This window comes from Gordonia polyisoprenivorans, assembly GCF_017654315.1.
Lineage (GTDB): Bacteria > Actinomycetota > Actinomycetes > Mycobacteriales > Mycobacteriaceae > Gordonia > Gordonia polyisoprenivorans_A.
Genome location: NZ_CP072203.1, coordinates 2,645,017 through 2,701,941, shown reverse-complemented (window position 1 = coordinate 2,701,941; position 56,925 = coordinate 2,645,017). Strand labels below are relative to the sequence as shown.

The 56,925-nt window shown below is 67.5% G+C and carries 52 protein-coding genes and 1 riboswitch (2 of these 53 cut by a window edge); of the genes, 28 read left to right on the top strand and 24 right to left on the bottom strand.

The genetic code is table 11. From position 1 onward, the window contains the following. The 3 genes from J6U32_RS12175 to J6U32_RS12165 form a co-directional block, all read left to right on the top strand. Positions 1 to 4,669 carry the 3' portion of an ATP-dependent helicase gene (locus J6U32_RS12175; RefSeq protein ID WP_208795669.1) on the top strand. 8 nt of this gene lie to the left of the window's left edge, so 4,669 of the gene's 4,677 nt are visible here — the last part of the coding sequence; its start codon lies beyond the left edge, outside the window; the stop codon is at positions 4,667 to 4,669. Further along, positions 4,656 to 5,441 carry a DNA-formamidopyrimidine glycosylase family protein gene (locus tag J6U32_RS12170; RefSeq protein ID WP_208795668.1) on the top strand — a complete coding sequence of 262 codons (786 nt, stop codon included), beginning with the start codon at positions 4,656 to 4,658 and terminating at the stop codon, positions 5,439 to 5,441. Before J6U32_RS12175 ends, J6U32_RS12170 begins: the two co-directional genes overlap by 14 nt. 511 nt (positions 5,442 to 5,952) lie before the next feature. After that, on the top strand, positions 5,953 to 7,242 hold the full coding sequence (locus tag J6U32_RS12165; RefSeq protein WP_208795667.1) for an HNH endonuclease: 1,290 nt from the start codon (positions 5,953 to 5,955) through the stop codon (positions 7,240 to 7,242). A gap of 640 nt (positions 7,243 to 7,882) precedes the next feature. On the opposite strand, the gene J6U32_RS12160 is transcribed toward J6U32_RS12165, so the two are convergent. Continuing rightward, positions 7,883 to 8,308 carry a pyridoxamine 5'-phosphate oxidase family protein gene (locus tag J6U32_RS12160; protein ID WP_006367485.1) on the bottom strand — a complete coding sequence of 142 codons (426 nt, stop codon included), beginning with the start codon at positions 8,306 to 8,308 and terminating at the stop codon, positions 7,883 to 7,885. A gap of 84 nt (positions 8,309 to 8,392) precedes the next feature. Further along, positions 8,393 to 10,138 (bottom strand): glycerol-3-phosphate dehydrogenase, encoded by a 1,746-nt coding sequence (gene glpD, locus J6U32_RS12155; RefSeq protein WP_208795666.1) that lies wholly within the window; start codon positions 10,136 to 10,138, stop codon positions 8,393 to 8,395. 114 nt (positions 10,139 to 10,252) lie between these two features. On the opposite strand from glpD, the gene glpK reads away from it, so the two are divergent. After that, complete coding sequence (gene glpK, locus J6U32_RS12150) at positions 10,253 to 11,701, top strand: glycerol kinase GlpK (RefSeq protein ID WP_244332938.1); 1,449 nt, start codon at positions 10,253 to 10,255, stop codon at positions 11,699 to 11,701. A 19-nt stretch (positions 11,702 to 11,720) separates the two neighbouring features. On the opposite strand, the gene J6U32_RS12145 is transcribed toward glpK, so the two are convergent. From J6U32_RS12145 to J6U32_RS12135, 3 genes are all read right to left on the bottom strand, one after another. Then, positions 11,721 to 12,173, bottom strand: a complete 453-nt coding sequence (locus tag J6U32_RS12145) for a hypothetical protein (RefSeq protein WP_208795664.1) — start codon at positions 12,171 to 12,173, stop codon at positions 11,721 to 11,723. A 4-nt stretch (positions 12,174 to 12,177) separates the two neighbouring features. Beyond that, positions 12,178 to 13,545, bottom strand: coding sequence for a hypothetical protein (locus J6U32_RS12140; RefSeq protein ID WP_208795663.1), 1,368 nt, complete (start codon positions 13,543 to 13,545; stop codon positions 12,178 to 12,180). Between the two features lie 158 nt (positions 13,546 to 13,703). Beyond that, on the bottom strand, positions 13,704 to 15,107 hold the full coding sequence (locus tag J6U32_RS12135; RefSeq protein ID WP_208796081.1) for an NAD(P)H-quinone dehydrogenase: 1,404 nt from the start codon (positions 15,105 to 15,107) through the stop codon (positions 13,704 to 13,706). A 243-nt stretch (positions 15,108 to 15,350) separates the two neighbouring features. Here J6U32_RS12135 and J6U32_RS12130 point away from each other — a divergent pair, with 243 nt between their 5' ends. After that, on the top strand, positions 15,351 to 15,833 hold the full coding sequence (locus tag J6U32_RS12130) for a gamma-glutamylcyclotransferase (RefSeq protein WP_208795662.1): 483 nt from the start codon (positions 15,351 to 15,353) through the stop codon (positions 15,831 to 15,833). A gap of 47 nt (positions 15,834 to 15,880) precedes the next feature. Here the strand turns inward: J6U32_RS12130 and J6U32_RS12125 are convergent, their stop codons facing one another. Both J6U32_RS12125 and J6U32_RS12120 read right to left on the bottom strand, forming a co-directional pair. Then, the gene (locus J6U32_RS12125; RefSeq protein ID WP_208795661.1) at positions 15,881 to 17,080 is read right to left on the bottom strand and encodes an amidohydrolase; all 1,200 of its coding nucleotides are present in this window, start codon (positions 17,078 to 17,080) and stop codon (positions 15,881 to 15,883) included. Positions 17,081 to 17,147: 67 nt separating this feature from the next. Then, the gene (locus J6U32_RS12120; RefSeq protein WP_208795660.1) at positions 17,148 to 17,855 is read right to left on the bottom strand and encodes an enoyl-CoA hydratase/isomerase family protein; all 708 of its coding nucleotides are present in this window, start codon (positions 17,853 to 17,855) and stop codon (positions 17,148 to 17,150) included. A gap of 78 nt (positions 17,856 to 17,933) precedes the next feature. Between J6U32_RS12120 and J6U32_RS12115 the strand changes: the two genes are divergently transcribed. From J6U32_RS12115 to J6U32_RS12105, 3 genes are all read left to right on the top strand, one after another. After that, on the top strand, positions 17,934 to 18,737 hold the full coding sequence (locus J6U32_RS12115) for a purine-nucleoside phosphorylase (RefSeq protein WP_208795659.1): 804 nt from the start codon (positions 17,934 to 17,936) through the stop codon (positions 18,735 to 18,737). A 99-nt stretch (positions 18,738 to 18,836) separates the two neighbouring features. Further along, positions 18,837 to 19,502, top strand: coding sequence for a hypothetical protein (locus tag J6U32_RS12110; RefSeq protein ID WP_208795658.1), 666 nt, complete (start codon positions 18,837 to 18,839; stop codon positions 19,500 to 19,502). A 47-nt stretch (positions 19,503 to 19,549) separates the two neighbouring features. Further along, positions 19,550 to 20,329: an ABC transporter ATP-binding protein gene (locus J6U32_RS12105; RefSeq protein WP_208795657.1), complete on the top strand. Its 780-nt coding sequence runs from the start codon at positions 19,550 to 19,552 to the stop codon at positions 20,327 to 20,329. An 18-nt stretch (positions 20,330 to 20,347) separates the two neighbouring features. Here J6U32_RS12105 and upp read toward each other — a convergent pair whose 3' ends face one another. Continuing rightward, positions 20,348 to 20,971: a uracil phosphoribosyltransferase gene (gene upp / locus J6U32_RS12100; RefSeq protein ID WP_208796080.1), complete on the bottom strand. Its 624-nt coding sequence runs from the start codon at positions 20,969 to 20,971 to the stop codon at positions 20,348 to 20,350. A 175-nt stretch (positions 20,972 to 21,146) separates the two neighbouring features. Between upp and J6U32_RS12095 the strand changes: the two genes are divergently transcribed. The 3 genes from J6U32_RS12095 (at position 21,147) to J6U32_RS12085 (ending at position 23,793) form a co-directional block, all read left to right on the top strand. Beyond that, positions 21,147 to 21,473 (top strand): type VII secretion target, encoded by a 327-nt coding sequence (locus tag J6U32_RS12095; protein ID WP_208795656.1) that lies wholly within the window; start codon positions 21,147 to 21,149, stop codon positions 21,471 to 21,473. Further along, on the top strand, positions 21,473 to 22,423 hold the full coding sequence (locus J6U32_RS12090; RefSeq protein WP_208795655.1) for a C40 family peptidase: 951 nt from the start codon (positions 21,473 to 21,475) through the stop codon (positions 22,421 to 22,423). Before J6U32_RS12095 ends, J6U32_RS12090 begins: the two co-directional genes overlap by 1 nt. Before the next feature lie 77 nt (positions 22,424 to 22,500). Next, on the top strand, positions 22,501 to 23,793 hold the full coding sequence (locus tag J6U32_RS12085) for a primosomal protein (RefSeq protein WP_208795654.1): 1,293 nt from the start codon (positions 22,501 to 22,503) through the stop codon (positions 23,791 to 23,793). Between the two features lie 94 nt (positions 23,794 to 23,887). Here the strand turns inward: J6U32_RS12085 and J6U32_RS12080 are convergent, their stop codons facing one another. Genes J6U32_RS12080 through J6U32_RS12070 form a run of 3 tightly spaced genes read right to left on the bottom strand, consistent with a single transcriptional unit; the run spans position 23,888 to position 26,759 of the window. Further along, positions 23,888 to 25,018, bottom strand: a complete 1,131-nt coding sequence (locus tag J6U32_RS12080; RefSeq protein WP_208795653.1) for an adenosine deaminase — start codon at positions 25,016 to 25,018, stop codon at positions 23,888 to 23,890. Then, the gene (locus J6U32_RS12075; protein WP_208795652.1) at positions 25,015 to 26,361 is read right to left on the bottom strand and encodes a thymidine phosphorylase; all 1,347 of its coding nucleotides are present in this window, start codon (positions 26,359 to 26,361) and stop codon (positions 25,015 to 25,017) included. Before J6U32_RS12075 ends, J6U32_RS12080 begins: the two co-directional genes overlap by 4 nt. Further along, the gene (locus J6U32_RS12070) at positions 26,358 to 26,759 is read right to left on the bottom strand and encodes a cytidine deaminase (RefSeq protein WP_208795651.1); all 402 of its coding nucleotides are present in this window, start codon (positions 26,757 to 26,759) and stop codon (positions 26,358 to 26,360) included. The genes J6U32_RS12075 and J6U32_RS12070 overlap by 4 nt, the downstream gene beginning before the upstream one ends. 251 nt (positions 26,760 to 27,010) lie before the next feature. Here J6U32_RS12070 and sdhC point away from each other — a divergent pair, with 251 nt between their 5' ends. The 4 genes from sdhC to J6U32_RS12050 are packed head-to-tail and all read left to right on the top strand — an operon-like array spanning position 27,011 to position 30,485. Then, on the top strand, positions 27,011 to 27,418 hold the full coding sequence (gene sdhC / locus J6U32_RS12065) for a succinate dehydrogenase, cytochrome b556 subunit (protein WP_208795650.1): 408 nt from the start codon (positions 27,011 to 27,013) through the stop codon (positions 27,416 to 27,418). 12 nt (positions 27,419 to 27,430) lie between these two features. After that, entirely contained in the window at positions 27,431 to 27,883 is a 453-nt protein-coding gene (locus J6U32_RS12060) for a succinate dehydrogenase hydrophobic membrane anchor subunit (RefSeq protein WP_208795649.1), read from the top strand. A gap of 59 nt (positions 27,884 to 27,942) precedes the next feature. Beyond that, positions 27,943 to 29,697 (top strand): succinate dehydrogenase flavoprotein subunit, encoded by a 1,755-nt coding sequence (gene sdhA, locus J6U32_RS12055; protein ID WP_208795648.1) that lies wholly within the window; start codon positions 27,943 to 27,945, stop codon positions 29,695 to 29,697. After that, positions 29,697 to 30,485, top strand: a complete 789-nt coding sequence (locus tag J6U32_RS12050; protein ID WP_006367508.1) for a succinate dehydrogenase iron-sulfur subunit — start codon at positions 29,697 to 29,699, stop codon at positions 30,483 to 30,485. Before sdhA ends, J6U32_RS12050 begins: the two co-directional genes overlap by 1 nt. Positions 30,486 to 30,600: 115 nt before the next feature. Here J6U32_RS12050 and J6U32_RS12045 read toward each other — a convergent pair whose 3' ends face one another. After that, a complete protein-coding gene (locus J6U32_RS12045; protein ID WP_208795647.1) occupies positions 30,601 to 31,164 on the bottom strand; it encodes a Uma2 family endonuclease in 564 nt (187 codons plus the stop codon). A gap of 130 nt (positions 31,165 to 31,294) precedes the next feature. Here J6U32_RS12045 and J6U32_RS12040 point away from each other — a divergent pair, with 130 nt between their 5' ends. The 4 genes from J6U32_RS12040 (at position 31,295) to J6U32_RS12025 (ending at position 35,008) form a co-directional block, all read left to right on the top strand. Then, positions 31,295 to 31,753: a hypothetical protein gene (locus tag J6U32_RS12040; RefSeq protein WP_208795646.1), complete on the top strand. Its 459-nt coding sequence runs from the start codon at positions 31,295 to 31,297 to the stop codon at positions 31,751 to 31,753. 120 nt (positions 31,754 to 31,873) lie between these two features. Then, positions 31,874 to 33,394: an APC family permease gene (locus J6U32_RS12035; RefSeq protein ID WP_208796079.1), complete on the top strand. Its 1,521-nt coding sequence runs from the start codon at positions 31,874 to 31,876 to the stop codon at positions 33,392 to 33,394. Continuing rightward, a complete protein-coding gene (locus J6U32_RS12030) occupies positions 33,384 to 34,265 on the top strand; it encodes a universal stress protein (RefSeq protein WP_208795645.1) in 882 nt (293 codons plus the stop codon). Before J6U32_RS12035 ends, J6U32_RS12030 begins: the two co-directional genes overlap by 11 nt. Further along, positions 34,262 to 35,008, top strand: a complete 747-nt coding sequence (locus J6U32_RS12025) for a type 1 glutamine amidotransferase (RefSeq protein ID WP_208795644.1) — start codon at positions 34,262 to 34,264, stop codon at positions 35,006 to 35,008. The genes J6U32_RS12030 and J6U32_RS12025 overlap by 4 nt, the downstream gene beginning before the upstream one ends. Here the strand turns inward: J6U32_RS12025 and J6U32_RS12020 are convergent. Together J6U32_RS12020 and J6U32_RS12015 are read right to left on the bottom strand one after the other, a co-directional pair. Then, positions 34,929 to 35,750, bottom strand: a complete 822-nt coding sequence (locus tag J6U32_RS12020) for an HD domain-containing protein (RefSeq protein ID WP_208795643.1) — start codon at positions 35,748 to 35,750, stop codon at positions 34,929 to 34,931. The genes J6U32_RS12025 and J6U32_RS12020 overlap by 80 nt on opposite strands. Beyond that, a complete protein-coding gene (locus J6U32_RS12015; RefSeq protein ID WP_208795642.1) occupies positions 35,668 to 36,306 on the bottom strand; it encodes a TetR family transcriptional regulator in 639 nt (212 codons plus the stop codon). The genes J6U32_RS12020 and J6U32_RS12015 overlap by 83 nt, the downstream gene beginning before the upstream one ends. 74 nt (positions 36,307 to 36,380) lie before the next feature. Between J6U32_RS12015 and J6U32_RS12010 the strand changes: the two genes are divergently transcribed. Next, positions 36,381 to 36,803, top strand: a complete 423-nt coding sequence (locus J6U32_RS12010; protein WP_208795641.1) for a PaaI family thioesterase — start codon at positions 36,381 to 36,383, stop codon at positions 36,801 to 36,803. A gap of 4 nt (positions 36,804 to 36,807) precedes the next feature. On the opposite strand, the gene J6U32_RS12005 is transcribed toward J6U32_RS12010, so the two are convergent. Together J6U32_RS12005 and J6U32_RS12000 are read right to left on the bottom strand one after the other, a co-directional pair. Then, positions 36,808 to 38,223: an NAD(P)/FAD-dependent oxidoreductase gene (locus tag J6U32_RS12005; protein ID WP_208795640.1), complete on the bottom strand. Its 1,416-nt coding sequence runs from the start codon at positions 38,221 to 38,223 to the stop codon at positions 36,808 to 36,810. Further along, positions 38,220 to 39,719, bottom strand: coding sequence for an aminobutyraldehyde dehydrogenase (locus J6U32_RS12000; RefSeq protein WP_208795639.1), 1,500 nt, complete (start codon positions 39,717 to 39,719; stop codon positions 38,220 to 38,222). The genes J6U32_RS12005 and J6U32_RS12000 overlap by 4 nt, the downstream gene beginning before the upstream one ends. Before the next feature lie 110 nt (positions 39,720 to 39,829). Here J6U32_RS12000 and J6U32_RS11995 point away from each other — a divergent pair, with 110 nt between their 5' ends. From J6U32_RS11995 to J6U32_RS11985, 3 genes are all read left to right on the top strand, one after another. Next, the gene (locus J6U32_RS11995; protein WP_006367518.1) at positions 39,830 to 40,294 is read left to right on the top strand and encodes an Lrp/AsnC family transcriptional regulator; all 465 of its coding nucleotides are present in this window, start codon (positions 39,830 to 39,832) and stop codon (positions 40,292 to 40,294) included. Further along, on the top strand, positions 40,291 to 41,679 hold the full coding sequence (locus J6U32_RS11990) for an aspartate aminotransferase family protein (protein ID WP_208795638.1): 1,389 nt from the start codon (positions 40,291 to 40,293) through the stop codon (positions 41,677 to 41,679). The genes J6U32_RS11995 and J6U32_RS11990 overlap by 4 nt, the downstream gene beginning before the upstream one ends. Before the next feature lie 75 nt (positions 41,680 to 41,754). Next, positions 41,755 to 43,062 (top strand): D-alanyl-D-alanine carboxypeptidase family protein, encoded by a 1,308-nt coding sequence (locus tag J6U32_RS11985; protein ID WP_208795637.1) that lies wholly within the window; start codon positions 41,755 to 41,757, stop codon positions 43,060 to 43,062. A 27-nt stretch (positions 43,063 to 43,089) separates the two neighbouring features. Here J6U32_RS11985 and J6U32_RS11980 read toward each other — a convergent pair whose 3' ends face one another. The 3 genes from J6U32_RS11980 to J6U32_RS11970 all read right to left on the bottom strand — a co-directional run bounded on the left by J6U32_RS11980 (position 43,090) and on the right by J6U32_RS11970 (position 46,214). After that, entirely contained in the window at positions 43,090 to 44,151 is a 1,062-nt protein-coding gene (locus J6U32_RS11980; protein WP_208795636.1) for a YhjD/YihY/BrkB family envelope integrity protein, read from the bottom strand. Positions 44,152 to 44,255: 104 nt separating this feature from the next. After that, positions 44,256 to 45,296, bottom strand: a complete 1,041-nt coding sequence (trpS, locus tag J6U32_RS11975) for a tryptophan--tRNA ligase (protein ID WP_208795635.1) — start codon at positions 45,294 to 45,296, stop codon at positions 44,256 to 44,258. Between the two features lie 69 nt (positions 45,297 to 45,365). Next, on the bottom strand, positions 45,366 to 46,214 hold the full coding sequence (locus J6U32_RS11970; RefSeq protein ID WP_208795634.1) for an exodeoxyribonuclease III: 849 nt from the start codon (positions 46,212 to 46,214) through the stop codon (positions 45,366 to 45,368). 123 nt (positions 46,215 to 46,337) lie between these two features. On the opposite strand from J6U32_RS11970, the gene J6U32_RS11965 reads away from it, so the two are divergent. Both J6U32_RS11965 and bfr read left to right on the top strand, forming a co-directional pair. Next, entirely contained in the window at positions 46,338 to 46,517 is a 180-nt protein-coding gene (locus tag J6U32_RS11965) for a (2Fe-2S)-binding protein (RefSeq protein ID WP_208795633.1), read from the top strand. Between the two features lie 97 nt (positions 46,518 to 46,614). Further along, entirely contained in the window at positions 46,615 to 47,100 is a 486-nt protein-coding gene (gene bfr, locus J6U32_RS11960; protein ID WP_208795632.1) for a bacterioferritin, read from the top strand. Here bfr and J6U32_RS11955 read toward each other — a convergent pair. Both J6U32_RS11955 and J6U32_RS11950 read right to left on the bottom strand, forming a co-directional pair. Then, the gene (locus J6U32_RS11955; RefSeq protein ID WP_425324126.1) at positions 47,058 to 48,386 is read right to left on the bottom strand and encodes an MFS transporter; all 1,329 of its coding nucleotides are present in this window, start codon (positions 48,384 to 48,386) and stop codon (positions 47,058 to 47,060) included. The genes bfr and J6U32_RS11955 overlap by 43 nt on opposite strands. A 93-nt stretch (positions 48,387 to 48,479) precedes the next feature. Further along, positions 48,480 to 50,210 (bottom strand): cutinase family protein, encoded by a 1,731-nt coding sequence (locus tag J6U32_RS11950; protein WP_208795631.1) that lies wholly within the window; start codon positions 50,208 to 50,210, stop codon positions 48,480 to 48,482. 218 nt (positions 50,211 to 50,428) lie between these two features. Beyond that, positions 50,429 to 50,549, top strand: a riboswitch (SAM riboswitch). 61 nt (positions 50,550 to 50,610) lie between these two features. Here J6U32_RS11950 and J6U32_RS11945 point away from each other — a divergent pair. Next, the gene (locus tag J6U32_RS11945; protein ID WP_208795630.1) at positions 50,611 to 51,945 is read left to right on the top strand and encodes a bifunctional o-acetylhomoserine/o-acetylserine sulfhydrylase; all 1,335 of its coding nucleotides are present in this window, start codon (positions 50,611 to 50,613) and stop codon (positions 51,943 to 51,945) included. Between the two features lie 24 nt (positions 51,946 to 51,969). Next, positions 51,970 to 53,118 (top strand): homoserine O-acetyltransferase MetX, encoded by a 1,149-nt coding sequence (gene metX / locus J6U32_RS11940; protein ID WP_208795629.1) that lies wholly within the window; start codon positions 51,970 to 51,972, stop codon positions 53,116 to 53,118. 62 nt (positions 53,119 to 53,180) lie between these two features. On the opposite strand, the gene J6U32_RS11935 is transcribed toward metX, so the two are convergent. The 3 genes from J6U32_RS11935 to J6U32_RS11925 form a co-directional block, all read right to left on the bottom strand. Next, positions 53,181 to 54,731 carry an Hsp70 family protein gene (locus J6U32_RS11935; RefSeq protein WP_208795628.1) on the bottom strand — a complete coding sequence of 517 codons (1,551 nt, stop codon included), beginning with the start codon at positions 54,729 to 54,731 and terminating at the stop codon, positions 53,181 to 53,183. Between the two features lie 85 nt (positions 54,732 to 54,816). Beyond that, positions 54,817 to 55,140, bottom strand: coding sequence for a DUF3017 domain-containing protein (locus J6U32_RS11930; RefSeq protein WP_208795627.1), 324 nt, complete (start codon positions 55,138 to 55,140; stop codon positions 54,817 to 54,819). Further along, positions 55,137 to 56,027 (bottom strand): bifunctional methylenetetrahydrofolate dehydrogenase/methenyltetrahydrofolate cyclohydrolase, encoded by an 891-nt coding sequence (locus J6U32_RS11925; protein WP_208795626.1) that lies wholly within the window; start codon positions 56,025 to 56,027, stop codon positions 55,137 to 55,139. The genes J6U32_RS11930 and J6U32_RS11925 overlap by 4 nt, the downstream gene beginning before the upstream one ends. A 62-nt stretch (positions 56,028 to 56,089) precedes the next feature. On the opposite strand from J6U32_RS11925, the gene J6U32_RS11920 reads away from it, so the two are divergent. Then, positions 56,090 to 56,925, top strand: partial view of a serine/threonine dehydratase gene (locus tag J6U32_RS11920; protein ID WP_208795625.1) — the 5' portion only. The gene runs 166 nt beyond the window's last position; the window shows 836 of its 1,002 coding nt (coding positions 1-836); the start codon lies at positions 56,090 to 56,092; its stop codon lies beyond the right edge, outside the window.

The window sequence follows — 56,925 nt, the reverse complement described above, 5'->3', positions numbered from 1 at the left end:
GCCGTCGGTCCTCGATCGCTTCACCGCGCCCACGCGGCGCTGGTTCAGCGGCACCTTCGCCGAGCCGACCGCCGCTCAGACCGGGGCGTGGTCCTCGATCGCCGACGGCAACCACACGCTGGTCATCGCCCCCACCGGTTCGGGCAAGACCCTCTCGGCATTCCTGTGGGCCCTCGACCGGCTCGCGGCGCGCCCGGATCGGGCACGCGGCACCCGGGTCGTCTACATCTCACCGCTCAAGGCCCTCGCCGTCGACGTCGAACGCAACCTGCGTGCACCGCTGACCGGCATCACCCGCGCGGCGCAGGAACTCGGCGATCCCGAGCCGGCGATCACCGTCGGCCTGCGATCCGGGGACACGCCCGCCGCGACCCGCCGCAGCCTGGTACGCACACCCCCGGACATCCTCATCACCACCCCGGAGTCGCTGTACCTGATGCTGACGTCCTCGGCGCGGGAGACACTGACCGGCGTCGAGGCCGTGATCATCGACGAGGTCCATGCGGTGGCCGGCACCAAGCGCGGCACTCATCTGGCGCTGTCCCTCGAGCGTCTCGACGAGTTGTTGGAGACGCCCGCACAGCGCATCGGATTGTCGGCGACGGTTCGCCCGCCCGAGGTGGTCGCGGGCTTCCTGACCGGTGCCGCGCCGTGCACGATCGTGCGTCCACCCGCGAGCAAGACCTTCGATCTTCGCGTCGACGTGCCCGTGGAAGACATGGCCAACATCCCGCCGCCCCCGGACGCACCTGGTTCCGAGGATCTCGACGACGCGTTCTCCCCGACCGCGGGATCGCTGTGGCCCTACGTCGAATCGGCGATCGTCGATCTCATCGAGGCCAATCGCACGACCATCGTGTTCGCCAACTCCCGTCGCCTCGCCGAGCGACTGACCGCACGGCTCAACGAGATCGCCGAATCCCGCAGCGCGCCGGCCGCGGTGCCCGCCGCAGCCAACCCGCGGGTCGCCGGGGGCGCTCCGGCCATGGTGATGGGTAGCGGCGCGTCCTCGGCGGCCACGACCCTACTGGCCCGGGCACATCACGGGTCGGTCAGCAAGGAGCAGCGCGCCGAGATCGAGGACGAACTCAAGACCGGCCGGTTGCGATGCGTGGTGGCCACCAGTTCGCTTGAGCTCGGAATCGACATGGGCGCAGTGGATCTCGTCGTCCAGGTCGAGGCGCCGCCGTCGGTGGCCAGCGGTCTGCAACGCATCGGCCGGGCGGGGCACCAGGTCGGCGAGATCAGTCAGGGCGTGCTGTTCCCCAAACACCGCACCGACCTCATCCACTGCACCGTGGCGGTGTCGCGCATGCGGCAGGGCGAGATCGAGGAACTGCGGGTACCCACCAACCCGCTCGACGTCCTGGCCCAGCAGACCATCGCCGCAGCTTCGATCGACGAACTCCACGTCGACGAATGGTTCGAGGTCGTGCGCCGCAGTGCACCGTATCGGGAGCTCGGCCGCGGCGTGTACGAGGCGACCCTCGATCTCATCTCCGGACGATTCCCGTCCGACGAATTCGCCGAACTGCGTCCACGCGTCACCTGGGACCGCGAACGCAACGTGCTCATCGGACGTCGCGGCGCCCAGCGGCTCGCCGTCACCTCCGGTGGCACCATTCCGGACCGTGGGTTGTTCGGTGTGTTCATGGTCGGCGAGAAACAAACGCGGGTGGGCGAACTCGACGAGGAGATGGTCTACGAGTCACGCGTCGGCGACGTCTTCGCGCTCGGAGCCACCAGCTGGCGGATCGAGGACATCACCCACGACCGTGTGTTGGTCACTCCGGCGTTCGGGCAACCGGGACGCCTGCCATTCTGGATCGGTGACGCCGTCGGTAGGCCGGCCGAACTCGGCGCCGCCATCGGCCGGTTCACCGGTGAGATCGCCGATCCCGCCGAACTCGATCGCCGCGCCGACGAGCTCGGTCTGACCACCTACGCCCGCGACAACCTCGGTGCGCTCATCGCCGAACAGCGCGAGGCCACCACCCATCTGCCCACCGACCGCACGCTGGTCGTCGAGCGGTTCCGCGATGAACTCGGCGACTGGCGGCTGATCCTGCACTCCCCGTACGGCTTACGTGTCCATGCGCCGTGGGCCTCGGCCATCTCCGCGCGCCTGAAGACGACGCTCGGCCTCGACGGCGCCGTCACCGCCTCCGACGACGGCATCATCGTGCGACTCCCCGACACCGACGACAACCCGCCGGGCGCTGCGGTGTTCACCATCGACCCCGATGACATCGAGCAACTCGTCACCGATGCGCTCGCCGAGTCGTCGATGTTCGCCTCGCGGTTCCGCGAGTGCGCCGCCCGCGCATTACTGTTACCGCGCCGCGATCCCGGTCGGCGTGCGCCCCTGTGGCAACAGCGTCAGCGCAGCGCCCAATTGTTGGCCGTGGCCTCGGAATTCCCGGATTTCCCGATCGTGCTCGAAGCCGTCCGGGAGTGCCTGCAAGATGTCTACGACCTGCCCGCGCTGATCGACCTGCTGCGCGGTGTGGCCACCCGCCGGGTGCGGGTCGTCGAGACCGAGACGGAGTCACCGTCGCCGTTCGCGGCATCGTTGCTCTTCGGCTACGTCGGTGCCTTCATGTACAACGACGACGCGCCGATCGCCGAAAGGCGGGCCGCGGCACTGTCTCTCGACACCGCCCTGCTCGCCCAGCTCCTCGGCCGTGTCGATCTGCGCGAACTCCTCGACCCGGGAGTGATCACGGAGGTGACCAACCGCCTGCAACGACTCGAACCGTCGAGGCAGGCCCGCGATGCCCAGGACGTGGTCGATCTGTTGCGCTGGCTCGGGCCGCTGACCACCGAGGACGTCGATGCCCGATACCGCGGCGACGACCCCGACGCGGTACCTGCAGGCGCCCAACCGGTCGACGCGGCAACGGTTCTCGCCGCGCTGCACCGCGACGGCGCCATCATCTCGGTGAGCCAACGGGGGCGTGCGCTCTGGGCCGCGATCGAGGACACCGCTCGGCTGCGTGACGCGTTGGGCGTACCCGCTCCGCTCGGGGTTCCCGCGGCGTTTCTCGAACAGGTCGCCGACCCGGTCGGCGACCTCGTACACCGTTACGCCCGCACACATGGTCCGTTCACCGTCGACGAGGCGGCCGACTCACTCGGACTCGGCGTCGCCGTCATCCGCGACGTGCTGGTACGCATGGCCGGCGAACGCAAGGTCATCGAGGGCGACTTCCTGCCCGAGGCGAGTGGTACCCAGTGGTGTCACAGCGATGTGCTCGGCCAGATCCGGCGCGGATCGCTCGCCGCGAGCCGCGCCGAGATCGAGCCGGTCGACGACGCCACCCTGTCGCGTTTCCTCGTGGGGTGGCAGCACGTGGCACCACGCAAGGCCGGCCGTGGCGACCACGATGATCGGCTGACGGGGGTCGACGGGGTGTCGGTGGCGATCGATCAGCTTGCCGGACTACCGCTTCCGGCGTCGGCATGGGAATCGTTGATCCTGCCGTCGCGCGTCGCCGACTACAGCCCCGCCATGCTCGACGAGCTCCTCAGTTCCGGTGAGGTGGTCTGGTCGGGCGCCGGACGCATCGGCGGTGCCGACGGTTGGATCCGGTTGTGCCCGGCCGATCTCGCCGAGGTGCTCCTTCCCGAGCCCGACGAGATCGACACGACCGACGTGCATCGACGCCTGGTGGAGACCTTCACCGGTTCCGGCGGCTTGCGATTCGCACAATTCGTGGGCGACTTCACCGACCTCGACGCGACCGCCGCCGCGTCGACGACCTCGATCACCGCGGAGGTCGAATCGGGACTGTGGGATCTCGTGTGGTCGGGTCGTCTGTCGAACGACTCGTTCGCACCGGTACGTGCGCTGCTCACGCCGCGATCGTCCGGCGGATCACGCACGGCCCCGGCGCACCGCTCCCGGGCCCGCGCTCCCCGACTGCGCTCGTCGCGACTCACGACCCGCCATTTGATCTCGACCACTCCGGCGGTGACGACCCCCGCCACCGTGGCCGGTCGCTGGTTCACCCTGCCCGATCGCGCCACGGACCCGACCGTGTCCACCCAGGTTCTCTGCGATCAACTGCTCACCCGGTACGGCGTGGTGACCCGCGGCTCGGTCGTCGCCGAAGGGGTGGTCGGCGGATTCGCACGGATCTACAAGGCCCTCAACATCTTCGAGGACAACGGATTCGTCCGCCGCGGATATTACGTTGACGGACTCGGCGGAGCGCAGTTCGCCGCCACCGCGACCGTCGACGAACTACGACGCCACACCCTCGACCATCGGGATGACTCGACGCAGACCGCGGTCGTCCTCGCCGCCACCGACCCGGCGAATCCCTTCGGTGCCGCCCTGTCGTGGCCCGAACGCCCCGAGAGCGGCCATCGACCGGGGCGCAAGCCTGGTGCGCTGGTGGTACTGGTGAACGGTGCGCTCACGATCTACGTCGAACGCGGCGGAAAGACCGTCCTGACCTTCGACGACAGCGAGAGCGTATTGCGTTCGGCAGCGCATGCTTTGGCCGGAGTCGTACACGACGGCCGGGTGTCGCGGCTGGCGATCGATCAGATCGACGGTGCCGAATCGCTGCGGTCCGACCTCGCTGCGATCCTCGTCGACGCCGGCTTCTCGACCACACCACGCGGTCTGCGCCTACGGTACGGACACCATGCCCGAAGGTGACACCGTCTTCCGGGCTGCCGCCCGTCTGCGCGGCGCACTGGCCGGAAAGGTACTCACCCACACCGACTTCCGGGTTCCTCGGCTGGCGACCCGGGATCTGACCGGCGGGTTGGTCACCGATGTCCGCTCGCGCGGCAAGCACTTGTTGATCGACGTGTCCCGCGACGACCTCGACGTTCCCGTCAGCATCCACTCGCACCTCAAGATGGAGGGGATCTGGGATGTGCATGCCCGCGGCGCGAAATGGCGTCGGCCCGGTCACGAGGCGCGAGTCGTACTGCGTACCGAGACCACCGAGGCAGTCGGCTTCGCGCTCGGCATCCTCGAACTCCTCACCGCGCCGGAGTCCGACCTGGCCTACCTCGGCCCCGACCTGCTCGGCGCGGAGTGGGATGCCGCCGAAGCCATACGCCGCATCGAAGCACACCCCGACACCCCTATCGGCCTGGCACTGCTGGACCAACACCTGATGGCCGGCGTCGGCAACGAGTATCGCTGCGAATTATGTTTCCTCCGAGGCGTTCTCCCCGAACGACCGGTCGCCGACGTCGACGTTCCCGCGATGGTCGATCTCGCCCACCGCGTCCTCTGGGCCAACCGGATGCGCACCGCGCGAACCACCACCGGCGCCACCGGCCCGCACGCCCGCGTCTATGTCTACGGCCGACGCGGTCGCCCCTGCCGCCGATGCGGAACCCTTATCCGCCGCGGCTTTTTCGGCCCTCCCGGCGAGGATCGGGTCATCTACTGGTGTCCCCACTGCCAGTCCTGACCATCGTTGCACCGAGAACTCTCGCCAATCAATGCCCCGGCTATCCCCCTGACGTCGGTGCGCCGCCCCGATGTCGGTGCGCCCTGTCCCATGTCGACGCACCCTCCCCGAACGTCGAGCAACCCCCTATTCGATGGCCGAGAACCCCTGCCCCCAATGCTGAACAATCCACCCTCACCGATGGCCTAGCAACCCGCCCTACCCGACCGTCGAGCACTCTACCCCCGATGGTCAAGCACTCCACCCGGCCCGACAGCCGAGAACCCTTCCCCCGATGGTCGAGGTGCACGGCGCCCCAGGCGCCGGGCCTCGAGACCCGGCGAGACAACAGGCCTCCCAACCACATCGAAGCAAGGCAAACGAAAACCACACCCCCTACCACACCCCACCGACAGAACATCAGCACCGAAACTCGTTGTCCACAAGCACAATTGATCAAAACACCCTTGCGTCAAACACCCTGGCGACGTATACTGGACCCATCACACCGATCAGCCACCGGGGAGGGGCCATGATCGACACCACCACAACTCTTGACATCAAAGATGTTGACGCCGAATCAGTCTTCGCCACCATCGTCACCCAACTCAGCGACCTGCAATGGAATCCGGACATGACCGGCCCCCAAGCTTTCGGCGCGATGAAGCAAGTCCTGCTGCTCCGCAATCTGGTCGATCACCACGCCACCACCCTCACCGGCGAAATGGATCGGTTAGGCGTGGCCGACCACAAAACCACCCGACTGCGAGAATTGTTGATCAGCATGGGTTTCGCGCCATCGGTCGCCTCGCGATATGTGCGTGTCGCCGCCACCGATGACGTCGGCCTGTTAATCGCGCACGCCGCTGACGGGTCCATCTCGTCCGAACACATCGACGCCATCATCCGCGGACTGGCGCACATCGACACCCGCTCCCCCGAACCCCTCGACACCGTCCAACGGTGTGAATACCTCCGGAAGCTGCTGTCGCACTACTTCGCCGGATTCACCCCCGCCGAGATCAACCTCTACGCACGGCAGCTGGGTAACGAGTTGGCGGCCGAAACACCCAACGGGCTACCGGCCGCCGAAGACAAGACGATCAACTCCTACACCGACCGCATCACCGACGACGGACGGCTGGAAATCTCGGCGAACCTCGACATCATCGCCGGCGAAAAGACCCGCACCCTGATGGAAACCCTGTCGGCGCCGAAACCTCAACCCGACGGCTCGCCCGATCCGCGGACACCCGAGCAGATCTGTGCTGCCGCGTTCGAGACGATCGTCGAACTCGCGGCACAAGGATTGGCCGACACCACCTTCTCCGCCAAACCGACCAACGGCCTGTTGTGGACATGGTCGGCCGACAACCCGGCACTCGGCGGGGACCTGCAGAACATGGGCGCGATCACCGAAGCGACCGCCAAGTTGTTGTCGTGCGACACCACCATCACCAAAATCGTGCTCGATCCCAACGGTGTACCGCTCAGTCTTGGTGAAGAGAAACGCTTCTTCACCCCCGGCCAACGGAAAGCCTTGGTGGTGCGGGACCGCGGATGCATCAAATGCGGTGCCCATGCCGGACGCTGCCAAGCACACCATGTGCGGCACTGGGCCGATGGTGGTCCCACCGACCTCGACAACGGATGCCTGCTCTGCACCAGCTGTCATGATGATGTGCACCACCATGGCTGGGACATCATCATGGGATTCGACCGACACCCCTGGCTCGTCCCACCCGCCAGCATCGATCCGAAACGACGACCTGTGCCGTCGTATCACCGACGGACCATGCGACTCGACGACACCGCAGCCTGATTCCCGCACCCGGCCTGGCCGGGACCGCATCTGTTGTTTGAGAATTCCATAGTGAAATCCCCACCCGATGGTCGAGGTGTTCGAGCGTCGGTGGCCCTGGAAGCCCTTCGGCACAAGGGGTCTCGAGGCTCGTCGCTAACGCTCCTCGGCACCTCGACCATCGGAGTGGGAAGGGCTGGGGCATTCCCGCACGGGGAGGCTTCGACCACCGGATGGACGACTCCCCTCCGCTGGTCGAGGTGCGAGCCGCGTGCGGCGAGCCTCGAGACCACCAGCGCCGACGCTGAATTCGGTCCACCGTGCACCGGAAATCTATCGGCACAACAGGTCTCGAGGCTCGTCTCTAGCGCTCCTCGGCACCTCGACCATCGGAGTGGCAAGGGCTGGGGTATTCCCGCATGGGAAGGCTTCGACCACCGGGATGGGAACGGTCCCCCCGCTGGTCGAGGTGTGAGCCGCGTGCGGCGAGCCTCGAGACCGCTTGCACCGAAGCTGGATTCGGGACACGATGGCCCGGAAACCTATCGGCACAAGGGGTCTCGAGGCTCGTCGCTAGCGCTCCTCGGCACCTCGACCACCGGGATGGGACGGCCATCGGACACGACGCCCGGGGTGGGAACGGTTCCCCCGATGGCGTGATTCAGACCGGGTAGCGCTCCGGTTCGGGGCCGAATTGGAATCGGCGAGCAGAGATCTCGTCGACCGTGATTTCGACATAGTTGTACTTGATCGTCGGAATCCACGGCTGCAGCGGCAACTCGTCGGCAGCGGCGATTTCGTCACCGCGGGACAGAATTCGTGCCGAGCCCTTCGCGACGACACTCCATCCGGTCGCACCGTCACCATAGAAGTCGGACTCGAAGGCCACGTGGGAATTGACGACGAGCTCCGACAGTTTGGTTCCCTCACCGGTGCGGAAGAGAATTCGTTTCTCGCCGGCGTAGTAGTTCACCGGGAAGATGTCGGGCTGACCCCCGACACTCACCGCAAGACGTCCGACTTCCTTGGAGGCGAGCAATGCCCAGGCCTCGTCGACGGGAAGCTCCTGAACCGGGTTGTCCACCATGACCTCTCCTTTTCCCATAACCCATTGTCCCTCCGCGGCATCACCGGCCACAGGGGCAAAGGTCCCGGCAAAGCAGACGCACCGTCAGTTGTCGGGTACGGGCACCGGTTCGAGAATCTCCTGGCGGGACTCGGGCGCCGCGGCGCGCAACGCATCGGCCGAGGCGTCGTCGGGCTGCTGCTGCGAGGCGATCTCGGCAGCCACCCGCGCGTTGTAGGTCTCCACCTCGAAGGCGATGCGCTCGGCGTCCCAGTCGAGTATCGGCGCGAGGAGTTCGGCGACCTCCTGGGCACAACCGACGCCGCGATGCGAATACTCGATGGCAATCCGCGTACGGCGGGCCAGAACGTCCTCGAGATGCAGTGCCGCCTCGTCGATCGCCGCATAGACGACCTCCACGCGCAGATACTGCGGTGCGGCCGCCAACGGGCGCAGCAGCGAGGGATCGGCATCGGCGTAGTACAGCACGTCGTCGATCAGCGATCCGTACCGATTCAGCAGTCGTCGAACCCGGTAGGGATGCAGGCCGAAACGCTTCCCGAGATGTTCACACTGATTGATGAGCGCAAAGTAGCCATCGGCGCCGAGCAGCGGAACGCGTTCGGTGATCGACGGCGCGACCCGTGTCGGGATGTAGTCGTCACACGCGTCCACCGCGTCGGCAGCCATCACCCGATAGGTCGTGTACTTGCCCCCCGCGATGGAGACCAGCCCGGGCGCCACCCGCGCGACCGCGTGCTCCCGCGACAATGTCGACGTCGACTCGTCCTCACCGGCGAGCAGCGGCCGCAGACCCGCATAGACACCTTCGATGTCGTTGTGGGTGAGCTTGGTGACGAGTACTTCGTTGACCCGGTCGATGATGTAGTCGATGTCGGCCCGGGTGGCGGCCGGGTGCGCGAGGTCGAGATTCCAGTCGGTGTCGGTGGTGCCGATGATCCAGTGTGTCTCCCACGGGATGACGAACAGCACCGACTTCTCGGTACGCAAGATGATCGCCGTTTCACTGACGATCCGGTCCCGGGGAACGACGATGTGGACGCCCTTCGACGCGCGCACCCGGAAGTGACCGCGCTGATGCGAAAGTGCCTGCACTTCATCGGTCCAGACGCCGGCGGCGTTGATGACGCAGTGCGCACGCACCTCCGCGGTATCGCCGGTCTCGCTGTCACGGACACGCACGCCCATCACCCGGTCGGCCTCCCGCAAGAACCCGACCACCTGCGTCGACGTGCGGATCACCGCACCGTAGTTCGCCGCCGTCCGCGCCACCGTGAGACTGTGGCGGGCGTCATCGACCACGGTGTCGTAGTAGCGGATCCCGCCGATCAACGAGTCGCGCTTGAGGGCAGGCGCAACCCGCAGCGCACCCGACCGGGTCACATGTCGTTGTCCCGGAACGGACTTGGCACCACCCATCCGGTCATACAAGAAGATCCCGGCAGCAACATACGGCCGTTCCCACACCCGCCGCGTCAGCGGATACAAGAACGGAAGCGGCTTCACCAGGTGCGGTGCGAGAAGCCGCAACGACAGTTCCCGCTCGGCCAGGGCCTCGCGGACCAGACCGAATTCGAGTTGTTCGAGGTAACGCAGCCCACCGTGAAACATCTTCGACGACCGGCTCGACGTACCGGAGGCGATGTCGCGGGCCTCGACGAGCGCAACCCGCAATCCCCGGGTCGCCGCATCGAGCGCAGCTCCCACGCCGACGACACCACCGCCGATCACGACGATGTCGAATTGCTCCTCGGATAACCGCCGCCACGCCTCGGCGCGGTGCAGCGGGCCCATATCGGCAGGTCGATCGGGATTGAACTCGGAGTTCATAGTCCGTCAGCGTAATTGATCTCGGCGTGGGGCACCGCGTGCGACACTGGCGGCGTGGCCAGCACCTCGGGATATGTCGCATCCATCGATCAGGGCACGACCTCCACACGCGCGATGGTCTTCGACCGCCGCGGCCGGGTCGTGTCCGTCGAGCAACTCGAACACCGCCAGATCTTCCCTCGAGCCGGGTGGGTCGAGCACGATCCCGCGGAGATCTGGCGCAACACGCGACGCGTGGTGGCCGCAGCCTTGGCGTCGGCCGACCTGAATGTCGACGACATCGTCGCCTGCGGGCTGACCAATCAGCGCGAGACGACCGTCGCCTGGGACCGTTCCACCGGCGAACCGTTGCACAACGCCATCGTCTGGCAGGACACCCGCACCGGCGCGCTGTGTGAGGAACTCGGTGGTGATGCCGGCGTCGACCGATACCGCACCCGCACCGGATTGCCGTTGTCGACCTACTTCGCCGGACCGAAGATGCGCTGGCTCATCGACAACGTCGACGCCGTGGCCGAACGTGCACGCAACGGCGAACTCTGCTTCGGCACAATGGATTCCTGGATCGCGTGGAATATGACCGGCGGACCGGCCGGCGGCCGGCACATCACCGACGTCACCAACGCCTCACGCACCATGCTCATGGACCTCCAATCCCTGACCTGGGACGAGGAAATCTGCGCGGACATGGGCATCCCCGTCGAATCGTTACCCGAGATCCGTAGTTCGTCGGAGGTGTACGGGTCACTGCGCGAACATGGTTCACTGCCGGGCGTGCAGTTCGCGGGTATTCTCGGCGACCAGCAGGCGGCGACCTTCGGGCAGGCATGTCTGTCTCCGGGCGAGGCGAAGAACACCTACGGCACGGGAAACTTCTTGTTGCTCAACACCGGAACGGAGGCGGTGTTCTCCGATCACGGGCTCCTGACCACGGTGTGCTATCGGATCGGCGACGCCGCGCCGCGCTACGCACTCGAGGGTTCGATCGCAGTGACCGGCTCGCTGGTGCAGTGGCTCCGGGACAGTCTCGGGCTGTTCAGCGAGGCCGCGGACGTCGAGAAGCTCGCGGCACAAGCCGACGACAACGGCGGCGTCTACTTCGTGCCGGCATTCTCCGGTCTGTTCGCACCCCGCTGGCGGCCCGACGCACGGGGCATCATCACCGGCCTGACCCGCTTCGCCGACAAGCGACATATCGCGCGAGCTGCGCTGGAGGCCAGCGCATTTCAAACTCGAGAGGTCATCGAAGCGATGCAGGCCGATTCCGGGGTGCGGTTGTCGACACTCAAGGTCGACGGCGGAATGGTGGTCAACAACCTGTTGATGCAGTTCCAGGCCGACATCCTCGACGTCCCCGTCATCCGGCCGGTGGTCAACGAAACCACCGCGCTCGGTGCCGCCTATGCAGCCGGTCTGGCCGTCGGCTACTGGGACGGCGAGGACGAGATCCGGGAGAACTGGAATGAACACACGCGGTGGAATCCGGCGATGGACGCCCCTGAGCGCGACCGCCTGTACGGCGAATGGAATCGCGCGGTGGAACACAGCTACGGCCTGGCGTGAGCGTGTCCAACACGGGTGATCAGGCTGCGAACTCGACGAGCACGGCCACCACCCCGGCCGTCCCACCCATCGCCGAGGCCGCCTCGTAGGCGGCTTCGCCGAGCCGTTCTGTGTGTCCGGTCGCCGAATCGATCGCAATCGAAAGGCAGTGCAGAGCACGCGCTTTGACGAACGAGAGCCGCTGGCCGTCGATGTCGGCAGAACGATGGGCGAAAGCCGCGTCGACCTCATGTCGGGTCATCACCGCGGCGAGCTGTGAGCGCGTCGCGGGCGAGACCCGGCCCTGCTCACGCCATTGCGTCAATACCTCACGGACAACCGGCTCACCACCCAGGTCGACGATGTCGACGACTGTCACCGTCAGCATCCGCAGGCAATCCTCGACCTCGCCCACCCCGACGCGACCGACGAGTTCGGCCACCGCCCCATTACCGAGTCGATCGACGCGTCGCGCCGATCCCGGAACCGCCATCGAATCAGCGCTCCGGCCGTGATGGCGAATCAGTCGGTGGGACAGCTGAATCCATTTCTTCCGACGACTCCGATCCTCCGGCGACGTCGCCGGGCCGACCGGCCACCGGCGATGCCGAGCCGCGGTCACTGATCGGCAATGCGACCGCCTCGAATCCGGAATCGTCGACGGTCGGCGCAAGCGCCTGCGGAGACCAGTCACCGATCACCGGCGGACCGACCAGCGGCAGCTCACCGACGATCTCGCGCCCGTTCTCGCCGTCGTTGAGGTAATGCGGGGGACGATGTCGGGTGTCGCGTGAACGGGCACCGCCGGCCGCACCCGGGCCGGCGCCGGGGCCGGTGGTCGGCCGCATCCCGCCGCCCGGAGATCCTGGTGTCCCGGCACCGGCCGCGCCGGCCCCAGGAGTACCCGCCAAGGTCGCTGGTGGGGCGAAAGCGGTTGGTGGAAGCGAGATCACGCCCTCGGGAAGCCCGGCTCCACCCGCGGTGGCGCCCTCGGAACCACCGGCGGTGCCGCGGCCCGTGGCCGGTACCGCCGCTCCCGGCGTGACCGGGCTACCGAGACCGCCTCGGGTCAACGCCGACGGATTGTTGCCGCCGCCACCGGATCCCGACGGGCCCGACCCACCGCCACCACCGGTCGTCGATGCCGGGCCGGCTGCGGGAACGGCAGTGGTCGGGGTGTCACCGCCCGTCGGTCCGCCGCCGTCGGGTCCGCCCCCGGGGCCTGCCGGTCCGGTGTCGTCGACGTCGATGAGTGACGCCGACTGCTGGCCCGACGGTCCCGATCCGGATGGTGACGCGCCGTCGGCAGAGCCGGAACCGCCGCCCACACCTGCGTACGAGTCGGTGCCGATCGGGCCGACGGGACTGGGTAACGCGGCCGCGGCGCCGACGATCGGTCCGCCGTAGGTGCCCCGCATGATGCTGCGGACCTGTGAACGGACCGCTGCGGCATCCTCGGGATGATCCTGTAACCGGGTCCGGTAGGCCTCGAGCAGTGGTTTCTGGCCATGCGTCGCGCCGAGGATGCCCGCCGCCTCGGTCATTGCCGCTGCGCTACCACGCGCGTCGGCAACACTGGCCGACATCTCGCCACCGAGACGGAGAGCGGCGTCGACAGCACCCCGTGCGGCCTGCCCCATCAGCACCCCGTCGTCGGTGAAGCCGTTCAACAGGGCGTGGGCGATCCCCTCCACTTTCTCGATGGCGACGAGCACCGCGTCGGCATCACCTTGTGCGGCACCCTGTTTCATCGAGGAGATGATGGTGAGGATCTCGGTGATCGACATCGACCCCCAGTCGGTGCTGCCGCAGTCCGCCGGACGCTCACCACTGCGCCGGGCATTGCGATCGCCGTCGCCGGTCACCCTGTCTCCCCCAGCATTCTCTCCCCCACCACCTCGTCGGCATCGTGAGCGACCCTACCGGCCCGCGAGCAGCCCAGCAGGACGAATCGGACACCTGTGCATGGATCGGAACCGATGACGCACGGAGAGCCCGTGGGAGCAGCACCCGTGGGACCAGGTCAGTCCAGGTCGTCGTGACGCACGAGCTGACGGGCCGCCTCGGTCACCGAACCCGACAGCGACGGATACACCGAGAACGTCTGTGCCAGATCGGAAACGGTCAGTTTGTTCTGCACCGCCAGAGCTATCGGCAGGATGAGTTCGGACGCGTTGGGTGCGACCACCACACCGCCGATCACCACGCCGGTGGCGGGCCGGCAAAAGATCTTCACGAAGCCGCGGCGCAGCCCACTCATCTTGGCGCGGGGGTTGGTGGCCAGCGGCAGCATCACCGTGCGCGCCGGATACTCACCGGAATCGATGGCATTCTGCGACACCCCGACGGTGGCGATCTCGGGCCGGGTGAAGATCGCCGAGGCCACAGTCTTGAGTTTGATCGGGCTCACGCCTTCGCCGAGGGCGTGGTACATCGCGATCCGGCCCTGCATGGCCGCGACCGACGCGAGCGGGAACAATCCGGTGCAGTCACCGGCGGCGTAGATGCCGGCCACCGATGTCCGCGAAACGCGGTCGACGGTGATGTAGCCGCCGCGATGGGTCTCGACACCAGCGCGGTCGAGGCCGAGGTCGTTGGTGTTGGGAACCGATCCGACGGTCATCAGTACGTGCGATCCGGTGACGCTGCGGCCGTCGGCGAGGTAGGCGGTCACCGAATCGCCGGTACGGACGACCTTGTCGGCGCGGGCATGCTTGACCAATTCGACGCCACGTTCGGCGAGTGCCTCCTCGAGCACGAGTGCGGCGTCCTCGTCCTCGTGCGGCAGCACGCGGTCCCGGCTGGAGATCAGCGTCACCTTGACCCCGAGTTCGGTGTAGGCGTGCACGAACTCGGCACCCGTCACACCCGAGCCGATCACGACCAGGTGTTCGGGCAGCGCCTCGAGATCGTAGAGCTGGCGCCAGGTGAGGATGCGTTCGCCGTCGGGCTGCGCGTCGGGCAGCACACGCGGCGAGGCACCCGTCGCGATCAGGACGACGTCGCCCTCGTAGCGCTGGGTGGAGCCGTCGGCGAGGGTGGCGGTAACGGCGTGCGTGGACACCCCGACCTGAGGTCCTTCCAGGGCCGCTGTGCCGGAGACCAGCGTGACGCCCTCACTGATGAGTCGCGATCGGATGTCGGCGGACTGGGCGAACGCCAGATCGCGAACCCGCTGATGGATCGATGGCAGCGTCACCAACGTGTCGTCGGTGCGCAGATTGATACCGAGGTCGACGGCGCGTCGGACCTCGGTGCGAATGCCGGTGGATGCGATGAACGTCTTGGAGGGCACGCAGTCCCACAACACGCAGGCACCGCCGATGCCGTCGGAGTCGATCACGGTGGTGTCGGCGCCGTACGCGGCCGCGGCCAGCGCCGCCTCATAGCCTGCGGGGCCTCCGCCGATGATCACGATCCTCGTCACGTCCATCACTCCTGTCGGGCTGGAAGATACTTGTCGACTCCGCTGACCAACCTAGGCCATCGACGATGATTACTCCTGCGCGCCGCTGCCGATTTCTGCGCCGTGGCACGGTCGGCGATCACCGCGTGCATCGTGCAGCGGCGTCCGGCGTAATACGATCGTCGTGGCCGCAGGTGCACCGGTGGCGGCAAATCGATGAGGTCGGGCCCCATCCCGGCGGGAAAGTGCAGGTCAGAGGCGACTATGCCGATCTACGCAGCGTACGGTTCGAACATGGATCCCGAGCAGATGGCGCTGCGCGCCCCGCACTCGCCGATGTCGGGAACCGGATGGCTGCACGGCTGGCGACTGACCTTCGGTGGAGGCGACATCGGGTGGGAAGGATCACTGGCCACCGTCACCGAGGACCGTGACGATCCCGACGCCAAGGTCTTCGTCGTCCTCTACGACGTTCCCACCGAGGACGAGGACAACCTCGACCGGTGGGAGGGCTCCGAACTCGGCATCCACCGCAAGATCCGGGCCCGGGTGAAGACCGCCGACGGCGGTGTCCTGGCATGGATGTACGTCCTCGACGCCTACGAGGGCGGACTGCCCTCGGCCCGCTATCTCGGTGTGATGGCCGACGCCGCCGAGGTGGCCGGCGCACCCGCCGACTACGTGCAGGACCTACGCCTGCGCGAGGCCCGCAACGTCGGGCCCGGTCCGGGCGCCCCCGAAGCCTGAGACACCCAGAAGCCTGATTACAGCCCCAGAGTTCTGATACAACAGCCTCAGATCGGCGCGCCGGGCGATCCGATGAACACCACGCCGGCGAGTGTGCGCACACCGACGTCGAGTGCCCGTTCGTCGATGTCGAAGGTGGACTGGTGCAGGTCGAGCTGCGGCCCGAGACCGTTCCACACGCCGAGGCGTCCCATCGCTCCGGGCACCTGTTCGAGGTACCAGGAAAAGTCCTCGCCGCCCGGCGACTGCGGGGTGTCGGCGACGGCGGTGGGACCGAGCGTGGCCACCGATGCGGCGAGCACCTCGACCGCGAGCGGATCGTTGATCACCGGCGGTACGCCGCGGAAGTATGACAGATCATACGAAACCCGCAGTGGTGCAAGAAGTTCGCCGATCACGCTGCGCACCAGAGGCTCCATGTCGGCCCAGGTACCGTGCTCTCCGGTACGTACGGTTCCGCGCAGCATCCCTTCCTGCGGGATCGCATTGGGGGCGTTGCCGGCATGCGCTGCCCCCCATGCCATCACGGTGCCCGATCGCGGGTCGATCCGCCGCGACAAGATGCCCGGCAGCCCGGTGATGACGGCGCCCATCGCATAGATGAGATCACCGGTCAGATGCGGGCGTGAGGTGTGCCCGCCGGGTGAGCGCAGTTGGAGTTCGATGTGGTCGGCGGCGGAGGTGAGCGCACCCTCGCGAAGTCCGACCGAGCCGACCGGCAGGCGCGGATCGCAATGCAACGCATAGATCCGGCTCACCCCTTCGGTGACTCCGGCGGCCACCGCGTCGAGCGCACCGCCGGGCATCACCTCTTCGGCCGGCTGGAACACCAGCCGGACCCCGACGGGGAGCTCGGGCGCCGAGGCCAGCGCGGCCGCGGTCCCCAGCAGGATCGCGGTGTGTGCGTCGTGACCGCACGAGTGCGACACCCCGTCGACCGTCGAACTGAACGCCAGGCCGGTGTGTTCGGTGATCGGCAACGCGTCCATGTCGGCGCGCAGGGCAATGCGTTGGCCGGTACTCGGCCCCAGATCGCAGACCACGCCGGTACCCAACGGGAGTCGACGCGGGGCCAGGCCGAGCGCGGTCAGCTCGGCCATCACCAGTTCGGTGGTCGCCACCTCCTGCCGGGACAATTCGGGATGGGCGTGGATGTGTCGGCGCCAGCCGACCAGTTGATCGCGGTGGGTGGCCAGCCAGGTGTCGATCACACCGCCGGACGGGTCACCGATCTCGGCCTGCGTCACCACATTTCTCCTTCCATCCACCGGGGAATGCACAGCTGGGCCGGTCGGTCGTCCGGCCGCATCGGGCTCAGAGCAATTCGGGCGGCGTCGGTACCGCGAGATCGGCGAGCAGCGGGCGTCGTAGCCCCCGCTTGATCAGGGTCTGCGTGGGCCCGGCCAGCGGGGCCCGCTGCACGGCAACCTCGACGGCCCGGTTGAGCAGTTCGTCGACGCCGACGGCCTCGTCGACGATGCCGGCGGTGACGGCGTCATCGGCGCCGTAGCGGCGGGCCGTCAGCATCGCCTCGGTGGCCGTGCGCTCGGGCAACCGCGTGCGCAGCAGCGCTGCCATCCCCCGGGTGAACGGCATGTTGAGGGCAGCTTCGGGGAGCGACCAGTAGCCGCGTTCGGTGCGCATGACCAGGTGGTCGGCACACAGGGCGAGCATTGCGCCCGCTCCGAAGGCGTGTCCGTTGATTGCGGCCACGGTGGGCACCGGCAAAGTCAGCACCTTGGTGTAGAGCGCGTGGACCGAATCCAGATAGGCGGGCAACTCCGCGGCGTGCGCGGCGATGTGGTCGGTGTCCAGACCGTTGGTGAAGTACTTTCCGGTGGCGGTGATGACCAGGGCCTTCGCGCCTGCAGCGACGGCGTCGTCGAGCAACGCGCTGGTCTTCTCGATCCATGCGGGGGCAAACCGGTTTTCCGGATTCGTCTCGTCGAGTTCGACCCCCGGGGCGCCGAGGAACAGTTCGGCGACGTCGGCGGCGGTGGGCTCCTCGCTCAGGAATGGCATGAGCAGACCTTATCGCCTGCACACGCACGCTCTCCGGGCGCCGGGCAGGCGCGGATCGGAGGTCATAGGGTGAGGCATATGGATCCCACCCTTGACCCCGACGCCGCCGCGATTGCGGCGGCGGCCACCATCGCCACCGAAACCGATTGTGCCGCGCACGATGTCGCTCTGGTTCTGGGTTCCGGTTGGGCACCGGCCGCCGATGCCTTCGGCACACCGATCGCGACGCTGCCGATGTCGGCGGTGCCGGGTTTCACCTCACCCAAGGCCGCCGGGCACGGCGGGACGATCCGGTCGGTGCACATCGGTGACCGCCGGGTCCTGCTGATGCTCGGACGCATCCACGCCTATGAGGGCCATGACCTCGCGCGCGTTGTCCATCCGGTGCGGACGGCAGCGGCGGCGGGCGCGCACACCATCGTGCTCACCAACGCGGCGGGCGGGTTGCGCGACGGCATGAGGGTCGGCCAGCCGGTTCTGATCTCCGATCACCTGAATCTCACCGCCCGCTCGCCGCTCGTCGGCGCACAGTTCGTCGATCTCGTCGACGCCTACTCACCGAGGCTGCGCGAGGTGGCCCGCGAGGTGGAGCGGACCCTCGCCGACGGCGTCTACGCGGGTCTGCCCGGACCGCACTATGAGACGCCTGCGGAGATCCGCATGCTGCGCACGATGGGCGCCGACCTCGTCGGAATGTCCACCGTGCACGAGACGATTGCCGCGCGCGCCGCCGGACTCGAGGTACTCGGGGTGTCACTGGTGACGAACCTGGCGGCCGGCATCACCGGTGAGCCACTCAACCATGCCGAGGTCCTCGAGGTGGGTCGCACGTCGGCCGCACACATGGGTGAGTTGCTGGCGACAGTCGTCGGCAGGCTCTGACCCTGAACAGCCTTGACGTTCGCGCGGGTCACGAATGTCGGGCTTGCCACTGCGGTACCGTTCGCACCAATCGTCGCCGCGCGTCCCAGGGAGGTTCCCATGACCTATCCGCCGGGAGATCCGGGCGGTTATCCACCGGGCGGCGGATACCCCACGCAACCTCCGCAGGGATACGGGCCGGGCTATCCGCCGCCGCGGTCACCGTGGTCGTCGCCGCTGGTGATCGCCGCCATCGTGGTCGGTGTGCTGGTGGTGATCGGCGCGGGGGCCGGCGCGTACTGGCTCACCCGGGGTTCGGACCCCGATGACTCGGCCTCGGCGTCGACGACGGCTGCGAGCGCCTCGACGCAGACCGTCACCAGCACGGTCACCGGCCCCGGGGGCGCCTCGGGTCCGACCGGTGTGTCGACCACGACGACACAGCCACCGGTGCGACCCAGCCCCACCGTCTCGGGCGCCGACTGGCAGGGATTCCTGTCCGGACCGCGGTGCAACGCCGCCGACGATCCGGCGATCGTCATCGGCCGCACCAGCCGGTCACAGGTGGTGATCTGTCAGGTCGGCAACCAGACCGGGCGTTGGTATTACAAGGCTCTCGCCGACGGCAACCCCATCGAGATCGGATATCCGCAGATGGTGGGCACCACCTACCTGGCGCGCAACGGCGCCGTGACCTACACCGTCTCACCGTCGGCGCTGGTCATCTCCGAGAACGGCGCGACGCTGGCCACCGAGCCGATGCTGGAGTACTGGGCGTCGAACTGACGCCCCCCGGGCGCCGGGTTCCTCGGGCGGGGTCTACAACTGGACGAATGCCCGCAGTTCTCGACGCCTCCCACATCGATGTCATCCGGAGTTCCCGGGCCCTGCTGCACGATGTCGACCTCGTCGTGCAGCCCGGTGAGCACTGGGCGCTGCTCGGACCCAACGGCGCGGGCAAGTCGACCCTGATGGCGATCCTCGGGGCCCGCTCGCACCCGACCACCGGGGTCGTGCACGTGCTCGGCAAACGCCTGGGTCGCGTCGACATGCGCGAATTACGTACCCACATCGGACATGTCGATCCGCGCTGGCGTATCGACGTGCCGATCTCGGCGCACGATGTGGTCCTGACCGGGCTGACCAACACGCCCGAACTGGACCGACGCCACGACTACACCGTCGACGAACATGCGCGCGCCGACGATCTGCTGGAGATGCTGGGGATGAGCGAGCGCCGGGATTCGTTGTGGCCGGTCATGAGTCAGGGCGAACGTGGTCGCACGCTGATCGCGCGGGCGCTGATGCCGCGTCCGGCGTTGCTGCTGCTCGACGAACCGGCCACCGGCCTCGATCTCGCAGCCCGCGAGAAACTGCTGACGGCGATCGATCGGCTGCGCGCCGACGTCGCCGATCTCGCCAGCGTGCTGGTCACCCATCACCTCGAGGATCTCCCCGCGAGCACCACGCACGCGATGCTGCTGCGCGACGGAGAGGTCGTCGCCGCGGGCACCGTGGAGGCGACCCTGACGTCGGCGACGATCAGCACCTGTTTCGATCACCCGGTGACGGTGCGCCGCCACCGGGGCCGGTGGTCGGCGGTGGCCGCCTGAGTCCTGCGCGGGTCGCGCTCAGCGTGGACCGAACTGGCGGTCGCCGGCGTCGCCGAGGCCCGGCACGATGTAGGACGCCTCGTTGAGACCGTCGTCGACGGCGCCCACCACCAGGCGCACCGGATGGCCCGATTTCTCCAGCGCCGCAACGCCTTCGGGTGCTGCCACCACACACAACACGGTGATGTCGGTGGCGTTGCGCGCAACCAGCAGTTCGATGGTGTGCAACATCGACCCGCCGGTCGCCAGCATCGGGTCGAGCACGAACACCGGCTGACCGGCGAGATCGTCGGGCAACGATTCGAGATAGGGCACCGGTTTGGCGGTCGCCTCGTCGCGGGCCACGCCGACGAATCCGACGAGCGCCTCGGGCACCATCGCATGCGCCTGCTCGACCATGCCCAGGCCTGCCCGCAACACCGGAACGAGCAACGGCGGCTTGGCAAGTCGCGAGCCGGGGCACGTGGTGATGGGTGTCTGGATGTTCACCTGCTCGCTCGGCGCATCCGCCAGCGCCTCGTACACGAGCATCTGCGTCAGGTCCGACAGCGCAGCCCGGAAGGCCGCGTTGTCGGTGCCCTTGTCGCGCATCGTCGTCAGTCGCGCGGCGGCCAGTGGATGATCGACGACGTGCACGGGCATCGATCGCCCGGACCGGAGATCGTCGGGCTGGGGGTGTTCGGGCTGGGGGTGAACCGGCATGGGGAAACCATAGTGGGCGGCGAGTGCGGCGGCCTCGTGACCGCACTCATCGGGCCTCGCCGCACGGGTCGCGATTCGATGGAACCAGAGCGCCGACCGTTGCGTCCAAATCTGCATGATCGAACAACTCTCCGTATCCCCCGCGGCACTGTCCGCCCATGCCGCCGGCGAGGCGGCTGCTGCGGCCCGGGTCGGCGCCCACGCGGTCGCCACCGACCTCACGCCTCTCGCGCTGACCTTCGGGCTGATCGGCGCGGACTTCCTCACCATGCTGGGTCGGGTCCTCGACAGCAGGCGCGCCCGGCTGACCGCCGTCGCCGACCGGCACCTGACCCTGTCCGGCGAGAGTGCCGCTGCGGCGGCCGCGTACACCGGTGTCGATGACATGTCGGCCGCCACCTTGTCGATCGCCGCTGGGCCCGCCGCGGAGGTGGACGCCTGATGACATCGGCCGACCTGTTGATCGCTCCGCTGCGAATCCTGGTGACGGCGTTGGGAACCGGTGTGCTGCCGGGTAATGATCCGGTCAGCGCCATCGCGGCCCTCGCACCGGATCTGGCATCGACCCGCGACGACGCGCTCGCCGCCGCCACCAGACTCGGCAGCCAATGGCAGGGGCGCGGCGCCGAGGCCGCCGAAGCGGCGTCGCGGGTGACCGCCGGTCACACCACCGCGATCACCGGTGACGACGCGCAGATCGTGACGTTGACGCAGTCCGCGGCCCAGCGGGTGCACGGCGCCGCCCGTCAGCTCGAGTCGCTGGTCGACTCGTTTGATCAGGCTGCGCGCGGCCTCGGTGCCGATTTGTTCTCTCCCACCGGACTCGCGGTACTGCTACCGCTGGCGATCGATCACGTCGGTCGCGGCGTGGCGGTCGTCGAACGCACCCGCGCGGAGCTCGCTGCCGACACCGCGGCGCTGGCCGAACTCGCCCGCCACGATGCACCTGCACCGGTCACCCGCACCGGCGGTCCCGGCGAACGGCCCGCGATCACCGAGGGCGGGGTCGCGATCACCCTGCCCGACGGGTCGATCGCCCACGCCCCGAACGAGCGGGCGGCCGCGGCGGTACGCGCGGCGCTCAGCCAGCAGGGTGTGCCGTATGTGTGGGGCGGTACCGACCCCAGCGGTTTCGACTGCAGCGGCCTGACCCAGTGGGCCTATCGGCAGGCCGGCCTGGAGCTGCCGCGGCTGGCCCAGGAGCAGGACTCCGCCGGATTCGCGGTGGCCCAAGCCGATCTGATGCCCGGTGACCTCGCGGTCTGGGACGGTCATGTCGCGATGTATGTGGGCAACGATCAGCTCGTGGAGGCCGGGGACCCCGTCCAGGTCTCACCGCTGCGGACCACGAATGCCGGCCAGGGCTTTCAGGGCTTCTACAGGCCGCGATGAGTGTCGATGCAGAAGTTCACCTGCCCGTCGTGGGGCCGGTATGGCGCTCACAGGCGCGATCGCTACGCTGTGACGTCATGGCCGGAGACATTGTCCCCATCGAGCTCGGACTGACCGACGGAAACAGCTTCACCCTGTGGGCACCCCGCTGGCGGGAGGGCGACGACGAGTGGGAGGCATTCCTCGGACTCGACGAGGACCTCTACGTCTTCGGCAGCGTTGCCGAACTCGTCGCCTTCATCCGCACCGACGACGACAACGATCTCGTCGAGCACCCCGCGTGGGAAACCGTCAAGGGCCTGCAAGCCGATGAGCTGGTCCCCGACGACCGCCACTCCTATGACCTGGTGGGCGTCCCCGAGCTGGCCGCCGAGGACCCGACACCGGAGGTGATCGCCGAACTCGAGGACGCACTGGAGATCGTGCGCATCCTCGGCGAGGTCTGCGAGCTGACCGTCATCACCAAGTTCTTCAACGGCAACCCGATCCTCGGTGCGGTGACCACCGGCACCCGTAACTTCGAGGGCCGCGACGGCACCGACCTGTGGGTGCGCATCGGTCGACTGATCGCCAAGCACTGGGACAACGTGCTCGACGCGATCGACGAGGTCATCAGCACACCCGAGGTCGACAAGGCAGCGGTGACCACCGCCGAGGCCGAACTCGAGGCCGCGGCCTCCGCCGAGGACGAGGACGAGCCCGACGAGGATCTCGACCTCGTCGGCGACGCCGACACCGAATCGCCCGACGATTCCGAGTCCGATCTCGCCGACGACGACACCGACGACGAAGAAGAGGACACCGACGAGGACGTCGACGACGATTTCTGGGCGTCGGTGGGCATCGACCCGATTCGCATCGTGACCGGCACCGGCGAGTTCCTCTCGTTGCGGTGCTACCTCGGCGACGATCCGGTGTTCCTCGGCGACGACGGCAAGATCTTCGTCTTCGCCTCACCGCGCTCGCTGTCGAAGTTCCTCGCCGAGGACAGCTCTCATGATCTCTCGGGTGTGTCGACCTTCGACGACGTCCGCGTCGCCGCGACCGACGGTTCCCTGGAGTTCGACGTCATCGACGACAACGTCTACGTGCTACCCGGACTCGTCGAGGACATCACCGACGGACCCCGACGCATCGATCGCAATCAACTGGAGCTGGCGGTCGAATTGTTCACCGACGCAGCCGATTACGCCGGCGACGACTCGGTGGCCGAAGCGCTGGGCTCGACGACACCACTCGGCTGGTTCGTCGACTACGCCACCAACCCCGACCCCAAGCGGATGGCGCCGAGCCCTCCGTTCGACAACGAGGCCGAGGCGTGGCGGGCCCTCGAGCACGAGTTCGAGGATCGGCTCGTCAAGAAGCGGTGACGGCGCGGGTGACCGCTGCGCATCACCGCCGGTTCCGGGTGATCTTGTACCCGGGTTGCGGGCACAACATCACCCGGAAGGGCAGCCGCAGGCCTCAGCCCTGCAGCAGCACCGCGTAGCCCGGCTTGATGACGTCGTCGATGAACGCCAGCCGCTCGTCGAAGTGGATGAACGCCGACTTCATCGCGTTGACCGTGAACCGTTCGAAATCGGCCCAGCCGTAACCGAATTGGTCGGAGAGTTTCGCGAACTCCTTGCTCATGGTGGTGTCGCTCATGAGCCGGTTGTCGGTGTTGACGGTGACGCGGAAACGCAGCCGGGCCAGGACGTTGAACGGATGCTGTGCCAGCGAGGCCACCGCACCGGTCTGCACATTGGAGCTCGGGCACAGCTCGAGCGGAATCCGCTTGTCACGCACGATATTCGCGATCAAACCGAGTTCGGCACCGGGAAACGCGTCGTCGTCGGGTTGCGCGCCGGGCGGCAGGGTGATGTCGTCGATCACCCGCACCCCGTGCCCGAGCCGGTCGGTGCCGCAGAAACCGATCGCCTCGTGGATCGACGGCAGTCCGAACGCCTCGCCCGCATGGATGGTGAACGGTGCGCAGTTGGCCCGCATGTATTCGAAGGCGTCGAGATGGCGGCTCGGCGGATGACCGGCCTCGGCACCGGCGATGTCGAATCCCACCACTCCTCGATCGCGATACCGCACAGCCAGTTCGGCGATCTCCCGGGAGCGCGCGGCGTGGCGCATCGCGGTGACCAGACACCGCACGGCGATCGGGTGACCGGACGCCGCGGCGGTCCGCTCGCCCTGCGCGAACCCGCGCAACACCGCCTCGACGACCTCGTCGAGCTCCAGGCCGCGCTCGAGGTGCTGTTCGGGTGCGTAGCGGACCTCGGCGTAGACGACGCCGTCAGCGGCGAGGTCCTCCACGCATTCGGCCGCGACCCGCTCGAGCGCACCGACGGTCTGCATGACGCCCACGGTGTGGGCGAAGGTCTCCAGATAGCGCTCCAGCGAGCCACTGTCGGCCGCGTCGCGGAACCACACCGCGAGGTCATCGGCCGTCTCCGCCGGTAGTTCGTCATAGCCGGTCTCCCGGGCCAGCTCCAGCACGGTCGACGGCCGCAGACCGCCGTCGAGGTGATCGTGCAACAGCACCTTGGGTGCGAGGGTCAGGGCAGCGGGATCGAGCGGGGAACGCGGCGGCATCGACGTCATGATCCGAACCTAACGTGTTCGATCACCAGCGGCCGGGCGACGGCAGCGGCCTCGGGTGCGGCACCGGTGCCGTCGGAACCCGGCTCCGCGACGACGTCGACCGCGCCCGCCAGTGCTGCCCGCGCGGGACCGAACCGTTCGGGAGTCGCGGTGTGCAGCGTGAACAGCGCCGCACCCGCCTCGACGAACTCTCCGGGACGCACGTGCCACTGCACCCCGGCCTCGGACTGCACGGCCTCACCGGGCACCGACCGCCCGGCACCCAGTCGCCAGGCGGCGTCGCCGACCGCTCGCGCATCCAGTCGTCGCACACGACCGGATGTCTCGGCGACGACGACGTCGGTGTGCCGGGCACGGGGCAGCGGTGCATCCGGGTCGCCGCCCTGCGCGGCGATCATCGCGCGCCAGGAGTCCATGGCGCGCCCGTTGCGCAGATGGTCGGCAGGGTCGAGGTCGGAGATCCCGGCTGCGGCAAGCATCTCCCGCGCCAGGGCCACCGTCAGCTCGACGACGTCGGCGGGCCCGCCGCCGGCGAGCACCTCGAGTGATTCGGCGACCTCGACGGCGTTGCCCGCGCAGCGTCCGAGCGGGGTGTCCATGTCGGTCAGCAGCGCCGAGGTCGCCACCCCGGCGCGATGTCCGAGCTCGACCATGGTGGCCGCGAGTTCGCGCGCGGAATCGAGTTCGGGGAGAAACGCCCCCGAGCCGACCTTGACGTCGAGCACCAGCGCACCGGTGCCCTCGGCGATCTTCTTGCTCATGATCGAGCTCGCGATCAACGGGATCGATGCGACGGTGCCGGTGATGTCACGCAACGCGTAGAGCAGCCGATCGGCGGGTGCCAGGTCGGGACTGGCCGCACAGACCACCGCACCCACCGCCTCGAGCTGGCCGAGTATCTCGTCCATCGACAGGTCCGCACGCCACCCCGCGATGGACTCCAGCTTGTCCAGCGTGCCGCCGGTGTGTCCGAGGCCTCGGCCCGACAGTTGGGGCACCGCAACACCATACGAGGCGACCAAGGGCGCGAGCGGCAGGGTGATCTTGTCCCCCACCCCGCCGGTGGAGTGCTTGTCGACGGTGCGAAGCGGCCGACCGTCGCGGCGCAGATCGCCGAAGTCCGCGCGTCGCCCGCTGTCGATCATCGCCTGCGTCCACGTGGCGATCTCGCGACGGTCCATCCCGCGCAGCACGATCGCCATCAGCAACGCCGACATCTGCTCGGGCGCGACCGACCCCTGCGTGTAGGCATCGACGACCCATCGGATCTGACCGTCGCTCAGCGAGCCGCCGTCGCGTTTGGTGGCGATGACCGAGATCGGGTCGATGATCTCGGCGCTCATCGCAGTTCCCCGTCACCGTCGAGGGTGCCCGCACCGAGGTCGTCGGGTCCGAAAGCGTGGGGCAGCAACTCGGCGAGCCGCAGTGGCCCGTCGGCATGGTCGACGAGCAGCTCCGCGCCACCGAACTCCCAGAGCACCTGTCGGCACCGTCCGCACGGCATCAGCACCGCCCCGCGCGAGTCGCACACGCTGACCGCACGCAGTCGTGATCGGCCCGACCCGACCAGTGCCGTCACCAACGCGACCTCGGCGCAGACACCGAGCCCGTATGAGACATTTTCCACATTGCCACCGGCCACCAGATCACCCTCGTCGGTGAGTCCGGCAGCGCCCACCGGGAACCGGGAGTAGGGCGCGTAAGCGCGGGCGATCATCTCATTCGCCTTGTGGCGCAACATTTTCCAGTCGATTTCAGCAGACAGGGCAAACTCCCGGTGAACAGTGCGGGGCCGGATCACACTCGCCGGCGCAACGTCAGAGCAATGGTAAGGCAAACCTAAGTCGGAATCTCTTGTCGCCCAAATCTGTTCGGGCAGTTTTCGACCACCCTCAGCATAGGTTTAGAGTCTGATGCATGGGTCCATGGTGGAGCCTGAAGATGCAGGCTGCCACCAGAGTCCATCGACGATGTTGGAGGCCGATTTTCGCAATGAGCACCCCGACCGAAACCGCACCCGACCCGGTGCGCAAGCGATCTCTGTACCGAGGCGACCCCGGGATGTGGTCGTGGGTACTCCACCGGATCACCGGTGTCACCATCTTCTTCTTCTTGTTCGTTCACGTTCTGGACACCGCGGTCATCCGGATCGATCCGAACAAGTATTCCGAGATCATCGAGACCTACAAGACGCCCATCATCGGCCTCATGGAGATCGGTCTCGTCGCCTGTGTGCTGTACCACGCCCTCAACGGTGTGCGCATCATCCTCGTCGACTTCTGGTCGAAGGGTGCCAAGTTCCAGCGGCAGATGCTGTGGACGATCCTCACGCTGTTCGTGATCGTCTTCGCCGCCGCTGCGGTGCGGCTCCTGCAGATTCTGATCGAGCACTCGTTCTAGGAGAGATCACCGATGACCGCATCCTCCCCACACCTGGCCAAGACGCTCGGCACCGACTACGACCGGCCGGCCAGCCTCGACAACCCGCGCTCCCCGCGTGCCCGCAAGGGCGGCAACTTCGAGAAGTACGCGTGGCTGTTCATGCGCTTCTCCGGACTGGCGCTGATCATCCTGACCATCGGGCACATGTTCATCATGTTGGCCTGGGACAACGGTGTGCACCGCATCGACGCCTCCTTCGTGGCGGCGCGGTGGAAGGAACCCTTCTGGCAGATCTGGGACCTGACGATGCTGTGGTTGGCCCAGTTGCACGGCGGCAACGGTGTGCGCACCGTCATCGCCGACTACTCGCGCAAGGACTCCACCCGGTTCTGGCTCAACGTGCTGCTCGGGATCTCGATGATCCTCGTGCTGGTGCTCGGTACCTATGCGCTTCTGACCTTTGACGTCAACAGCGTCAACTGACGCCACGGACTCTCGTCTCTGACGCCCCGCCCTCGTCGACTCCAGGAGATTCGAAACACATGCAGGAACACCGCTACGACGTCCTGATCGTCGGTGCCGGCGGCGCCGGGATGCGCGCGGCGATCGAGGCCGCCCCCCGCGCCCGCACCGCAGTGCTCACCAAGCTCTATCCCACTCGCAGCCACACCGGCGCGGCGCAGGGCGGCATGTGTGCCGCGCTGGCCAACGTCGAGGAGGACAACTGGGAGTGGCACACCTTCGACACCGTCAAGGGTGGTGACTACATCGTCGACCAGGACGCCGCCGAGATCATGGCCAAGGAGGCCATCGACGCGGTGCTCGACCTGGAGAAGATGGGTCTGCCGTTCAACCGCACCCCCGAGGGCCGCATCGATCAGCGACGTTTCGGTGGCCACACCCGCGATCACGGCAAGGCACCGGTCCGCCGTGCGTGTTACGCCGCCGACCGCACCGGCCACATGATCCTGCAGACGCTGTACCAGAACTGCGTCAAGCACGACGTCGAGTTCTTCAACGAGTACTACGCGCTCGATCTCTGCCTCAGCGAGAACGAGGCCGGCGAGCCCGTCGCCACCGGCATCGTCGCCTATGAGCTCGCCACCGGCGAACTCCACGTCTTCCACGCCAAGTCGATCATCTTCGCCACCGGCGGCTCGGGTCGTATGTACAAGACCACCTCCAACGCCCACACCCTCACCGGTGACGGCATGGGCATCGTGTTCCGCAAGGGACTTCCGTTGGAGGACATGGAGTTCCATCAGTTCCACCCGACCGGCCTGGCCGGTCTGGGCATCCTCATCTCCGAGGCGGTCCGCGGCGAGGGCGGCATCCTGCGCAACGTGGACGGCGAACGCTTCATGGAGCGCTACGCCCCCACCATCAAGGACCTCGCGCCCCGCGACATCGTCGCGCGCTCGATGGTCCTCGAGGTCCTCGAAGGCCGGGGCGCCGGCCCCAACAAGGACTACGTCTACATCGACGTGACCCACCTCGGCGAGGACGTCCTCAACGAGAAGCTCCCCGACATCACCGAGTTCGCCCGCACCTACCTCGGCGTCGACCCGGTGACCGAATGGGTGCCGGTGTTCCCGACCTGCCACTACGTGATGGGCGGCATCCCGACCACCATCGAGGGTCAGGTCCTGCGCAACGCGACCGATGTGGTCCACGGCCTCTACGCCGCCGGTGAGTGCGCGTGCGTGTCGGTGCATGGCGCCAACCGCCTGGGCACCAACTCGCTGCTCGACATCAACGTCTTCGGTCGTCGGGCCGGGATCGCCGCCGCGGAATACGCCAACTCCGCCGAGTTCACCGAACTGCCGGAGAACCCGACCGCGATGGTCGACGCGTGGCTCGAGACGATCCTCTCCGAACACGGACACGAGCGGGTCGCCGACATCCGGACCGAGTTGCAGGCCTCGATGGACGCCAATGCGTCGGTGTTCCGCACCGAGGAAACCCTCAAGCAGGCACTCACCGACGTCCACGCGCTCAAGGAGCGCTACGCCCACATCCGTGTGCACGACAAGGGCAAGCGGTTCAACTCCGATCTGCTCGAGGCCATCGAACTCGGCTTCCTGTTGGAGATGGCCGAGGTCACCGTCGTCGGCGCGTTGAACCGCAAGGAGTCGCGCGGAGGCCACGCCCGCGAGGACTATCCCAACCGCGACGACGTCAACTACATGCGGCACACGATGGCCTACAAGAAGGGCGACGATCTGCTCAGCGACATCGAGCTGGATTGGAAGCCCGTCATCCAGACCCGCTACGAGCCGATGGAGCGTAAGTACTGATGACAGTGACCATGGAGAATCCGGCCCCCTCGTCCGACGACCCGCCATTGCCCGCGGTTCCGGACGAGGCGACGATGGTGACGCTGAAGATCTACCGGTTCAACCCGGAGAACCCCGACGCACAGGGTTTCGAGAGCTTCCGCGTCCCGGCGCTGCCGACCGACCGCCTGCTGAACCTGCTGCTCTACGTCAAGGGCTACCTCGACGGCACGCTCACCTTCCGGCGCAGTTGTGCCCACGGGGTGTGCGGCTCGGACGCCATGCGCATCAACGGCGTGAACCGGCTCGCCTGCAAGCTGCTGATGAAGGACTTACTCCCGAAAGACAAGAACAAGGAGATCACCATCACCATCGAGCCCATCAAGGGGCTTCCGGTGGAGAAGGATCTCGTGGTCAACATGGAGCCGTTCTTCGACGCCTACCGGGCGATCAAGCCGTTCCTGATCACCAGTGGCAACGAGCCGACCCGTGAGCGCATCCAGTCCGCGGCCGATCGCGCCCGCTTCGACGACACCACCAAGTGCATCCTGTGCGCGTGCTGCACCACCAGCTGCCCGGTGTTCTGGAACGAGGGCAGCTACTACGGCCCGGCGGCGATCGTGAACGCACACCGCTTCATCTTCGACAGTCGTGACGAGGGCGCCGTCGAGCGTCTCGACATCCTCAACGACATCGACGGCGTGTGGCGCTGCCGCACCACCTTCAACTGCACCGACGCCTGCCCGCGTGGCATCCAGGTCACCCAGGCGATCCAAGAGGTCAAGCGCGCACTCATGTTCTCGCGCTGAGCTTTTCGCAGCTGACCGTTTTCGCAGCGGGACACAAGCCACCTCTGCAGCCCCGATTCAGGCCCGCACCCTTTCGGTGCGGGCCTGAATTGTCGGACGAGGCCGGTGCGCCGACTCAGTCGACGAGGTCGGCCGGCACGATGTCGACGGCGAACGGTGCGGTCACCGCGAGACATTCCTCGCCGACGGCCGTGCCGGAATCGACGTAGGCCCCGTCGACCAGCGACCAGGTGGTGATCGAGGTCGGAACAGCGGGATCGACGACCCAATAGTGCGCGCACCCGCCCCGCCGGAGCCTGTCCTTCTTGAGCAGCATGTCCACTCCTCGCGTCGACGGCGACGCGACCTCGATCGCGAGCGTCGGCGCCTGTGGGAGGTTGGTCTCGGCGAACGCCGACCGGGGTGCCACGAGGAGATCCGGCTGCAGGCAGGTGTCCCCGGCGAGCACCACATTCAGCGGGGCGAACAACACCTCGAGGTCCGGCGGACACGCGGCGTGCAGCAGCAGGTGCAGCCTCGCCACGACTCGCTGGTGCCGAGGCGTAGGGGCCGGACCCACGATCAGGACCCCGTCGAGAAGCTCGTAGCGCCAGCCGTCATCGGGCATGGACTCCAGGTCCGCGTACGTCAGACCGCTGCCGTGCGGCAGGCCCAGGATCTCGGTGGTCACGGTTGTCATGGTAAGTCGCCTCCCGGTTCACGGCGACAAGCATGACGCACGACGGGTCCGCGCCGACCGCACCGCAACTGCCTGTGGACAACACACGACCACCCGGAACCGATCAGGCCCCCGCTGCGTCCAATCGTTCATGACTCACCGCAACGCCCGCCCGCATCCCCTCGTCCTGCTCGTCCTCGCCGTCGTATCGGCGGGGTGCCTGGCCGCGGGCCTCACCCCGCCGCCGGTGGCGGCATCGACGGATCTCACGAATCCGCCTGCGCCCCAATCCCCTGCGCCCCAATCTCCTGCGGCACCCCTGACCATCACGATCGCCTCCGACGAGGAGGTCAACGAGCAGTTGCTCTGGTACGACGCGAACGGCCGCCCCCGACATCAGTTCGACGTGCGGCTCACCGATCACGACGCACGGGCCGACCGATGGACCGGATCGTTGACCCTGACCCCCACCGGCGACCGGCGAGACACCCACCGTGTCGTGTTCATCTCCGGTGGCGAGGTCGCGCAATGCACCGTCACCTCCGGCTCCCGCACGGTGGCGACCGACGACGCCGAGGGGCCCGCCGCCATGGCGGTCTGCGAGTGGTGAAACATCCGACAAACAGCCCCTTCACGACGGATTCCACGACATTTCTTGAATGTTGTCACTAATTCCGTCATCACGCTGCGCGCTGATGACGGAAACCCTACTCTGTCTCCAGCACACGGACTGAGTGGGAGCAAGACATTGACCGAAAGCGTTCACGCCGAGATCCAGGGCGACAAGGGTTTACGAGCCGGTTCCATCGGCCTCGTCGGCAATGTGATCATCGGGCTGTCGGCGGTGGCGCCGGCCTACAGCCTGGCGGCCACATTGGGGTACGTGGTGGCCGCGGTGCACACCAAGGCTCCGGCGATGTTCGTCGTCGCCTTCATCCCGATGCTGCTGGTGGCGTTCGCCTACCGCGAGCTGGCGAAGGACACCCCGGACTGTGGGACCACCTTCACCTGGGGAACCAAGGCGTTCGGCCCGTGGGTCGGCTGGATCGGCGGGTGGGGGCTGGCCGTGTCGGCCATCATCGTGCTGGCCAACGTCGCCGAGATCGCCGCGGTGTATCTCCTCAAGTTCCTCGGCCTGGAGAGCCTGGCCGACACCTTGTGGATCAAGGTGCTGCTCGGGTGTGTCTTCATCGCCGGGATGACCTGGGTCAGCATCCGGGGCATCGTCATCAGCGAGCGATTGCTCTCGGCGCTGATGTTCATCCAGTTCGGCGTCCTGATCCTCGCGAGTATCATCGCACTGGTCAAGGTCGGCACGGGACATGCCGGCCCGCAGGCGATCTCACCGGAATGGAGCTGGCTGTGGCCGAGCGGGCTGAGCCAGTCCGAGATCGCGGCCGCGGTGATCCTGTGCATCTTCATCTACTGGGGGTGGGATGCATGCCTGGCGGTCGGCGAGGAGACCAAGGATCCGGAGAAGACGCCCGGCCGGGCCGCGGTGATCACCTGCCTGATCCTCGTCGCGACGTATGTACTCGTGGCCTATGCCGTCCAGGCCTTCGCCGGCTTCGGTGAGACCGGAATCGGACTCAACAACCCGGACAACGCCGACGACGTGCTGACGATTCTCGGCAAGCCGGTGGCCGGTGGCATCCTCGCCGCCGCCCTGCTGCTGACGGTGAGCGTCTCGGCCATCTCCTCGACCCAGTCGACGATCCTGCCGACCGCCCGGGGCAGCCTGTCGATGGCGGTCTACAAGGCGATCCCGGATCGCTTCTCGAAGATCCACCCGCGCTACATGACCCCGGCTTTCGGCACCGCGGTGATGGGTGTCTCGGCGCTGGCCTTCTACCTAGTCCTGTCCATAGCGAGCCAGAACACGCTGGCCGACTCGATCGCCTCGCTCGGTCTCGCGGTGGCGTTCTACTACGGGATCACCGCGTACTCATCGGTCTGGTATTTCCGGCGCACACTGTTCTCCTCGGCTCGGAATTTCTTCATGCGCGGGCTGTTCCCGCTCCTCGGCGGCGCCGCGATGACGTGGGCGTTCCTCAAGAGCGCCATCGACATGTTCAATCCCGACTACGGCTACACCTCGGTCGGGCCGGTCGGCGGCGTGTTCATCCTCGGAGTCGGCATGCTGGTGCTCGGCATCCCGCTCATGTTGGCCTGCTTCGCCCAGCGCCGAGAGTTCTTCCAGGGCAAGACACTGACCGCCACGACCGAAGTGAAGGTTCCCGATGTCTACTGACTCCTCCGCACGCCCGAGACTGACCGTCGGCTATCTCGCCACGCCGTCGGGCGACGACGGCATCGCCCTCGCGGTCGCTATCGCCCGAAAGACCGGCGCGGCCATCGATCTCGTGTGCGTGGTGCACCCTGTCCCCTACGACGGACACCCCGGTGTCGAGCAGTATCAGGCCCGCCTGGAGAACCAGGCGGCAACCTGGCTGGCCGCCGGTGCCGCACGCATCCCCGACGACATCGAGACACGCACGGTCGTGGTGGTCGACGAGTCGTTCACCGACGGCCTGATCGGTCTGGCCCAGCAGGCCGGTGCCGAGATGATCGTGGTCGGCGGCACCGGGGACGGGCTGATCAGCCGACACACGCTGGGTACGGTCAGCACCGAATTGCTGCACTCGGCGCCGCTCCCGGTGGCGCTGGCCCCGCGCGGGTACGCCACCCGGCCCGCAGTCGCCCTGGACATGGTCACGGTTGCCGTTCCGGTCAAGCCCACCACCAGCAATCCCCTACCGTTCGCCCTGGCGTTCGCCGAACAGGCACACCTGGATCTGCGTCTGGTCTCCCTGGTCTCCTTGGAGTCGCCGTTCGACGACGACCTCTCGCGCAGTGCGCGCGCACGCCGCGTCGAGGTGGTCCGGGATCTGCTGGAGAAGACGAGGGCCGCCGTCGATTCCGAGCTGGACATCGAGGTGCTCGTCGCCGACGGACCCACCCTCGACGAGGCGCTCGACAATCTACAGTGGGACGACAACGATCTCGTGGCGGTCGGCTCGGGTCACCTCGGCGCCGAGAACCGGGTCTTCCTGGGGAGTACCGCGGCCCGCATCCTGCGCTGGACCACAGCACCGGTGATCGTGGTGCCGAGGACCGAATGAGAACCGCCGCACCGCGCCCCCGGGTTCTCGTCCTTCAACACGCCGAGACCGAGCCACCTGGGGCCTACCAGTCCGCTCTCGACGATCTCGCCGACCTCACACTGGTACACGCATGGTCTGAACCGCTGCCACCGGACCCATCGACCTTCGACGGCATCGTGGCGATGGGTGGCGGAATGGGTGTTGCCGACGCCGATACGCTCGGCTGGCTGCGCGCCGAGATCGGATTCCTGCGTCGCGCACTCGAACAGGGCGTGGCGGTGTGGGGCGTCTGCCTGGGTTCGCAGTTGCTCGCCACCGCACTCGGGGCCCGCGTCTACACCGGAGCCGTCCCCGAGATCGGGATACACGAGGTGGCACTCACCGAGGACGGGCGCGCCGACGAACTTTGGGGCAGCCTGACGCCGACCCCACTACGCACGGTGCAGTGGCACTTCGACAGCTTCGACCTACCCACCGGTGCAGTGCGTCTCGCGTCGTCGGCGGCATACGCCAATCAGGTGTTCCGCCACGGGAATTCCTACGGAGTGCAGTGCCACCTCGAGGCCGACCGGACGATGGTCAAGGCCTGGCTGGACGCCGAGTCGCAGGCCACGGTCGAAGCGGCCATCGGTAGCGCCGCCACCGAACGGTTTCCCGCCGACGCCGACGTGACCGCCGCCGTCACCGCTCCCCTTGCCGATGCGCTTCTTCGGCGGTGGTTGACCCTGTTGGGGTCGGCCGCCAGCGCTCCAACGGATTGAGTCGCATCGCAGCCCCGAGCCCGACCCGACGGATCACCGCGGCAGTCGACGCCGGTCGCCGTCGCGACTCGACCGCGATCAGTGCACCGAACTCGGACCGGAATCCGTTGCGGGGGAAGGCATCGAGGACCGTTGCGACGTGTGCACGGGTGACCTCGCCGACACGGTGGCCCGCCACGTCGAGGTGAGCGGCGTCGTGAAGCGCCCGATCCACCTCGCCGGACCCGGCCCGCGGCGCGAAGTGGCCGGCGATCGCGGCAGACACGACATCGGCTAGATCGGTACGGCCGTACCGGATGCAGTGGTCGGCGGCCGCAACCCCACCGGCCACGGCGAAGCATCCGAACTCCTGGGCGTCGCCGCCCAGCTCAAGGTCGTGCAGCAGGCACGCCACCACCAGCGCCTCCGGGTCCGGCGTCAGCCCGTCGACCTCGGCGAGTGCCATGGCCCATTCCCAGCATCGCCGGCTGTGTTGGTACACCGCCGGTGAGAGTGTGTCCCGAGCCATCTCGTCGGCGTGACGGCAGACCGCGGTGTCGGGTATGGGGATGAGCGGACGTGACGGACCGGTGCCCGGTCCGCGCAACGACCGCGGGGCCAATCGCACCGAGGCCGCGAGAGCGGCCACGGCGATCCGCGCCTGCTGAGGTGTCGAGTGCTCACCGGGCCGCATGGTCAACACCAGCCAGATCGTGGGTATGGAGCGCGACGGCGCGTCGCAGAAGGCCGTCGGGGTCGTCATCGATCACACCGCGCTCCACCAGCGCGAGCAGCCCATTGATCCCGGCCCAGGCAACAACAACCTGCTCGCGAACCTCAACTCGATCGCGCGGGGGCAGCGGGCCATCGGCAATGCGATCGACCACCTCATCAACGACACCCAGCAGGATCGCAGCGATCTCCCGACGGGCGATACCGACCGCCGGTGTCGGGTCGTCGGCGACGTCGGACAACCCGAGCAACCGGAAGGCCAGGGGTTCATCGCGGTGGAAGTTGACGTATTCGGTCAGCGCGGCACGCGCGGCCGGTCCACCGGGAGCGACCGACTGCAACGTCTGTGACATGCGCTGGGCGTGCCGTTGCGCCGCAGCACATGCGAGGACCGCGTACACGTGAGCCTTGCCTCCGTCGAAATTGGCATAGAGAGAGGTCAGGGCGATGTCGGCGGCGGCGGCGAGGGCGTCGACCGAGGTCTGTCGATAGCCGTCGCGCGCGAACAGAGTGGAAGCCGCGTCGAGGACGGCGGCGCGGGTGCGGCGCCGTCGCCTGTCGTGGGGCTCGGAGAGCAAGGAGGTCATGTGTCAAACATAGTCAAACTATGTTTACATAGTCCAACTAGTTTTTCGTATCTCGACTACACCAAGGAGTATCCATGACGACGGAATTCACCGACGGCTCGATGGTGATGCGTGCACTCATCCCGCAATCCCCCTTCGTGGCCACCCTGGGCATCACGCTCGACGACATCTCCGACGGCCACGCCGAACTGCGCATGCCGTTTCGCCCCGACCTGACCACGGTGGGCGAGATGGTGCACGGCGGCGCGCTCAGCGCATGTGCCGACATCGGGGTTATGGCTGCGGCGTGGTCCGGGCGGGAGATCCCCGCGACTCTGCGAGGCGTCACCACGTCACTGTCGGTCACCTTCGTCTCGCCGCTGATCGCAGCCGATCTGAGGATCGTTGCCGACCGCCTGTACGGCGGGAAACGACTGTGTCACTGCACTGTCGACCTGCGTTCGGCGACCGACGACACCCTCGTCGCCCGCGCTACGGGCACCTACCAGGTCGGTTGAGGACTCAGCTGTCGAAGCCCAGGCCGACCTTGTCCATCGCGGTCAACCATGCGCCTCGCTTGCCCTCGCGACGCTCGCTGCGGGCGAGTTGGTGGCGGGTCAGCGTGATCCCGGTCCACCGCAACGGTTCCGGCGGGAACGGAATCGGCTTGGAGCGCACCATCTTCAGGGCGGTACGCTCGGTCGACAGGCCGTCGACGAGATCGAGTGCGGTCGCCGCGGCGAAGTGTGAGGCCCCGACGCCGAGGCCGGTGAAGCCGACCGTGGTCACCACCCGACCACCGTGCGAGCGGTCCCAGAAGGCACAGAACCGTGAGCAGGTGTCGATCACGCCACCCCAGGTGTGACTGGCGCGGACACCCTCGAGCTGCGGGAACATCTGCAGCAGGTGTTCGGCCAGCAACGCGAACTCGGCCGGCTCGTACTCATGACGACGCGAGTCGTCGGAACCGTAGTGGTAGAGCGCATCCCAGCCGCCGAACAGAATCCGATCGTCGGCGGTCAGCCGGAAGTAGTGGAAGCGTGGACCACAATCGGCCAGACCCTCGCGTCCGGCCCAACCCAGCGCCGCCCGCCGCTCGGCGTCGAGGGGCTCGGTCATCAGGGCGTAGTCCCATACCGGAACGATGTAGGGCCGAAGTCGCCGCACGAGAGACGGACTCGCCGAGGTCGCCAGGACGACCCGATCGGCGACGACGTCACCGAACCCGGCCCGCGCGCGCATCCGGCCGTTCTCGCGCCGCAGTCCGGAGACCTCGGTGTGTTCGTAGATGCGCACCCCGAGCCGCTCGGCCGCCGCAGCCAGCCCCCACGCGAGTTTCGCGGGGTCGAGCATGATCACCTCGGGGTCGAAGAGCGCAGCCTTGACCATCGGCGAGTTCACCCGCGCCCGCGCCTGCGGTCCCGGCAGCAACGGCATCTCCTTACCGAGAAATGCCGCCGCCGAAGACATCTCCCGAAGATCATCGACCTGCCAGTCGGCGTTGGCGATGTCGAGTTCGCCGGTGCGCTCGGCATCGGCGTCGATGTCCAGGCGGGCCAACGCGGCCTCGATCTCGTCGAGCGTCTCACTCCCCAGACGCAGCAACGTGTCCATCTCGTCCTCGAAGCGATCGATGCCGTTGCCGAGTCCGTGGGTGATGCTCGACGAGCAGAATCCGCCGTTGCGGCCGGAGGCGTGCTCGGCGATGCGATCACGTTCGACCAGCACGATCCGCCGGCCCGGGTCCCGTTCGGCGGCGGTCACCGCGGTCCACAGTCCGGTGAAGCCACCGCCGACGACCAGCAGGTCGGCGTCGATCTCCTCCGACAGCCGCTGACGGGGGGCGGGACGGTCGGGCCGGTCGAGCCAATACGACGTCGGCGCGGCCTGTGCCACCATCTCGACGGCCCGGCGTCCCGGTGTGCTCGCCCACGTCATCGCGAACCCCGACCCGGATCGGCGAACACCGTTCGGTGCCAGTCCTTCTGCGCGACACCGGTGTTGTCGCTCATGACGTGTTTGATGGTCAGGTACTCCTCGAGTGAGTACATCGACATGTCCTTGCCGAAGCCCGAGGCCCCGACCCCACCGTGCGGCATCTCGCTGATGATCGGGATGTGGTCGTTGATCCACACACACCCGGCGTGGATCTCCCGGGAGGCGCGGCCGGCGCGGTAGACGTCGCGGGTCCACGCCGAGGCCGCAAGACCGTAGACGGTGTCGTTGGCGCGGCGGATGGCATCGTCGTCGTCGGTGAAGGCCGAGACGGTCAGCACCGGGCCGAAGACCTCGTCCCGATAGATCTCCGACGACTCGGCGACATCGGCGATCAGCGTCGGCAGATAGAACGCCCCCGGTCCGTCGGGCACCTGTCCACCGACGACCACCCGGGCACCCTGCGCAGGTGCGCGCGCCACCATTTGCGCGACCTTGTCGCGGTGGGCGGTCGAGATCAACGACCCCATGTCGGTGGCCGGATCCCGCGGATCACCCACCACCACAGACCCCATCACCTCGGCCACCCCGGCGACGAAGTCGTCGTAGAGGTCGGCGGCCACGATCGCCCGGGTTGCCGCGGTGCAGTCCTGACCGGCATTGATGAGCGACCCGGCGACGGCACCGGCGATGGCGGCATCGAGATCGGCGTCGTCGAAGACCACGAACGGGGCCTTGCCGCCGAGTTCGAGTTGAACGCGGGTGCCATGGGTGGCGGCCTGACCCATCACGGTCCGGCCGACCGCGGTCGATCCGGTGAAGGTGACCATGTCCACGTCGGGATGACCGGCGATCGCGGCTCCGACGTCGGTACCGGTGCCGACCACCACGTTGAGCACGCCGTCGGGCAGGCCCGCCTCGGTGGCCAGTCGCGCCAGTGTCAACGTGGTCAGCGGTGTCAGCTCGGCCGGTTTGAGTACGACGGCACACCCGGCGGCCAACGCGGGCAACACCTTCCAGACCGCCATCTGCAGTGGGTAGTTCCACGGCGTGATCGACCCGACGACACCCACCGGTTCGCGGCGGATCGAGCTGGTGTGGTCGCCGGAGTACTCGCCGCTGGCCTTGCCCTCCAGAATGCGGGCGGCGCCTGCGAAGAAACGCACGTTGTCGATGCTGCCCGGCACATCGAATTCGCGGGAGAGCCGGATCGCCTTGCCAGTGTGCGCGGTCTCCTGCTCGGCGAGCAGATCGGCCTCTGCGTCGAGAGCAGCCGCAAGCGCCGCGAGTACCTCGGAGCGCTGCGCGGGAGTGGCTGCACCCCAATCCCTTTGGGCACCGCGAGCTGCCGCTACGGCGGCATCGACATCGGCCGGTCCGGCCAATGCGAGCTCTGCGACGGACTCACCGGTGGCAGGATCGAGAACGGTATGGTCCGGTCCGGCACCGTCGATCGGCGCGCCGGCGATCCATCCGGACGGGATGCTGGTGGTCAACACGGCTGCGATCCTACCGCCAATAATGCGGATTCGCGATTCTTTCCGGCAATTTTATGACGAAATCAGAAGTATCGGTTGCGCTTTACCACTGAATCCGTCAAGATCGGTGAGTGCCTGAAGCCTCTCACCCTCATCTCGACGGCACCGCGAAGAGAATCATCGAGCTACTGCAAGCCGACGGGCGCAGTTCGTATGCGTCGATCGGCAAGGAGGTCGGACTCTCGGAGGCGGCGGTACGCAATCGCGTACAGAAGCTGAGCGAGAGCGGACTACTGCAGATCGTCGCCGTCACCGATCCCCTCAAGCTGGGGTTCGCCCGCCAGGCCCTCATCGGCATCCGATGTACCGGCGACACCGAGGAACTGGCCACGGCACTCGCCGGGAACCCCGAGATCGACTACGTGGTGCTGACCGCCGGCTCGTTCGACATCCTCATCGAGGTGGTCTGCGAGGACGACGATCACCTCCTCTCGATCCTCAACCGGACCGTCCGCAAACATCCCGAGGTGACCGGCACCGAGACCCTCGTCTATCTGAAACTCGTCAAACAGCAATACAATTGGGGAACACGATGACCACTACCGCACAACCGTCCGTCGACGGGTCCTCTCTCGGAGCACGCAGCGCAGCGCACCTGTGGGGCCACTTCGCCCGCCACGGCGAGGGCATTGCCCCGCCGGTGATCACCCGCGGCGAGGGTGTCCGCATCTTCGACGACCGCGGGCGCAGCTACCTCGACGGCCTCGCCGGCCTGTTCGTGGTGCAGGCCGGCCACGGTCGCCTCGAGCTGGCCGAAGCGGCCGCTCGCCAGGCCAAGGAACTCGCCTTCTTCCCGGTGTGGTCGTACGCGACCCCGCCGGCCATCGAATTGGCCGAACGCCTGGCCGCCTACGCACCCGGTGACCTCAATCGGGTCTTCTTCACCACCGGCGGCGGCGAGGCGGTCGAGAGCGCGTGGAAGCTGGCCAAGCAGTACTTCAAGCTCACCGGAAAACCGATGAAGCACAAGGTGATCTCGCGTGCGGTCGCCTACCACGGCACCCCGCAGGGCGCGCTGGCGATCACCGGCGTACCGGCGCTCAAGCAGATGTTCGAGCCACTCACCCCCGGCGGATTCCGCGCGCCCAACACCAACATTTACCGCGCGCCCGACGAGGATCTGGCCGCCGATCCCAAGAAGTTCGGACGGTGGGCCGCCGACCGTATCGCCGAGGCCATCGAATTCGAGGGCCCCGAGACCGTTGCGGCGGTGTTCCTCGAGCCGGTGCAGAACGCCGGCGGGTGCTTCCCGCCGCCGCCGGGATACTTCGAGCGGGTCCGCGAGATCTGCGATCAATACGACGTCCTACTCGTCTCCGACGAGGTGATCTGCGCCTTCGGCCGCATCGGCTCGATGTTCGCCTGTGAGGACTTCGGCTACCAGCCCGACATCATCACCTGCGCCAAGGGCATGACCTCCGGCTATTCCCCGATCGGTGCGATGATCGCCAGCGACCGGCTCTTCGAGCCGTTCAACGACGGATCGACCACCTTCCCGCACGGCTACACCTTCGGTGGGCATCCGGTGTCGGCGGCGGTCGCGCTGGCCAATCTCGACCTCTTCGAACGCGAGGGCATCAACGATCACGTCAAGACCAACGCCCCCGCGTTCCGCGCGACGCTGGAGAAACTGCACGATCTCCCGATCGTCGGCGATGTCCGCGGCGAGGGTTACTTCTACGGCATCGAACTCGTGAAGGACAAGACCACCAAGGAGTCGTTCAGCGACGCCGAGGCCGAACGCATCCTGCGGGGATTCCTGTCCACGGCGCTCTTCGACGCCGGGCTGTACTGTCGCGCCGACGATCGCGGCGACCCGGTCGTCCAGCTGGCCCCGCCGCTGATCGCCGGGCAGGCCGAGTTCGACGAGATCGAGCAGATTCTCCGTTCGGTGCTGACCGAGGCCTACACGCTGCTCTGACCGGCCGACATCCGGTCTCGGCGTTGCCCACACGACATGGCGCCGAGAGGTGACGCCGCTGGTAACGTCCGTGCGGTGACGTGGGGGAATACGCACCTTGGCCGGCGGATCGGTGCGGTGCGGATCGGTGCGGTGCTGACAGCGGTGTGTGCGGCGGCCCTGGTGAGCGCACCCGGGGCCGCCGTTGCCGTTCCGCCGGTGACCACACCGATCACAGATCAATGCCCGCATCGACAGGCCCCGCCGCCACCGGTCGACACCTCCGAGGTCGTCGCCCCCGGATCCACCACGCCCACTGCACTCCCGATCCCCACGCCGACCGTCGGAGGCGAGCGCCTGTCGGCATGCGGGGTGATCGCCGATCCCGGTGCCGGTCCGATTCCCGAACGCCTCACCTCGGCGGCCTGGCTGGTGGCCGACATGGACACCGGCGCGATCATCGCCGCCAAGGACCCCCACGGGCGTTACCGCCCGGCGTCGACGATCAAGGTGCTGCTGGCCCTGACCGTCCTCGATGCCGGCCTCAACCTCGACAAGACAGTCGTCCCGACCGCCGAGGACTGGAGTCAGGAGGGCGACTCCTGCGGCATGGGACCGGGCGGGCACTACACCGTGCGCGACATGCTCAGTGGGCTGCTGATCGTCTCGGGCAACGACTGCGCGCATGCGCTCGCGCGCGAACTGGGCGGGGTGGCGAGCACACTCACCAAGATGAATTCGCTTGCCGCGGACCTGCACGCGCTCGACACCCGGGCGGCCACGCCGTCGGGCCTCGATGCCGCCGGCATGTCCACCTCGCCCTACGACCTGGCCCTGATCTTCCGTGCCGCGATGAACAACTCGACATTCCGCGACATCATCTCCACACCCACCTACCACTTCCCCGGATACCCACCCCGCTCGGACGTAACCAGCGACACACCGCACCCCGGATACGAGATGCAGACCTCGGATCAGCTACTGCTGCAAGGCTATCCAGGAATGCTCGGCGGCAAGACCGGATACACCGACGACGCGCTCAAGACCTTCGTGGGAGCCGCCCGCCACGGCGACAAGACCATCCTGATCGTGCAGATGTACGGACTCTCGACAGCCGACGACAACTACTGGACCCAAGCACAGTCGTTGCTGGAGTACGGATTCCACGCACCGGCTGACATTCGGGTGGGTGAGCTCATCGCGGGCCCGAACACATCGGCACCGGCGGCGACCACCGCATCATCGGGGTCATCGGCGGAGACGACGCAGGCGGGCGCCGCTCGCCCGGCGAACACCGTCGACCACTCGACCGCCACCCGTGTTCTCGTCGGGCTGGTCGTCGCACTCGTCGTCGTGATCTTGCTGGCCGCGGCCACGCGCATCACCGGGCGGCGCCGCCGCTGACCCGTCCGTGGCCCCGAGACGGGTCGGTCAGTCGCCGCGGACGCGCCGGAGCGCCATGCCCACCGCTGCTCCCACGGCAGCGGCACCGGCGAGTGCACCGACCTTCGGCATCGGAGAGACCTCCACGGTCGGACGCATCACCACCGGTCGCTGCTGGGTCTCATCGATCTCGTCGTCGACCTGGAAACCCTCGTTGAGCGGATCGGTGGCGCACCACGCGGTGGCGTACAGGATGATCCGCGACGCGAGATAGGCGAAGACCATGATGCCCAGAATCGGCCCGAACGCCGCTCCGGCCGGGCTGCCGAGCACCGACTTGAGGTAGAGCCCGCCCAGGTTCTTGATGATCTCGAACGCGATCGCGGTGATCAGTCCGGCGCTAAGGCAGTTGCGGAAAGGCAACGGCACCAGGGGAAGACGAGCCAGCACGAGGGTGAAGAGCATCCAGCTGGCGAAGACCGAGATCGCAATCGCCACCACCCGCAGGAGCACCGGGGCCCATGCGGTGTGGTCAACGCCGACCCACTCGAGGACCTTTCTGACGATGCCACCACCGTTGGCCAGCGTCGTCAGTGCCACGGTCGCGGCGAAGGCCAGCCCGAGCACCACGAAGGTGAGCAGATCGGTCACCTTCGAGACGAGAGCATTGCGGGACAGTCGGCCCCCGAACATCTCCGTCATCCCGGCGCGCACACCGGCGATCCAGCCGACACCGGTCAGCGCGGCACCGACGAGACCGATGATGCCGACGGTGGCGCGTGAGGAGATCGCCGAGTCGATGACCGTGCCGATCTGATCCCCCATGCCGCCGGGCAATTGCTTGACCACGGCGTCCTTGAGTTGTTCGATCAGGTCGGGATTGCTCGCCAGGACGAATGCCGCAACGGCGAACGCAACCATCAGGATCGGGACGAGGGCGAGGATTCCGTTGAAGCTGATGCTCGCGGCATGCACGTTGCCGCGCCGGTTGGTGTAACGCTCCTGGGTGCGCAGAGTGTGATCGAGCCAGGGCCATCGTGCTCGAGCGTCAGCGAACCACTCCTTCGCACGCGCGAGCAGATTCTTGAACCACGCGATCACCGAACCCATCGTCGCCTCACCTCCCTGTCGGCGAAGCGCGCGGGCCCCGCGTGGGTACGCCTGCAGACGCTCCGCGTCGGTACCCGCTGACCCGGATCAACCGGGCACGGGCCTCATGCCCCTACCGTAGGTGCCAGGAACCCGACTTTGTCGTATACCGACTTCAGCGTGGCGGATGCGATGTCGCGGGCCCGGGCCGCACCCGAGGCCAGGATGGCGTCGAGTTCGGTGGGGTCATCGAGGTATTCGGAGACGCGGCCACGTAGGGGTGTCACGAACTCGGTGAGGACCTCGGCGGTGTCGACCTTGAGGTCGCCGTATCCCTTGCCCTCGTACTTGGCGACGAGATCGTCGATGCCCACCCCGGACAGCGCCGACTGGATCGTCAGCAGGTTGCTCACACCCGGCTTGTCGGCGGGATCGAAGGAGATCTGCGAGCCGGTGTCGGTGACCGCGGAGCGGATCTTCTTGGCCGAGCGCTTCGGGTCGTCGAGCAGATTGATCAGACCCTTGTCGGTCTCGGCGGACTTGCTCATCTTGGCCGTCGGGTTCTGCAGGTCGTAGATCTTCGCGAACTCGGCGACGATATGCGCGCGTGGCACCCGAAGGACGTCGCCGAAGCGTTTGTTGAAGCGCTGCGCGAGGTCTCGGGTCAGCTCGAGGTGCTGACGCTGGTCCTCACCGACCGGGACGAGGTCGACATCGAATGCGAGGATGTCCGCGGCCATCAGGATCGGATAGGTGAACAGCCCCACCCCGGCGGCGTCGGCGCCCTGCTTGGCGCTCTTGTCCTTGAACTGCGTCATCCGGTTGGCCTCGCCGAATCCGGTGATGCACTGCAGGACCCAGGTCAGTTGCGCGATCTCGGGGACGTGGGACTGGACGTAGACCGTCGCCCGGTTCGGGTCGACGCCGACGGCGAGCAACTGCGCCACCGACAGCCGCGTGCGGTGCGCCAGCGTCGACGGATCGAATTCGGCGGTGAGGGCGTGCATGTCGGGAATGAAGTAGAACGCGTCGAAGTCGTCCTGCAGGGCCACCCACTGACGCACGGCACCGAGGTAGTTGCCCAGGTGAAAGGAATCGCTGGTGGGCTGGATGCCCGACAGCACCCGCTGACGCGGCGCGGACACCGACCCGGAGACGTCATTCATGGGTCGATTCTTTCAGACGGGTCGAGCGGTTTACCGCGGGAGCCCGACGGTGGGATCGGACGCCGCGGATCACTCGTAGGCCACGGTGACCGGGGCGTGATCGGACCATCGGCGATCGTAGGAGTCGGCGCGATCGACGAAGGCCTTCACCGCCCGTCGGCTCAAAGACCGGTTGGCGAGCTGGTAGTCGATGCGCCAACCGGAGTCGTTGTCGAATGCCTTACCGCGCCACGACCACCAGCTGTAGGGACCGTCGATGGCCGGGTGCAATTCACGCACGACATCGGTCCAGCCCGACTCGAGCCGCGCGCCCACCCATTCCCGCTCGTGCGGCAGGAAGCCGGGATTCTTCAGATTGCCCTTCCAGTTCTTGATGTCGAGTTCGGCGGGCGCGATGTTCCAATCCCCGCCCACGACAACGTGCCGACGGCGCCGTGCCGCTCCGGTGAGGTACTCACCGAACTCGTCGAGAAAGCGCTCCTTCTCGGCGAACTTGGCGGCCTCCTTCTCGGTGGCCGACGGTGTCGGCGCGGCCGCCCCCTTCGGCAGATACAGGCTGGCCGCGGTCAGCGCCCCGAGATCGGGGACGTCGAAGTCGGCCTCGAGATAGCGCCCGGTCGCGTCGAACTCCTCGCTGCCGAATCCGACGCGCACGGCCGTCGGGGCGGAGCGGCTCAGCACACCGACCCCGGCATGGCCCTTGACGACCGACTCGGTCATCGACAGGTGCCAGCCGGCGTCGAGCGCGGGACCCAGGGCAGCTTCGGTCTGCTCGGCGTCGGCCCTGATCTCCTGCATCAGGACGATGTCGGTGCCTGACGCTTCGAGCCAGCTCAAGAAGCCGGGATTGATCTCCGAACGCTGCTTGGTGGCGGCGCGGATGCCGTTGACGTTGATGGTGGTGATCGACGTGGTCACGGTGCCCCACCCTACGTGCGGCCACCGACACGTTATCTGGAGTGATTCCAAAGGTAAGGCAACCCTTGCGCCAAGCCGGCACTTTATGTAATCCTCACCTAACAGCCAGATGAGGTGAGGTCCATGTTCGTTTGTATCTGTCGCGCGGTGACCGAGGACGAGGTCCACGAGCACTGCACCGCGGGCGCTCGAACCGTCGACGCGATCAGCGACCGCTGCGGCGCCGGCGAAGGATGTGGCACCTGCCTCGAACGGCTTGCACAGATCGTGAGCGAAAGGACGTCCGTCACCACCGCAGCCTGACCCACCCGCGTTCGACCCCACGCGAATCGAGCGCGTGGGGCAATTGCCCGTGCTAACGTTCGAAGACACCAGTCCCTGGACCGAACGGAGTTGTGGCATGCGTGGAGATGACGAGGTCATCGCCCTGCTCAATGAGCAGCTGACCAGCGAATTGACGGCAATCAATCAGTACTTTCTGCACTCCAAGATGCAGGACAACTGGGGACTGACCGAGGTCGCCGCCAAGACGCGGGCCGAATCCATCGAGGAGATGACCCACGCGGAGATCCTCACCGACCGCATCCTGTTCCTCGAGGGTCTGCCCAACTATCAGCAGATCCTGCCGCTGCGTATCGGCCAGACACTGCGCGAGCAGTTCGAATGTGATCTGGCCGTCGAGATCGAGGTCGTCGAACGCCTCAAGCCGGGAATCGCGATGTGCCGCAGCAAGGGCGACATCACCTCGGCCAAGCTCTTCGAGGAGATCCTCAAGGACGAAGAGCACCACATCGATTACCTCGAGACCCAGCTCGAGCTGATGGATCGCCTCGGCGAGCAGCTCTATATGTCCAAGACGGTCGCCACGCCACCCGACGTGGGCTGATCGGGTCCTCGCGTCCGACGCGCCGCCGCCACGGCGACGCCCAGGACGACGATCCCCGCCACGGCCAGCACGGCCCCGAGCACCGAGGGTGCGCGATAGCCGTGTCCCGCCGCGATCACGATGCCGCCGAGCCATGCGCCGGCGGCATTGGCGATATTGAGGGCCGAATGGTTCAGTGCCGCCGCCAACGTCTGGGCGTCCTCGGCGACATCCATCAATCGGGTCTGCAGTGCGGGCACCATCGAGGTGCCGGCGACACCGACCAAGAAGGTCAATGCCAGTGCAGCCCAAATGATCTGAACGAAGAGGGCAAAGCAGAGCAAGACCGCGGCGAGTCCGACGAGTCCCACCAGGATCGAGCGCGACACGCTGCGGTCGGCGGCGATCCCCCCGACGATGTTGCCGACGACCATGCCCAGTCCGAACAGCATCAACGCGAGCGGGACCAGACCCACCGGCAGGCCACCGAGAGTGGTCAACGTGGTGTTCAGATAGGTGTAGAACGCGAACATCCCACCGAAGCCCACAATGCCGATGAACAGCGTGAACCACACCTGCGAGCGGCGCAGGGCACCGAGTTCGGTGACCGGGTTGGTGACGCGCATGTCACGCAACGACGGAAGGCTGCGGATCAGGGCGGCCACGGTCGCCACACCGACGACGACGACCACCAGAAATGCACTGCGCCAACCGAAATGCTCACCCAGCCACGCGGCCATCGGAACGCCGGCGACATTGGCCACCGCCAGGCCGAGCATGACCTGCCCGATGGCCTTGGCGCGCCGGCCCGGGCCGGCAAGATGCGCTGCCACCAGAGCGGCGACCCCGAAATATGCGCCGTGCGGTAAACCTGCCACGAACCTCGCCGCGATGAGCAACCCGAAGGTCGGCGCGAGCACCGTCGCGACGTTGCCGACGGTGAAGGCGACCATCAGGCCGATCAGCAGTGTGCGCCGCGACATCCGGGCGGTGAGAGCGGCGATGAGCGGCGCACCGACCACGACGCCGAGCGCATACACCGAGATCACCGTCCCGGCGGTGGGCTCGCTGACATCGAGGGCTCCGGCGATGTTGGGCAGCAGACCCATCGCGACGAATTCGGTGGTCCCGATACCGAAACTGCCGAGGGCCAACGCGAGGATCGCCCAGCGCAACGATGACGGGCCACGAGAAACGATGTCGGACAACGTGATTTCGAGATCTTCGGACGCCTCCGACGGCGCCGTACCGGCGGCAGGCGTCGCGTCGGCGGTCACGGCGGAGGTGGGGTGGGCTGATCTCGACACGGGAGGCGCAACCACCACCCGTCCGGTGCGGATTCCCGTGTGGTCGGGTGAGTTCGTTCACACGGGTTCGTCGGACCGGAATCGAGACGTCCGTCACGGTGTGGCGGCAGCAGATTCCTTCGCCGACGAGGCGGACGGCACCGTTGTCTGATCCGGTGCGGAACCGCTCTCGGTCTCACCTGGCGACGGCGCGGAACTCTCCTGTGACGACGTTTCCGACTGCGACGACGTCGCGCCCGACTCGGTCGTCGAACTCGACTCCGGCGACGTGCTCGACGTAGGCGACACACTCGGCTCCGGCGACGTACTCGACATAGGCGCCACACTCGACTCGGGCGCCGGTGCCTGCGTTGCGCCCACAGCGCCCGCCTCCTCGCCCACAGCGCCCGCCCCACCACCGACAGCGCCCGCCTCCTCGCCCACAGCGCCCGCCCCACCACCGACAGCGCTCTGTCGGGACGCAAGCAGCGGCACCGCGACCTGTGTCGGGGTCGACAGCACCGTCGCACCCGCACCCGCACTCGTCGAACCCCTCGGCACCGTCGTGATGCCCTCGACGACGCGCGCCGCCCAGTACTTCACGAAATTGAGCGGCAATGCGACGATGCTCTTGCCGCTGGCCAGCAGTGCCTGCACTCCTTCTTCGAAGAGCTCACGGTTCCAGGTGAGCGCGCCGTTGATGGTGTTCTCGAAGGCGTAGAGATCCGGCAGGTACGCGCCGTAGCCCAGTTGTGGCAACGGCGGAAACCAGTCCATGACCCAGCGGATCGGTGGCTGGAAGTCGGCAAGGGTGATCCCGATGATGTCGGGTAGGCGGAACCGGTAGGCCACCAGGTCCGGGACCGACCAGTGCAGGCCCAGCGCGTCGACGAGGTTCTGGGCGAGGATGACCATCGATGAGGGCGAGGCGATCGTGCAGGTCTGCAGCGACCCGCTCTGCGTGCACGTCATCGGCTCGTTCGCGCCGTTCATGTACCAGGTCGTGCCGGTGCCCGGGAATTGATACATGTGAAACGGATACTGACCGTGCTTGACCCAATAGCCGAGGAGGGCGTCGAGGTCGCCGATGGGGTCATGGAACGGATCGGGGAGATCGCAGATCGGATCGCCCGCGATGCAGTAGGTGGTCACCGGCAGGCCCCCGTAGTCGGTGACCGCTCGGGTTCCGGACATGGTCAGACCGGGGATGATCCCGACCAGGGTCGCCTCGATCCCCTGTCCCCACAGCGTCGCCGACATCCGCGGATCGGAGTAGAGCTCTCCCGACACCGTGCGTGCACCGTCGGAATCGGTGGTGGAGATGACGTAGGTCGAGCCGTCGTCCATGGTCACCGACCGATTTGCCCCGATGTCGGTGAGCACGTCGCCGGCGATCCGCGCCCCCTGCGAGTAGCCGGCGATGACGATCTTCTTGTCGGCACCGCACTGCTGCTGGTACGCGGCGACGGCCTGCTCCAGATTGGCCGACCCTTCGGCCTCGCTGGCGTTGTATCCGACCGACCCGAGCGGCCAGATGGTCGCGGAGTAGGGCACCTGCTCGATCTCGTAGGCGCCCGCGCCGGAGTACGGACTGTCCGGCAGCTCCTCCCAGTGGGCGCCGTGCCCGGTGTAGCGCTGTTCGATCCCGACGAGATACGAACCGTCGGAATTCCACGTGCCGCCGACGATGAACACCCGACCGGGTTGACTGCACGCCGCCGCTGTTTCCGCCGACGCGACCCCGTGACCCCAGAATGCGGCCGCGATGAGCGCCACAGTCGCGGCCCCGACCACTCCGGTCGAGATGCTGCCGCGGAGCGAGGCGAAGGAAGGTGAGAGCCGCATCGGACACGTCCTTGGGCGAGGGAACCGTGATGGGGCAAGAGTAGGCAGACGGCGCGGCCGATTCCGGCCGATCCGTCGAGATCAGGACGCGATTGGTCCGTCCGGGCGACACCCGCCGCCACGCCCGAACCGACTCCGACCGTTTCTGTCCAGCACGCAAACCAGGCTGAGCAGGAGGGTTCTCAGCCGCCGACGACCGTGTTATATCCTTGTCGCCAGGTCATGAGTATCAGCGTCAAGCCCCGGCTCGCTGATCGGCAACCCTCCAACCGCGGTGGGGTGCTCCGGGTGATGACCGGGTTGTGGGATCGCGACGAGCATCCCCGGCAAGCGCGGGTCCGAAGGTCGGACCCCATCAGGGTCACCACACCCTGCCGACCGCAGAAAGTGATCTATTCTCATGTCTGACGTAGCCAACGACGGCACGGATGCCCAGAACCCAGCCGACGACTGGAGTTTCGAGACCAAGCAGATCCATGTGGGCCAGTCGGCCGACGCCGCCACGAACGCTCGTGCACTGCCGATCTACCAGACCACGTCGTACGTCTTCAACGACACCACCCACGCGGCCAACCTCTTCGGCCTCGCCGAGCCGGGCAACATCTACACCCGCATCATGAACCCCACCCAGGACGCCGTCGAGCAGCGTGTCGCCGCGCTCGAGGGCGGTGTGGCGGCACTGTTGGTCGCGTCCGGTCAGGCCGCCGAGACCTACGCCATCCTCAACATCGTGGAGAACGGCGGACACGTCGTGTCGAGCCCGCGTCTCTACGGCGGAACCTACAACCTCTTCCACTACACACTGCCCAAGCTCGGTATCGAGGTGAGCTTCGTCGAGGATCCCGAGGATCTCGATTCGTGGCAGGCCGCGGTCCGCGACAACACCCGGGCCTTCTACGGCGAGTCGATCTCCAACCCCAACAACGAGATCCTCGACATCGAGGGCATCTCCGAGGTCGCCCATCGCAACGGCGTGCCGCTGATCGTCGACAACACCGTCGCCACCCCGTACCTGCTGAACCCGCTGGCCCACGGCGCCGACATCGTCGTCCACTCGGCGACCAAGTACATCGGTGGGCACGGCACCGCGATCGGCGGCATCATCGTCGACGGCGGCACCTTCGACTGGCGGGTGCAGCGTGACGGCCAGGATCTGTTCCCCGGCTTCACCACCCCCGACCCCAGCTATCACGGTGCGGTGTTCGCCGACCTCGGTGCGCCGGCCTACGCGCTCAAGGCACGCGTGCAGTTGCTGCGTGACACCGGTGCGGCGATCTCGCCGTTCAACGCCTTCCTGCTCGCCCAGGGACTGGAAACCCTGAGCCTGCGCGTCGAGCGCCACGTCGCCAATGCGCAGCGGGTCGCGGCCCATCTCGCCGATCACGCTCAGGTCGAGTCGGTCGCCTACGCCGGTCTGCAGTCCTCGCCCTGGTACTCCCGTGGTCAGAAGCTCGCCCCCAAGGGGCAGGGCGCGATCATCGGCTTCGAGATCGCCGGTGGCGTCGACGCGGGGAAGCGCTTCGTCGAGGCGTTGACGCTGCACAGCCACGTCGCCAACATCGGTGACGTGCGGTCGCTGGTCATCCACCCCGCCTCGACCACCCACAGCCAGCTGACCCCCGAGGAGCAGCTCGCTGCCGGTGTGACCCCCGGCCTGGTGCGCCTGGCCGTCGGTATCGAGGGCATCGACGACATCATCGCCGACCTCGACCAGGGTTTCGCGGCGGCCAAGTAGTTCGAGGACAGGAGTACAACACCCGTGTCGGTGAGTATCGACCCCCAGGCGTCCACGACGCATCAGCCCGAGTGGGAACGAGTTCCCGACGGGCAGATGGTCCGAATGCGTTTGGGGTCGTTGTCTCTCGACAACGGGCAGCAACTCGACGACGTCACCCTGGCGTTCCAGCGCTGGGGGACGTTGTCGCCCGCACGTGACAACGTGATCCTCACGCTGCACGCCCTGACCGGCGACTCGCATGTGACCGGCGCGCCCACCGACGAGCATCCCTCGCCCGGGTGGTGGGACGGCCTGATCGGGCCGGGAGCTGCCATCGACACCGACGAATGGTGCGTCATCTCCGCCAACGTCCTCGGCGGCTGCCGTGGGTCGACGGGCCCGTCGTCGCCGGATTCGCAAGGGCGGCCCTGGGGTTCACGCTTCCCCGACATCACCGTGCTCGATCAGGTGCGCGCCGAGGCGGCCCTGCTCGATGCCCTGGGCATCCGGGGAATCGGCGCGGTACTCGGCGGCTCGATGGGCGGCGCGCGTGCGCTGGAGTGGGCGATCGAGTACCCCGATCGGGTCCGCAGCGCCCTGGTGCTGGCGGTCGGCGCCCGCGCGACCGCCGATCAGATCGGCACACAGACCACCCAGATCGCGGCGATCACCTCCGATCCCAACTGGCAGGGCGGGGACTACCACGGCACCGGGCGCTCCCCGATCGCCGGCCTCGGAATCGCCCGACGTATCGCCCACCTCACCTACCGATTCGAGGGTGAACTCGACGAGCGGTTCGCCAATGCGCCTCAGGCGCAAGAGAATCCGCTCCTCGGCGGCCGCTACGCGGTGCAGAGTTATCTCGAGCACCAGGCCGACAAACTGATCGAGCGCTTCGATCCGGGCAGCTATGTGGTGCTCTCCGACGTGCTGAACCACCATGACGTCGGCCGCAACCGGGGTGGTATCGCCGCCGCCCTCGCCTCGTGCACCGTTCCGACCATCGTCGCCGGCATCGATTCGGATCGCTTGTACCCGTTGCGGTTACAGGCAGAAATCGCCGAAGGTCTCGGCAACTGCGTCGGCGGGCTCCAGGTGGTCCGGTCCGACAAGGGCCACGACGGATTCCTCACCGAGTTCGATGCGATCGCCGATCTCCTCAAGCGCACCGTGGATCTCGCCCGCCGCTGACGGACCTCGCACCGATACACCACCCCGCCCACGCGCCCACAGGCGTCGTGGGCGGGCGTGTCTCAGCGGGCAGGTGTGGTGGTGGTCGTCTGCGCCGAATCCCCCGCATCCGGGGTCGGCGAGGTACTCGACGCCGACTGGGAGGGACGGATTCCCGGAGCCGTCGTCTGCGGCGCCACGATGCTGGGGATCAGGTCGGGTGGGATCAGACCGGACGGGATCGGAAGCGTCGGATACGGAGTCAGCGTGGGTCCGGACGGGGTCGTCGTCGACGGTGTGGTCGTCGCCGGCGGCGTGGTGGTGTTGGGCACCAGCGTCAGGGTGGTCGTCGACGTCGTGAGCGGGAGTTCGGTCGTCGCCCAACTCGGGAGTTGCTCATGCCCGGCGGGCTCGGTGGCCGACGGCGCCGCGACCGAGGTCATCACCGACGTCGTCTGGTGATGCGACGTCGTCGTGAATCCCGAGTCCCGAGTGGTGTCAATGGTGTGTGCGTCGGCCGTGCGCGTCGGAGAGGGCAGCGGGTCGGCGTCGTCGGTCACGGTGGCTCCGACGGCGACCGCCGCCATCACGATCGCGCCGATGATCCCGGCCACGATCGCCACCGGTACCGCCGACCAACTGCGCGCCCGGCGGCCACCGATGAAGGCCAGTCGGGAGGTGCCGGCCTTGCCGGCCAGCATTGCCGCACCGGTGGCCGCGGCCAGTTCCGGCGACCCCGGGGTGAGGAGGTCGAGTCCGGCGTCCGGCACGATCCGCCGGGTGACCGGCAGGTTGGCCAACCCGCCGACCAGCACCGCTGCGTCCGGAGCGTGACCACGCGACCGGAGGTCGGCGAGATAACGGGCGAACACCTCGCGCGCCTCGTCCACCATCGGATCGGCGACCTGCTCGACCGTCGCCGAGGTCAATGGCACCCCGGCCAACGCCGCCGGCGAGCCCTGCCCCACGGTGGACGCAGCCGGGGCGGACGAGGAATCGGCGACCTCTTCCTTCGCGGTGCGGCAGGCGCTGACCAACTGGGCACGCTGACGCTTGGTGCGGGCGCCGGCGTCGGCCCCGTCCACCTCGGCCGCGATGTGGTCGGCAAGCGCCTCGTCGATCCGACGGCCACTGAGCACCGTCGACCGTTCGATCGCCTCGACACGGCCGGCGGCGGGATCCACGGTGTAGAGCGACACGCCGGTGTCGCCGCAGTCGGCGACGACCACCGAGGAGAACCGACCGATCTGTCCGGTTCGGGTCAGGAATTCGGCGACCGCCTCTTCGTCGGAGCCCAGGTGGATCTGTCGGCGTGTCCCGGATCCGCCCGAGCGCAGGCGACGGCGTTGGGTTGCGGTCCGCGCCGCCACCCCGATCGGGCCGACGCGCAGGTCGGCGGCGCGGGCAGCGTCGAGCATCAGGTCGATGCCCGCGTTCACCCGTCCCACCGAGTCGAGCCCGTCGGTGGGATCGACGTCGAAGACGCGCGCTTCGAGCGCGGTGCGACCTGCCTCGTCGTGCGTGAGCAGGACGTAATGGATCATGCCCTCGCCGACGGAGACACCCAGCGACGTGGTGTCGCCCGGTCTTGCCTGGTCGTTGATCTCGAACGTCGAACTGATGTCAATCCCCACTTAGTGTTGCTAACAATCGCTCCGCTCAGCGGAGTTCGAGTGTCGGGTCGGTACCCCGAATGTCACGCTTTGGTCACCAGTGTAATCAATCTGTGCCCAACGGGTCGATCGACGTCGCCAGCCAGAGGATCAGCGCTCCGCTCGACGCCATCGCCGCAACATCGAAGAATTTGCCCCTGACCTGCAGCAAACCCGCTCGCGGGGTGGGGATCAGCGCGCGCAGGAGCGCGCCGAACAACAACGCCGCGCCGAAGACGAACGCTCCGCGACGCCAGCGATCGAACAACACGAGTGCCGCGGCGGCCACGACACCCAACAGCACCAGCAGGTAGGGAATCTGTACCGCGTAGGCGCGCACCCGTCGGACGTGGCGCAACCGCTCCACCCGTTGAGGGGCGCCGCCGGTCATCGCGAACGGGTCCCGACGGAGCCGTCCGCAGTGAGCGCCGCGAGCTGAGCCTCGGCGCGTTCGACGACGTTCACCAGCAAGAAGGCGCGCGTGAGTGGACCGACCCCGCCCGGGTTGGGCGAGACATGCCCGGCCACATCCCACACGTCGGGCGCGACATCGCCGCGCAGACCGTCCTCGGTCCGGCTGACACCGACGTCGATCACGGCGGCACCCGGCTTGACCATGTCGGCGGTCACCAGGTGCGGCACCCCTGCCGCCGCGATGACGATGTCAGCGCGGGCCACCTCGGCGGCGAGGTCGCGCGTACCGGTGTGGCACAGGGTCACGGTGGCGTTCTCACTGCGCCGCGTCAGCAGCAGACCGATGGGCCTGCCGATGGTGACGCCGCGGCCGATGACGGTGACCCGCGCGCCCGCGATGTCGATGCCGTAGCGCCGCAGCAGGTGGATGACCCCCCGCGGCGTACATGGCAGGGTCGATTCCTTGCCCAACACGAGTCGGCCGAGATTGATCGGATGAAGGCCGTCGGCGTCCTTGGCCGGATCGATACGCTCGAGCGCAGCATTCTCGTCGAGGTGTTTCGGCAAGGGGAGTTGGACGATGTATCCGGTGCAGGCGGGGTCGGCGTTGAGTTCGTCGATGGCCGCGTTGAGGTCCTCGGTCGTCGTATCGGCGGGCAGATCCTTGCGGATCGACGACACCCCGATCCGCGCACAATCGGCGTGCTTACCCTTGACATAGGACTGCGACCCGGGGTCGTCGCCGACCAGGATGGTGCCGAGTCCCGGGGTGATTCCCGCGCCGCGCAACTTCTCCACTCGTGCGGCGAGATCGGTGAAGATCTCATCGCGGGTGGCCTTGCCGTCCAGTCGTATCGCGCTCACGCCGACCATTGTTCCATTCCGTGCCACGCCGACTCGCCCGGCCGGGCCGGTAGCCTGCGCTCATGTCGCCCGCAGCACCCGATCCAGACCACGCTCACGCTGCCACTCCCGGCGCCATCACCGCTGCCGATGTGATGGCCGCTCGTGCACGACTCGCAGGCCGGCTGCGGCGGACTCCCCTGCTCGAGACCACGCTCGACACGGTCGGCGGGCCGGTCGATGTGGTGTTCAAACTCGAATACACCCAGCTCGGTGGCTGCTTCAAGGTGCGCGGCAGCCTCAACGCGGTGCTCGACGCCGACGCCCGCGATGCTCTGCCCGAGGCCGGGGTTCTCGTGGCCTCCGGCGGCAACGCCGCCCTGGGTGCGGCGTGGGCTGCCCGGCTCGTCGATGTTCCGGCAACCGTGGTGGTCCCCGAGACCGCACCGGCGGTCAAGGTCTCGGCGCTGCGTTCACTCGGGGCGACGGTGCGGCTCATCGGCACTCGGTATCAGGAGTCCGCCGACGCCGCCGCGGCGCAGGCCGCCGACTCCGGCGCACTGCTGTTGCACGCCTACGATCTGCCGACGATCGTGGCCGGCGCGGGCACCATCGGCCTCGAGGTGGCCGAGGACCTCCCGGGACGCAGGTTGCAGACCGTTGCCTGTGTCGGCGGCGGCGGCCTGCTCGCCGGGCTCGCCGCCACCCTGCGGCCCGGTGACCGGCTCATCGGGGCCGAACCGATCGGCGCCTCGTGTCTGCATCAGGCCCGAACGGCCGGAGAGCCTGTCACGGTCGAGTTGGACAGCATCGCAGCGGATTCGCTGGGTGCGAGTCGGGTCGGTGGCATCTGCTGGGCGACCATCGCCGACCGGGCCGTGGACTCCGTGATCGTCGACGACGCCGACCTCGTCGCGGC

Bases quoted from the DNA above. Each gene is read 5' to 3' on its own strand.
- J6U32_RS12170 (WP_208795668.1), top strand. From the start codon at position 4,656: ATGCCCGAAGGTGACACCGTCTTCCGGGCTGCCGCCCGTCTGCGCGGC.
- J6U32_RS12165 (WP_208795667.1), top strand. From the start codon at position 5,953: ATGATCGACACCACCACAACTCTTGACATCAAAGATGTTGACGCCGAA.
- J6U32_RS12160 (WP_006367485.1), bottom strand. From the start codon at position 8,308: ATGGTGGACAACCCGGTTCAGGAGCTTCCCGTCGACGAGGCCTGGGCA.
- glpD (WP_208795666.1), bottom strand. From the start codon at position 10,138: ATGAACTCCGAGTTCAATCCCGATCGACCTGCCGATATGGGCCCGCTG.
- glpK (WP_244332938.1), top strand. From the start codon at position 10,253: ATGGTCTTCGACCGCCGCGGCCGGGTCGTGTCCGTCGAGCAACTCGAA.
- J6U32_RS12145 (WP_208795664.1), bottom strand. From the start codon at position 12,173: ATGGCGGTTCCGGGATCGGCGCGACGCGTCGATCGACTCGGTAATGGG.
- J6U32_RS12130 (WP_208795662.1), top strand. From the start codon at position 15,351: ATGCCGATCTACGCAGCGTACGGTTCGAACATGGATCCCGAGCAGATG.
- J6U32_RS12120 (WP_208795660.1), bottom strand. From the start codon at position 17,855: ATGCCATTCCTGAGCGAGGAGCCCACCGCCGCCGACGTCGCCGAACTG.
- J6U32_RS12115 (WP_208795659.1), top strand. From the start codon at position 17,934: ATGGATCCCACCCTTGACCCCGACGCCGCCGCGATTGCGGCGGCGGCC.
- J6U32_RS12110 (WP_208795658.1), top strand. From the start codon at position 18,837: ATGACCTATCCGCCGGGAGATCCGGGCGGTTATCCACCGGGCGGCGGA.
- J6U32_RS12105 (WP_208795657.1), top strand. From the start codon at position 19,550: ATGCCCGCAGTTCTCGACGCCTCCCACATCGATGTCATCCGGAGTTCC.
- upp (WP_208796080.1), bottom strand. From the start codon at position 20,971: ATGCCCGTGCACGTCGTCGATCATCCACTGGCCGCCGCGCGACTGACG.
- J6U32_RS12095 (WP_208795656.1), top strand. From the start codon at position 21,147: ATGATCGAACAACTCTCCGTATCCCCCGCGGCACTGTCCGCCCATGCC.
- J6U32_RS12090 (WP_208795655.1), top strand. From the start codon at position 21,473: ATGACATCGGCCGACCTGTTGATCGCTCCGCTGCGAATCCTGGTGACG.
- J6U32_RS12085 (WP_208795654.1), top strand. From the start codon at position 22,501: ATGGCCGGAGACATTGTCCCCATCGAGCTCGGACTGACCGACGGAAAC.
- J6U32_RS12080 (WP_208795653.1), bottom strand. From the start codon at position 25,018: ATGACGTCGATGCCGCCGCGTTCCCCGCTCGATCCCGCTGCCCTGACC.
- J6U32_RS12075 (WP_208795652.1), bottom strand. From the start codon at position 26,361: ATGAGCGCCGAGATCATCGACCCGATCTCGGTCATCGCCACCAAACGC.
- J6U32_RS12070 (WP_208795651.1), bottom strand. From the start codon at position 26,759: ATGTTGCGCCACAAGGCGAATGAGATGATCGCCCGCGCTTACGCGCCC.
- sdhC (WP_208795650.1), top strand. From the start codon at position 27,011: ATGAGCACCCCGACCGAAACCGCACCCGACCCGGTGCGCAAGCGATCT.
- J6U32_RS12060 (WP_208795649.1), top strand. From the start codon at position 27,431: ATGACCGCATCCTCCCCACACCTGGCCAAGACGCTCGGCACCGACTAC.
- sdhA (WP_208795648.1), top strand. From the start codon at position 27,943: ATGCAGGAACACCGCTACGACGTCCTGATCGTCGGTGCCGGCGGCGCC.
- J6U32_RS12050 (WP_006367508.1), top strand. From the start codon at position 29,697: ATGACAGTGACCATGGAGAATCCGGCCCCCTCGTCCGACGACCCGCCA.
- J6U32_RS12045 (WP_208795647.1), bottom strand. From the start codon at position 31,164: ATGACAACCGTGACCACCGAGATCCTGGGCCTGCCGCACGGCAGCGGT.
- J6U32_RS12040 (WP_208795646.1), top strand. From the start codon at position 31,295: ATGACTCACCGCAACGCCCGCCCGCATCCCCTCGTCCTGCTCGTCCTC.
- J6U32_RS12030 (WP_208795645.1), top strand. From the start codon at position 33,384: ATGTCTACTGACTCCTCCGCACGCCCGAGACTGACCGTCGGCTATCTC.
- J6U32_RS12025 (WP_208795644.1), top strand. From the start codon at position 34,262: ATGAGAACCGCCGCACCGCGCCCCCGGGTTCTCGTCCTTCAACACGCC.
- J6U32_RS12020 (WP_208795643.1), bottom strand. From the start codon at position 35,750: ATGACGACCCCGACGGCCTTCTGCGACGCGCCGTCGCGCTCCATACCC.
- J6U32_RS12015 (WP_208795642.1), bottom strand. From the start codon at position 36,306: ATGACCTCCTTGCTCTCCGAGCCCCACGACAGGCGACGGCGCCGCACC.
- J6U32_RS12010 (WP_208795641.1), top strand. From the start codon at position 36,381: ATGACGACGGAATTCACCGACGGCTCGATGGTGATGCGTGCACTCATC.
- J6U32_RS12005 (WP_208795640.1), bottom strand. From the start codon at position 38,223: ATGACGTGGGCGAGCACACCGGGACGCCGGGCCGTCGAGATGGTGGCA.
- J6U32_RS11990 (WP_208795638.1), top strand. From the start codon at position 40,291: ATGACCACTACCGCACAACCGTCCGTCGACGGGTCCTCTCTCGGAGCA.
- J6U32_RS11980 (WP_208795636.1), bottom strand. From the start codon at position 44,151: ATGGGTTCGGTGATCGCGTGGTTCAAGAATCTGCTCGCGCGTGCGAAG.
- trpS (WP_208795635.1), bottom strand. From the start codon at position 45,296: ATGAATGACGTCTCCGGGTCGGTGTCCGCGCCGCGTCAGCGGGTGCTG.
- J6U32_RS11965 (WP_208795633.1), top strand. From the start codon at position 46,338: ATGTTCGTTTGTATCTGTCGCGCGGTGACCGAGGACGAGGTCCACGAG.
- bfr (WP_208795632.1), top strand. From the start codon at position 46,615: ATGCGTGGAGATGACGAGGTCATCGCCCTGCTCAATGAGCAGCTGACC.
- J6U32_RS11950 (WP_208795631.1), bottom strand. From the start codon at position 50,210: ATGCGGCTCTCACCTTCCTTCGCCTCGCTCCGCGGCAGCATCTCGACC.
- J6U32_RS11945 (WP_208795630.1), top strand. From the start codon at position 50,611: ATGTCTGACGTAGCCAACGACGGCACGGATGCCCAGAACCCAGCCGAC.
- J6U32_RS11930 (WP_208795627.1), bottom strand. From the start codon at position 55,140: ATGACCGGCGGCGCCCCTCAACGGGTGGAGCGGTTGCGCCACGTCCGA.